Raw genomic sequence first — 57,671 nt, forward strand, 5'->3', positions numbered from 1 at the left:
GACATCGCCGAGGGCGCGGTACTGCTCTCGCTGGTGCCGCTCTGCCTCGCCGCGCTGGACGTCTTCAGCGCGGCGAGGGCGATGACCAGCTAGTTGTCCTGCCTCGGGAGGCCGGGGACGGGGCCGTCCGACCGTGTGGTCGGACGGTCACGCTCGAGCTGGTAGCCTGTACGACGGCCGTTTGCGTACGTGACCGGCGGAGCCAGGTGCTCTGCGGTGCACGCTCAGCGGATCCCCGCCTCCCGAGTAACGGAAGCTCCCCAGCGAATTCGACCTGGGGCACTCGGTGGCCACGAAGACCACGAGGAGTACGCGTGTCGCTCGACGCCGCTACGAAGAAGCAGATCATGACCGAGTTCGGCACCAAGGAGGGTGACACCGGCTCCCCCGAGGTCCAGGTCGCCCTGCTGTCGCGCCGGATCTCGGACCTGACCGAGCACCTCAAGACCCACAAGCACGACCACCACTCCCGCCGGGGCCTGCTGATCCTGGTCGGCCAGCGCCGCCGCCTGCTGCAGTACCTGGCCAAGAAGGACATCCAGCGCTTCCGCGCGCTGGTCGACCGCCTGGGCATCCGCCGCGGCGCGGCCGGTGCCAAGTAAGACTCCGTGAAGGGAGCGGTTCCCACCACCAGGGGGCCGCTCCTTTCGCGTACGCGGGGGGCCTGCTCCCGTGTACCCGCGCAGGACCGGTCCCGCGAGCGACCCGCCCCGTACCGGTCCCGCCGTGAACACCCCGCCCGGGACGACCGGAATGTCATCCTGGCGCGAAGCTCAGTAACCTGGTCGCAACGAGCACAACCGAATCAGGAGGAGCGACCTCCGCCGCCGCCGGTCCTCGGTAGTGGCCCCCGGATCGGCCCGGCCCATGCCGCGTCACCGGGTGCTTCGATCGAAGACCGGCCCGCACCAAGGAGCGCTTCTCCGACACGTCCCCTGCCACCCGGGCACCGGACGAAGACGAGGAGAATTCACTAGTGGAGAACGAGACCCACTACGCCGAGGCCGTTATCGACAACGGCGCCTTCGGCACCCGCACCATCCGCTTCGAGACGGGCCGCCTGGCCCGCCAGGCCGCCGGCTCCGCCGTCGCCTACCTGGACGACGACACGATGGTGCTGTCGGCCACCACGGCCTCCAAGAAGCCCAAGGACCAGCTCGACTTCTTCCCCCTCACGGTGGACGTCGAGGAGCGGATGTACGCGGCCGGCAAGATCCCCGGCTCCTTCTTCCGCCGGGAGGGCCGCCCCTCCGAGGACGCCATCCTCACCTGCCGCCTGATCGACCGCCCGCTGCGCCCGTCCTTCCGCAAGGGCCTGCGCAACGAGATCCAGATCGTCGAGACGATCATGGCGCTCAACCCCGACCACCTCTACGACGTGGTCGCCATCAACGCCGCCTCCTGCTCCACGCAGCTGGCCGGCCTGCCCTTCTCCGGCCCGATCGGCGGTACCCGTGTCGCCCTGATCAAGGGCCAGTGGGTCGCCTTCCCGACCCACACCGAGCTCGAGGACGCCGTCTTCGACATGGTCGTCGCCGGCCGCGTCCTGGACGACGGCGATGTCGCGATCATGATGGTCGAGGCCGAGGCCACCGAGAAGACCATCCAGCTCGTCAAGGACGGCGCCGAGGCCCCCACCGAGGAGGTCGTCGCCGCCGGTCTCGAGGCCGCGAAGCCCTTCATCAAGGTCCTCTGCAAGGCCCAGTCGGACCTCGCCGCCAAGGCCGCCAAGCCGGTCGGCGAGTTCCCGATCTTCCTGGACTACGAGGACGACGTCCTCCAAGCGCTCACCGAGGCCGTCCGCTCCGAGCTGGCCCAGGCCCTCACCATCGCCGGCAAGCAGGAGCGCGAGGCCGAGCTGGACCGCGTCAAGGCGCTGGCCGGCGAGAAGCTGCTGCCGCAGTTCGAGGGGCGCGAGAAGGAGATCTCCGCCGCGTACCGCTCGCTGACCAAGACCCTGGTCCGTGAGCGCGTCATCAAGGACAAGGTCCGCATCGACGGGCGTGGCGTCACGGACATCCGTACGCTCGCCGCCGAGGTCGAGGCCATCCCGCGGGTGCACGGCTCGGCGCTGTTCGAGCGCGGCGAGACCCAGATCCTGGGTGTCACCACCCTCAACATGCTCCGCATGGAGCAGCAGCTGGACACCCTCTCCCCGGTGACCCGCAAGCGCTACATGCACAACTACAACTTCCCGCCGTACTCCACCGGCGAGACCGGCCGCGTCGGCTCCCCCAAGCGCCGCGAGATCGGCCACGGCGCCCTCGCCGAGCGCGCGCTCACGCCGGTGCTGCCGACGCGCGAGGAGTTCCCGTACGCGATCCGCCAGGTCTCCGAGGCGCTGGGCTCCAACGGCTCGACGTCCATGGGCTCCGTCTGCGCCTCCACCATGTCGCTGCTGAACGCCGGTGTGCCGCTCAAGGCCCCCGTCGCCGGTATCGCCATGGGCCTGATCTCGCAGGAGATCGACGGCGAGACCCACTACGTCACCCTCACCGACATCCTCGGTGCGGAGGACGCCTTCGGCGACATGGACTTCAAGGTCGCCGGCACGAAGACCTTCGTCACCGCGCTCCAGCTCGACACCAAGCTCGACGGCATCCCCGCCTCCGTGCTGGCCGCCGCGCTGAAGCAGGCCCGCGACGCGCGCCTGCACATCCTCGACGTGATGAACGAGGCCATCGACGTCCCGGACGAGATGTCCCCCAACGCCCCGCGGATCATCACCGTCAAGATCCCCGTGGACAAGATCGGCGAGGTCATCGGCCCCAAGGGCAAGATGATCAACCAGATCCAGGAGGACACCGGCGCCGACATCACGATCGAGGACGACGGCACGATCTACATCGGTGCCGCCGACGGACCGGCCGCCGAGGCCGCCCGCGCCACGATCAACGGCATCGCCAACCCGACCATGCCGGAGGTCGGCGAGCGCTACCTGGGCACGGTCGTCAAGACGACCACCTTCGGCGCGTTCGTCTCGCTGCTCCCGGGCAAGGACGGACTGCTGCACATCTCGCAGATCCGCAAGCTCGCCGGCGGCAAGCGCGTGGAGAACGTCGAGGACGTCCTCGGCGTCGGCCAGAAGGTCCAGGTCGAGATCGCCGAGATCGACCAGCGCGGCAAGCTCTCCCTCATCCCCGTCGTCGAGGGCGAAGAGGGCGAGGACGGCGTGGACACCAAGAAGGACGACGCTGCCTCGTGACGTGCAGCGCCAAGGCGACGGCCCGCCCCTCCTCGGAGGCGCGGGCCGTCGCCCGTACCCAAACCCTGATCGAGGGCGAGAACGGGAGCCGCGGCTCCGAGGGGGAATCATGAGCAAAGGCGGAGCCCAGCGGAACGGGACGGTCCGCCGTACGACGCTCCCCGGCGGCCTGCGCGTCGTCACCGAGACCGTGCCGTCGGTCCGCTCCGCGACCTTCGGCATCTGGGTCCAGGTGGGCTCGCGCGACGAGACGCCCGCCCTCAACGGCGCCACCCACTACCTGGAACACCTCCTGTTCAAGGGCACGCGCAAGCGCAGCGCCCTCGACATCTCGGCCGCCGTCGACGCGGTCGGCGGCGAGATGAACGCCTTCACGGCGAAGGAGTACACCTGCTACTACGCGCGGGTGCTCGACACCGACCTGCCGCTCGCCATCGACATCGTCTGCGACATGCTCACCGGGTCGCTGATCGAGGCCGCGGACGTCGACGCCGAGCGCGGAGTCATCCTCGAAGAGATCGCCATGACCGAGGACGACCCCGGCGACTGCGTGCACGACCTGTTCGCCGAGACCATGTTCGGCGACAGCCCGCTCGGCCGTCCCGTCCTCGGCACCGTCGACACGATCAACGGCCTGGACCGCGACCGGATCGTCCGCTTCTACAAGAAGCACTACGACCCCACCCACCTGATCGTGGCCGCGGCCGGCAACGTGGACCACGCCAGCGTCGTACGGCAGGTCCGCCGCGCCTTCGAGAAGGCCGGGGCCCTCTCCCGTACGGAGGCCACCCCGCTGCCGCCACGCGCCGGCCGGCGCGCCGTGCGCGCCGCGGGCCGGGTCGGTCTGCTGAACCGCAAGACCGAGCAGGCCCACGTCGTCCTCGGCATGCCGGGCCTCGCCCGTACCGACGAGCGCCGCTGGGCGCTCGGCGTGCTGAACACCGCGCTCGGCGGCGGTATGAGCTCGCGGCTGTTCCAGGAGGTACGGGAGAAGCGCGGCCTCGCCTACAGCGTCTACTCGTACACCTCCGGCTTCGCCGACTGCGGCCTCTTCGGCGTCTACGCGGGCTGTCGGCCCAGCCAGGTCCATGACGTCCTGAAGATCTGCCGCGACGAACTCGACCGCGCCGCGGCCGAGGGGCTCAGCGACGAGGAGATCGGCCGCGCCGTGGGACAGCTCGCCGGCTCCACCGTCCTCGGCCTGGAGGACACCGGTGCGCTGATGAACCGCATCGGCAAGAGTGAGCTGTGCTGGGGCGCCCAGATGTCCGTCGACGAGATGCTGGCGCGGATATCCGCCGTCACCCCCGACGACGTGCGCGCGGTCGCCCGCGATGTCCTGGGGCAGCGTCCCTCGCTGTCGGTCATCGGGCCGCTGAAGGACAAGCAGGCGGCCCGGCTGGACGAGGCGGTCGCCCGCTGACCGGTGCGCGAGCCCGGCCCGCGTGACGACCACCGGCGCCTGGCACCAGCACCCCTACCGATGCCGACCACACCGACGTCCATCACCGACGCTGAAGGAAACAGAGCAATGAGCAAGCTGCGCGTGGCCGTCCTCGGAGCGAGGGGCCGGATCGGCTCCGAGGCCGTACGGGCCGTCGAGGCCGCCGACGACCTGGAGCTGGTCGCCGCCCTCGGCCGGGGCGACAAGCTGGAGACCCTCGTGGAAGCCGGTGCCGAGGTCGTGGTGGAGCTGACCACGCCGGCCTCGGTGATGGGCAATCTGGACTTCTGCGTCCGCCACGGCATCCACGCCGTCGTCGGCACCACCGGCTGGACCGACGAGCGGCTGGCGCAGCTGCACACCTCGCTGGCCGCCTCCCCGCGCACCGGAGTGCTGATCGCGCCCAACTTCTCCATCGGCGCGGTCCTCACCATGAAGTTCTCCGAGGCCGCCGCGCGCTGGTTCGAGTCCGTCGAGGTCATCGAGTTGCACCACCCCGGCAAGGCGGACGCCCCCTCCGGCACCGCCCACCGCACCGCGCAGCTGATCGCCGCCGCCCGGGCGGCGGCCGGCAGCGGACCGCAGCCCGACGCCACGGTCACGGCGCTGGACGGCGCGCGCGGCGCGGACGTCGACGGCGTGCCCGTGCACTCCGTACGCCTCCGCGGCCTCCTCGCCCACCAGGAGGTCATCCTCGGCGCCGAGGGCGAGACCCTCACCATCCGCCACGACTCCCTGCACCACAGCAGCTTCATGCCGGGCATCCTGCTCGGCGTGCGCCGCGTGGTCTCCGCCCCCGGCCTCACCTTCGGCCTGGAACACTTCCTCGACCTGGGCTGAGCGGACCGGACGATGCGCGCGAAGATCACCTACGCTGTCACGGCGGCCGTCCTGGTCGTCTACTTCGTCCTGGTCGGCAGCCGGGGTGTCCTGCTGATCGAACAGGGCACGCTGCTGACCGTCGCCCTCGGCCTGGCCGTGCTGGTCCTGCCGCTCATCGGCATCTGGTTCCTCTGGATGAACACCCGCTTCGTCCAGCGCGCCAACCGGCTCGCGGCGGAACTGGACGCCGAGGGCGGCCTCCCCGAGGACGAACTGGTCCGTACGCCCGGCGGCCGCGTCGACCGGGACTCGGCCGACGCCGTCTTCGCCCGGCGGCGGGCCGAGACGGAGCGTTCGCCCGACGACTGGCGCTGCTGGTTCCGGCTGGCGATCGCGTACCACGACGCCCGGGACACCCCGCGCGCCAGGAAGGCGATGCAGCGGGCCATCGCGCTCCACGACGGTAAACCCGTGACGACGGCCTGAGCGCCGTCCGGCGTGCGTGGAGCCCGTCACGACGGGGCGCCCGCGCGCGGGGAGCGGTCCGGGGGGCAGAGGGGGCCCGGACGCACGAGAGAGGCCCGGCCGTGGTGGCCGGGCCTCTCCCTCTTTGTGCTCTCTTGTGCTCTTTGAGGCGTTACCGTACGGGGCCCGACGAACGAAGTCGGCCGACCGGTCGGCTGTCAGGCGCCGGAGTACTCCTCGTTCCAGACCTCGACGCTGTCCGCCGCCCGCTCGAACGCCCCGGGACGCGACAGGAAGTCCGCGTTGTGGTCGGTGAGCAGCGTCAACGGCTCACCCTGCCGTCGCTCGAGCAGGAGCGCCTGCCCCTGAACGGTGCGCGGCAGCCCGAGCCAGCGCACCGGCTGCTGAACCGTACGGACGGCGGTGACCTGCTCCCACGTGGTTGTCGTGGTACTCAGCAGGGTCACCCGGCGGGCTCCGTGCCGGCTCACCCAGACCCCGGCGCGCAGGATCCGCAGCGCGACCGCGATCACCACCAAGGCGATGCCCAGGCAGACCATGGCCGCCGACAGAGCTCCCGCGAAGGCGATCACCATCGCGGAGAGCAGGATGAACGAGGCGAGCAGCAGAAGCAGCGCGGCCGCCGCGACCCGCCAGGGGCCAGGGCGGTACGGACGCCGCCAGTTGTCGTGATCGTCGAACGGCAACGCGACGTCGTCGGCCGCGTCGAAAGCCCGCTCGGCCGTCAGGAAGGGCAGGGGCACGACTGATCCTCACTCACAAGCACGCTCGATTGCTGTGCCCGGTGAGGCTACCGATCACGCCCCTGCCCCGACCACTCGAGGGGGCCGGACGGGTCAGCGGCCTTGTGACGCCTCGGACTGCTGGGTGTGTTCGGACGGCTGGCTGGTATCCAACGCCGGCAGCCCGAAGAGCAGCGAGCCGACGAACCCGGCGGTGATGACGAGTCCGATGAGTGTGCGGCTGGCCATGTCGGACACGCTCGCGCGCGGCCTCGGAGGGGGAGTGACATTGCTGCGGAAGCGGTCGGCCTCGGCGACGAACGCGAAGGGAACGGCCTCTCGCCGGCGGAACATGGAGGGAACTCCTTGTGATCTCGTGATGGAACGGCGAACTCGTTGTGGAACGCTGCTGACGTGTCAGCTGCTACAGAGTGAGACGTGCAACACCGCGATTAGGTGCCCGCATTCCCGGAATTGGCCGACGAATGCACGCTCCCTGGCCCGGCCCGCCCGGTGCACGGCGGGGCTGCGGCCCGGATGCGGCCCCGCCGCCCCTCCCCCCGAGCGGGATGCCGCCCTGTCGGTGCCGCGCCGTAGAGTGGGCGCCGCCCGAGCGACGCGATGGGAAGGACCCCAGGTGAGCGACACCCCCGAGACCCCGGACGCCCCCGACACCAAACCGAGCTTCCGCGGCGATGTCACCGTCGAGCTGGTGAAGCACGCGGCGGCGGACTCCGACGTCCTGTGGGCGGCACGGGTCTCCACCGCGGGCGAGCAGTCCCTGGAAGAGCTGTCGAAGGACCCCGAGCGGTCGAAGGGCCTGATCAATTTCCTGATGCGGGACCGCCACGGCAGCCCCTTCGAGCATAATTCGATGACCTTCTTCATCAGCGCCCCGATCTTCGTTTTCCGCGAATTCATGCGGCACCGGGTGGGCTGGTCGTACAACGAGGAATCGGGCCGTTACCGCGAGTTGCAGCCCGTCTTCTACGTGCCGGGCCCCGAGCGCAAACTCGTCCAGCGGGGCCGCCCGGGGAAGTACGTGTTCGTCGAGGGGACCTCGGAGCAGCAGGAGCTGGTCGGCCGGACGATGGAGCGCTCCTACCTCCAGGCCTACGAGGCGTACCAGGACATGCTCGCGGCCGGAGTGGCCCGGGAGGTGGCCCGCTCGGTCCTCCCGGTCGGCCTGTTCTCGTCCATGTACGCCACGTGCAACGCGCGCTCGCTGATGCACTTCCTCGGCCTGCGTACCCAGCACGAGCAGGCGAAGGTGGCGTCCTTCCCGCAGCGCGAGATCGAGATGGTGGGGGAGCGGATGGAGGAGCACTGGGCCCGGCTGATGCCGCTCACTCACGCGGCCTTCAACGCCAACGGCCGGATCGCGCCCTGAGACACGGGCGGCGGGGCCGATCGAGCCAGCTGTCCGGATTGCGGCGTTTGGATAAGTTCATCTAGGCTGATCAAACGGACCCGGCACTGCTTGAACCCCCGAGCAGGCAGTGCCGGGCTCCTTCTGTCCCGTGCCCCAAGGGGGCGCCGCGAGCTGAGCAGCGAGTAGCGTGTTACCCATGGCTCCGATCTCCACTCCGCAGACTCCCTTCGGGCGGGTCCTCACCGCCATGGTCACGCCCTTCACGGCGGACGGCGCGCTCGATCTCGACGGCGCGCAGCGGCTCGCTGTCCATCTGGTGGACGCAGGCAACGACGGCCTCGTCCTGAACGGCACCACCGGTGAGTCGCCGACCACCAGCGACGCGGAGAAAGAGCAGCTCGTCCGGGCGGTCCTGGAGGCCGTCGGGGACCGGGCCCACATCGTGACCGGCGTCGGCACGAACGACACGGAGCACAGCGTCGGACTGGCCCGCGCGGCGGAGCGCGCCGGCGCGCACGGCCTCCTCGCCGTGACGCCGTACTACAACAAGCCCCCCCAGGAGGGCCTCTTCCGGCACTTCACCGCGATCGCCGACGCGACCGGCCTCCCGGTGATGCTGTACGACATCCCCGGACGCAGCGGTGTCCCCATCGACACCGAGACCATCGTCCGGCTCGCCCAGCACCCGCGCATTGTCGCCAACAAGGACGCCAAGGGCGACCTCGGCCGCGCCAGCTGGGCCATCGCCCAGTCCGGCCTCGCCTGGTACTCGGGCGACGACATGCTCAACCTCCCGCTGCTCTCGGTGGGCGCGGTCGGCTTCGTGTCCGTCGTCGGCCACGTGGTCACCCCGGAGCTGCGCCAGCTCCTCGACGCGCACCTCACCGGCGACGTCCACAAGGCCACCGAGATCCACCAGAAGCTGCTGCCGGTCTTCACGGGCATGTTCCGCACGCAGGGCGTCATCACGTCCAAGAGCGCGCTCGCGCTCCAGAACCTGCCGGCCGGTCCGCTCCGCCTCCCGCTCGTCGAGCTCACGGAACACGAGACCGCGCAGCTCAGGATCGACCTGGCGGCCGGCGGAGTGCAGCTCTGACCACAGACTTCACAACTGAATATCCGGTAACCGAATACGCCGAAGCAGACAACAGCAAGTGCACGAATGTCATGCGCGCCACGTGCCTCAGCGGTACGTGGCGCGTGTGGTGAGGAGAGTCTTTTGAGTCATCCGCATCCCGAACTCGGTGCCCCGCCGAAGCTCCCCCCGAACGGCCTGCGCGTCACCCCGCTCGGCGGCCTGGGGGAGATCGGCCGCAACATGACGGTCTTCGAGTACGGCGGTCGCCTGCTGATCGTCGACTGCGGTGTCCTCTTCCCGGAGGAGGAGCAGCCCGGCATCGACCTGATCCTCCCGGACTTCACGACCATCCGGGACCGGCTGGACGACGTCGAGGGCATCGTGCTCACGCACGGCCACGAGGACCACATCGGCGGCGTCCCCTTCCTGCTCCGGCTGAAGCCGGACATCCCGCTGATCGGCTCCAAGCTCACCCTCGCGCTGATCGAGGCCAAGCTCCAGGAGCACCGCATCCGCCCCTACACCCTCGAGGTCAACGAGGGCCACCGGGAGCGCATCGGACCGTTCGACTGCGAGTTCGTCGCCGTCAACCACTCCATCCCGGACGCCCTCGCCGTCGCCATCCGGACCCCCGCGGGCATGGCGGTCCACACCGGCGACTTCAAGATGGACCAGCTCCCGCTGGACCGCAGGCTCACCGACCTGCCCACCTTCGCCAAGCTCGGCGAGGAGGGCATCGACCTGCTGCTCTCGGACTCGACCAACGCCGAGGTCCCGGGCTTCGTCCCGCCCGAGCGGGACATCTCGGGCGTCCTGCGCCAGGTCTTCGCGAACGCCCAGAAGCGGATCATCGTGGCCAGCTTCGCCAGCCACGTCCACCGCATCCAGCAGATCCTCGACGCCGCGCACGAGTACGGCCGCCGCGTGGCCTTCGTCGGGCGCTCCATGGTCCGCAACATGGGCATCGCCCGTGACCTCGGCTATCTCCGGGTCCCCGCCGGACTGGTCGTGGACGTCCGGACCCTCGACGACCTTCCGGACCACGAGGTGGTCCTCGTCTGTACAGGGTCCCAGGGCGAACCGATGGCCGCGCTCTCGCGCATGGCCAACCGCGACCACCAGATCAGGATCGTGCAGGGCGACACGGTGATCCTCGCGTCGTCCCTCATCCCGGGCAACGAGAACGCGGTCTACCGCGTGATCAACGGTCTGACGCGATGGGGCGCGAACGTCGTCCACAAGGGCAACGCCAAGGTCCATGTCTCGGGTCACGCCTCGGCCGGCGAGCTGCTGTACTTCTACAACATCTGCAAGCCGAAGAACCTGATGCCGGTGCACGGGGAATGGCGCCACCTGCGCGCCAACGCCGAACTCGGCGCGCTGACCGGGGTGCCCAAGGACCACATCGTCATCGCGGAGGACGGCGTGGTGGTCGACCTGGTCGACGGCAGGGCCAGGATCGTGGGCAAGGTCCAGGCCGGCTACGTCTACGTCGACGGCCTCTCGGTCGGCGACGTCACCGAGACCTCCCTCAAGGACCGCCGGATCCTCGGCGACGAGGGCTTCGTCTCGGTCTTCGTGGTGGTCGACTCCACGACGGGGAAGGTCGTCGGGGGCCCGCACTTCCAGGCCCGTGGCTCCGGCATCGAGGACGCGGCGTTCGCGGCGGTCCTGCCCAGGATCGTGGACGCCATCGCCAAATCGGCCGCGGACGGCGTCGCGGAACCGCACCAGCTCCAGCAGCTCGTGCGCCGCCAGGTGGGCAAGTGGGTCTCGGACACCTACCGCAGGCGTCCCATGATCCTCCCGGTCGTCGTCGAGGTCTGAGGACGACAACTGCCTTACCCGGACGCGCCGCTGACGGCGCGTCCGGGAGCGGTGGGCTTCGATTTGCTTCGAAGCCCACCGCTCCAGTACGTTTACGGCTCCACCTCACGGGGCACGCGAGTCGTCCAGACGGCATACGGACCCCGAGTGAGAGTGGGGGAATCCGACTCGGACAACTCTGATAAAGTCGGAATCAGTCGAAAGGCAAAAGGCCCCTCCGAAGGCCATTGGATATCTGGAAGCGGGAGAAACACCGCCGAAAGAGTCTGATAGAGTCGGAGACACGAAATACCGAAGGGAAGCGCCCGGAGGAAAGCCCGAGAGGGTGAGTACGAAGGAAGCGTCCGTTCCTTGAGAACTCAACAGCGTGCCAAAAGTCAACGCCAGATATGTTGATACCCCGACCTTCCCCCAGCTTTGGGGTTGGGTTGAGGTTCCTTTGAAACACAACACAGCGAGGATGCTGTGGACCGTCCGGTCTTATTCCGGCCGACGGTTCCGCTCTCGTGTGTGTGAACCGGATGACCGGTGAAGCATTCACGGAGAGTTTGATCCTGGCTCAGGACGAACGCTGGCGGCGTGCTTAACACATGCAAGTCGAACGATGAAGCCTTTCGGGGTGGATTAGTGGCGAACGGGTGAGTAACACGTGGGCAATCTGCCCTGCACTCTGGGACAAGCCCTGGAAACGGGGTCTAATACCGGATATCACTTTTCCTCGCATGGGGGAGGGTTGAAAGCTCCGGCGGTGCAGGATGAGCCCGCGGCCTATCAGCTTGTTGGTGGGGTGATGGCCTACCAAGGCGACGACGGGTAGCCGGCCTGAGAGGGCGACCGGCCACACTGGGACTGAGACACGGCCCAGACTCCTACGGGAGGCAGCAGTGGGGAATATTGCACAATGGGCGGAAGCCTGATGCAGCGACGCCGCGTGAGGGATGACGGCCTTCGGGTTGTAAACCTCTTTCAGCAGGGAAGAAGCGTGAGTGACGGTACCTGCAGAAGAAGCGCCGGCTAACTACGTGCCAGCAGCCGCGGTAATACGTAGGGCGCAAGCGTTGTCCGGAATTATTGGGCGTAAAGAGCTCGTAGGCGGCTTGTCGCGTCGGTTGTGAAAGCCCGGGGCTTAACCCCGGGTCTGCAGTCGATACGGGCAGGCTAGAGTTCGGTAGGGGAGATCGGAATTCCTGGTGTAGCGGTGAAATGCGCAGATATCAGGAGGAACACCGGTGGCGAAGGCGGATCTCTGGGCCGATACTGACGCTGAGGAGCGAAAGCGTGGGGAGCGAACAGGATTAGATACCCTGGTAGTCCACGCCGTAAACGTTGGGAACTAGGTGTGGGCGACATTCCACGTCGTCCGTGCCGCAGCTAACGCATTAAGTTCCCCGCCTGGGGAGTACGGCCGCAAGGCTAAAACTCAAAGGAATTGACGGGGGCCCGCACAAGCGGCGGAGCATGTGGCTTAATTCGACGCAACGCGAAGAACCTTACCAAGGCTTGACATACGCCGGAAAACCCTGGAGACAGGGTCCCCCTTGTGGTCGGTGTACAGGTGGTGCATGGCTGTCGTCAGCTCGTGTCGTGAGATGTTGGGTTAAGTCCCGCAACGAGCGCAACCCTTGTCCCGTGTTGCCAGCAGGCCCTTGTGGTGCTGGGGACTCACGGGAGACCGCCGGGGTCAACTCGGAGGAAGGTGGGGACGACGTCAAGTCATCATGCCCCTTATGTCTTGGGCTGCACACGTGCTACAATGGCCGGTACAATGAGCTGCGATGCCGTGAGGTGGAGCGAATCTCAAAAAGCCGGTCTCAGTTCGGATTGGGGTCTGCAACTCGACCCCATGAAGTCGGAGTCGCTAGTAATCGCAGATCAGCATTGCTGCGGTGAATACGTTCCCGGGCCTTGTACACACCGCCCGTCACGTCACGAAAGTCGGTAACACCCGAAGCCGGTGGCCCAACCTCCTTGTGGGGAGGGAGCTGTCGAAGGTGGGACTGGCGATTGGGACGAAGTCGTAACAAGGTAGCCGTACCGGAAGGTGCGGCTGGATCACCTCCTTTCTAAGGAGCATCTCGGTTCCTCTTCGGGGGAATCCAGGGCCACTACGTCGGCGAGTGTTCGACGGTGGTTTGCTCATGGGTGGAACGTTGACTATTCGGCATGGTCGGTTGGGATGTTCACTAGTACTGCTTCGGCGTGGAACGTGGGGATCGTGGCTGGTTGTGTCGGGCGCGCTGTTGGGTGTCTGAGGGTGCGGCCGTTGTGGTTGTCCTTCAGTTTGCCGGTCCCGGTGAAGCATCGCTTGTGGGTGGTGTGTGACGGGTGGCTGGTCGTTGTTTGAGAACTGCACAGTGGACGCGAGCATCTGTGGCCAAGTTTTTAAGGGCGCACGGTGGATGCCTTGGCACCAGGAACCGATGAAGGACGTGGGAGGCCGCGATAGGCCCCGGGGAGCTGTCAACCGAGCTGTGATCCGGGGGTGTCCGAATGGGGAAACCCGGCAGTCGTCATGGGCTGTCACCCGCTGCTGAACTCATAGGCAGTGTGGAGGGAACGAGGGGAAGTGAAACATCTCAGTACCCTCAGGAAGAGAAAACAACCGTGATTCCGGGAGTAGTGGCGAGCGAAACTGGATGAGGCTAAACCGTATACGTGTGAGACCCGGCAGGGGTTGCGTATGTGGGGTTGTGGGAGCGTGCTTGATCGGTCTGCCGGCCGGTCGGTGAGTCAGAAACCGTATGGGTAGGCGAAGGGCATGCGAAAGGCCCGGCGTAGAGGGTAAGACCCCCGTAGCTGAAATCTGTACGGCTTGCTTGTGCGTTTCCCAAGTAGCATAGGGCCCGAGAAATCCTGTGTGAATCTGGCGGGACCACCCGCTAAGCCTAAATATTCCCTGGTGACCGATAGCGGATAGTACCGTGAGGGAATGGTGAAAAGTACCGCGGGAGCGGAGTGAAATAGTACCTGAAACCGTGTGCCTACAAGCCGTGGGAGCGTCGCGCATCGAGCTTGCTTGGTGCGTCGTGACTGCGTGCCTTTTGAAGAATGAGCCTGCGAGTTTGCGGTGTGTTGCGAGGTTAACCCGTGTGGGGGAGCCGTAGCGAAAGCGAGTCCGAATAGGGCGATTTTAGTAGCGCGCTCAAGACCCGAAGCGGAGTGATCTAGCCATGGGCAGGTTGAAGCGGAGGTAAGACTTCGTGGAGGACCGAACCCACCAGGGTTGAAAACCTGGGGGATGACCTGTGGTTAGGGGTGAAAGGCCAATCAAACTCCGTGATAGCTGGTTCTCCCCGAAATGCATTTAGGTGCAGCGTCGTGTGTTTCTTGCCGGAGGTAGAGCACTGGATAGGCGATGGGCCCTACCGGGTTACTGACCTTAGCCAAACTCCGAATGCCGGTAAGTGAGAGCGCGGCAGTGAGACTGTGGGGGATAAGCTCCATGGTCGAGAGGGAAACAGCCCAGAGCATCGACTAAGGCCCCTAAGCGTACGCTAAGTGGGAAAGGATGTGGAGTCGCAGAGACAACCAGGAGGTTGGCTTAGAAGCAGCCATCCTTGAAAGAGTGCGTAATAGCTCACTGGTCAAGTGATTCCGCGCCGACAATGTAGCGGGGCTCAAGCGTACCGCCGAAGTCGTGTCATTGCAGCATGAGGGCTAACGCCTGTTGTGATGGGTAGGGGAGCGTCGTGTGCCGGGTGAAGCCATGCTGGAAGGTAGTGGTGGATGGTTCACGAGTGAGAATGCAGGCATGAGTAGCGATTCACACGTGGGAAACGTGTGCGCCGATTGACTAAGGGTTCCTGGGTCAAGCTGATCTGCCCAGGGTAAGTCGGGACCTAAGGCGAGGCCGACAGGCGTAGTCGATGGATAACCGGTTGATATTCCGGTACCCGCTTTGAAGCGCCCAGTATCGAATCCATTAATGCTAAGGCCGTGAAGCCGCCCTGATCTCTTCGGAGTTGAGGGGAGTGGTGGAGCCGTCGAACCAAGGTGGTAGTAGGTAAGTGATGGGGTGACGCAGGAAGGTAGTCCAGCCCGGGCGGTGGTTGTCCCGGGGTAAGGGTGTAGGACGTTGTGCAGGTAAATCCGTGCAACTTGTGTCTGAGACCTGATGCCGAGCCGATTGTGGTGAAGTGGATGATCCTATGCTGTCGAGAAAAGCCTCTAGCGAGTTTCATGGCGGCCCGTACCCGAAACCGACTCAGGTGGTCTGGTAGAGAATACCGAGGCGTTCGGGTGAACTATGGTTAAGGAACTCGGCAAAATGCCCCCGTAACTTCGGGAGAAGGGGGGCCATTCTGGGTGATCATCTTTACGGTGTGAGCTTGGGGTGGCCGCAGAGACCAGCGAGAAGCGACTGTTTACTAAAAACACAGGTCCGTGCGAAGCCGTAAGGCGATGTATACGGACTGACGCCTGCCCGGTGCTGGAACGTTAAGGGGACCGGTTAGCTGACTTTCGGGTTGGCGAAGCTGAGAACTTAAGCGCCAGTAAACGGCGGTGGTAACTATAACCATCCTAAGGTAGCGAAATTCCTTGTCGGGTAAGTTCCGACCTGCACGAATGGCGTAACGACTTCTCGGCTGTCTCAACCATAGGCCCGGTGAAATTGCAGTACGAGTAAAGATGCTCGTTTCGCGCAGCAGGACGGAAAGACCCCGGGACCTTTACTACAGTTTGATATTGGTGTTCGGTTCGGCTTGTGTAGGATAGGTGGGAGACTGTGAAGCCCGTACGCCAGTATGGGTGGAGTCGTTGTTGAAATACCACTCTGGTCGTGCTGGATGTCTAACCTGGGTCCGTGATCCGGATCAGGGACAGTGTCTGATGGGTAGTTTAACTGGGGCGGTTGCCTCCTAAAGGGTAACGGAGGCGCCCAAAGGTTCCCTCAGCCTGGTTGGTAATCAGGTGTTGAGTGTAAGTGCACAAGGGAGCTTGACTGTGAGACTGACGGGTCGAGCAGGGACGAAAGTCGGGACTAGTGATCCGGCGGTGGCTTGTGGAAGCGCCGTCGCTCAACGGATAAAAGGTACCCCGGGGATAACAGGCTGATCTTCCCCAAGAGTCCATATCGACGGGATGGTTTGGCACCTCGATGTCGGCTCGTCGCATCCTGGGGCTGGAGTCGGTCCCAAGGGTTGGGCTGTTCGCCCATTAAAGCGGTACGCGAGCTGGGTTTAGAACGTCGTGAGACAGTTCGGTCCCTATCCGCTGTGCGCGTAGGAGTCTTGAGAAGGGCTGTCCCTAGTACGAGAGGACCGGGACGGACGAACCTCTGGTGTGCCAGTTGTTCTGCCAAGGGCATGGCTGGTTGGCTACGTTCGGGAGGGATAACCGCTGAAAGCATCTAAGCGGGAAGCCTGCTTCGAGATGAGGACTCCCACCTCCTTGAGGGGGTAAGGCTCCCAGTAGACGACTGGGTTGATAGGCCGGATATGGAAGCCAGGTGACTGGTGGAGTTGACCGGTACTAATAGGCCGAGGGCTTGTCCTCAGTTGCTCGCGTCCACTGTGTTAGTTCTGAAGTAACGAACGGCCGTGTTGTTTTCCGGTGGTTGTTATCTTCATAGTGTTTCGGTGGTTATTGCGTGAGGGAAACGCCCGGTTACATTCCGAACCCGGAAGCTAAGCCTTTCAGCGCCGATGGTACTGCAGGGGGGACCCTGTGGGAGAGTAGGACGCCGCCGAACAATTGTTGTGGGTATGCCCCGTGTTGAAGGAACCAGGTTTCTTCGGTGCGGGGCATACCTGCGTTCATGTGGGGTCGGCCGGATACTCCTGCTGGGCCGGACGGTTCGGATGGTTTCGAGCACCCCCGGTCATCGGGTAGGCTTTATCCCGTTGCTCGCCCCAATAGCTCAGTCGGCAGAGCGTCTCCATGGTAAGGAGAAGGTCTACGGTTCGATTCCGTATTGGGGCTCGGAAGAAAAAGAAGAAGGCTCCCGCCGATCCGGCGGGAGCCTTCTTCTCATGTGCGGCGGCGTGCGTGCGGGGCCTCAGCCGGCGTGGTGCGGCTCCGGGACGCGCATCGCGAGGATGGCCATGTCATCCGAGGCCGGTTCCGCCGCGAAGCGCTCCACGGCGCGCAGGATCCGGGCCGCGACCGCTCCGGCCGTGAGGCCCGTACAGGTCGTCAGAACATCCGTCAGGCCGTCGTCGCCCAGCATGCGCGTGCCCTCGCGGCGTTCCGTGACGCCGTCCGTGACGCAGAGCAGGACGTCGCCCGGGTCCAGGGTGATCGTCTGCTCGTACAGCTCCAGGTCTTCGAGGACGCCCAGCAGCGGCTGGGGTTCGGCGGCCGGCTCCACCGTGCCGTCCTGGCGCAGGCGCAGTGGCAGCGGATGGCCGGCGCACACGACTTTCAGGAGTGCGCCGCCGCCTTCCTGTGGCCACAACTCGCCATAAAGAAGCGTGAGGAAGCGGCTGCGTGCCCCCTCGTCGAGAATCGCGGCGTTGAGGCGTTCGAGGACGGCCGGGCCGCCGAATCCCTCGCGAGCCAGCAGACGCAGCGCGTGCCGGGCCAGGCCGGTGACGGCGGCGGCCTCCGGGCCCGTGCCGCAGACATCGCCGATGGCGAAGCCGTAGGCGCCGTCGCGGATGGGGAAGACGTCGTAGAAGTCGCCGCCGACCTCATTGCCCTCGCCCGCCGCGCGGTAGATGACCTCGACCTCCACGCCCGGTACCTGAGGGAGCCCCGGGGGCAGCAGGTTGCGCTGGAGGGCCTGGCTGATGGCCGTACGCTCCGAGTACAGGCGGGCGTTGTCCAGGGCCAGTGCCGCCCGGCGGGAGAGGTCGTCGGCGAGTTCCAGGATCTCCTGGCGGAAGTGGTCGTCGGACGGCTTGCCGAGCGTCAGCATGCCGATCACGCGGTTGCGGGCCACCAGCGGGAGCACCACGGTCTCGCCGCCGACCGTCGCGGCCGTCGCCAGGGTCGTACCGATCCCGGAGGACACCGGGGTGGAGCTGCCGCCCAGTTCGCGCATGGACGTCCGCAGGGCCGCGCGGTGGGCGGCCTCGGCGGGAGCGGCCCAGACGCGGGCGCCGGGGGTCGGGACCGGGTCCGGTGGGCTGATCTTGGAGAGCAGGGCCTTGAGGCCGTCGATGCGGTCCTCGTCCTCGTGCAGGACGTAGGAGAGGTACGGCTCGGAGGACTGGTCCGCGATCGTGTAGACGGCGCACCAGGTGGCCAGCGTGGGGACCGTCATCTGCGCCATCAGGGCCAGCGTCTGGTCGCGGTCCAGAGTCCCGGCGAGCAGATCGGAGGCTTCGACCAGGAAGGAGAGCGATCCGCGCCGGAGCCGTTCCAGCTCGCCGAGGCGAGCCGACTCGACGGCCAGGGCGATGCGGTCGGCCGCGAACTGGAGGCGCAGCGCTTCCTCGTTCGAGTAGCGGCCCGCTCCTTCGGCGGCGACGCCCAGGGAGCCGGTGAGTCTGCCCTCGACCTTCAGGGGGACGGTCACGACGGAGCGCATGCCCGTGCCGTTCAGCAGCGGCACAGCGCCCGGAACGGCCGTCAGGTCCTCGTGGACCGCGGGCATGCGCGCCGAGCCGTAGCGGCCCGTGCCGGCCTCCACGGGGACCCGGGCGAAGCGCTGGCGGGCGGAGGGCAGGCCGGTGGAGGCCCGTACCTCAAGCTCCGTCTCGTCGTCCGTGGCCAGCAGGAGGAAGGCGGAGTCGCCGTCGAGCATGTCGCGGGCGCGCTCCACGGTGCGCTGGAGGAGGCCGTCGAGGTCGTCGGGGGCGGGGGAGCCGATGAAGACCTCGAAGGGATCGGCCGAACGGTTCTCGGAGCCGCCGTCGGTGGCGGGGGCGCGCAGCGGGGTCTGGATGACGGCGCGTTCGTAGTCGCGCACGAGGAGGCAGACCGTGGAGGGCTCGCCGTGCGTGTCGCGGACCCGTAGGTGGGAGGCGTACACGGGGATGACTCGGCCGTCGGCCGCTCGGATGCCGTAACTGCCCTCCCAGCGGGAGAGCTGGAGGGCTTCGGCGACACCCGTGCCGATGCCGGGGGTGTGCGGCCACGCCGTGATGTCGGTGAGCGGCTTGCCGATGACCTGCTCGTCCGCGTATCCGAAAATGTGCTCGGCGTCCTCGTTCCAGCCGGTGATGGCTCCGGACTGGTCGATCTGTACGACGGCCACCCGGACGCGTTCGTCGGCGACGGGGAGCAGGCCGACGGGCAGGACGGGACCGGCAGATCGTGTGCCGACCGGGCGTTCGGGCAGATCGAGCTGGAACCACACCTTCTTGTGGGTCGGCGTGTACTCGACACCCCAGCGGGACGCGAGGGCCGCGCACAGCAGCAGGCCCCGGCCGTTCTCCCGGTCCGGGCTCGCGAACGAGGCGCCGGCGCCCTGGATGGGAACCTCTCGTTCGGGATAGCGGTCGGCCACTTCGACCCGTACGCCGTCCTCCGTGCGGAGGCAGAGCACATCGGCGGAGGTGCCCGCGTGGATGACGGCATTGGTCACGAGTTCGCTGGTCAGGACGGTGGCGTCGTCCACTACGTCCGAGTAGCCCCAGCCCTGGAGGGTGTCCCGGACGAAGGCGCGGGCAGTCGCGACGGACCGCCCGACGGGGTCGAAGCTGGCAGCCGCCCGCGCGGTGATCACAGAACTCCTCATACGCGTTGTGACGCCCGGCTCCGGCATGATCGGCCCCGCCCCTCCAGGTGCCCGGTGGTAGTACCCTCGCCCGGTCCGCCCCTGCCGGGCGGACCGGGGCGGTTGGACAGCCGGATGCCAGGTTACTTACCTTCGCTGTCCGAGCGGATGCCGGTCACCACTGTTTCCGCCCTCCGGGTGGGGGGACGCTAGATCGTGCGGGGTGATCTTTCGCGGGTTCGCGAACGAACACCCCCGACCGGACCCGAGCGAAGCTGCCGAACTGTTATCGCCCGGTTCGGGCATGGTGAAACACTGGGCAGACATTCGGAGACGACCCGGGCAGTACGTTCAAACCCTGCGGGAGGGACACGGTGGAGTCTGGCACGCCGGCGCGTGGCACGAGCACACGCGCGAAAGGCGGACGGTCCCGGAACAATGGGACGACCGAGGTGGACTCGGCAGAGCTGAACAGACTGCTGTCCGCTCTGGTGGCGATGCGGGACGGCAACTTCCGCAGGCGTCTGACCGTCTCCGGCGATGACGTGATGGCGGAGATCGCCGCGGTCTTCAACGAGGTCGCCGACCGCAACCTGCACCTGACGGGTGAGCTGGCCCGTGTCCGGCGCATGGTCGGACGGGAGGGGAAACTCACCGAGCGGCTGGAGACCGGTGTCTGTGAAGGGTCCTGGTCCGCCGCCATCGACGCGTCGAACGCGCTGGTGGACGATCTGGCACGGCCGGTCTCCGAGGTGGGCCGGGTGCTCTCCGCCGTGGCGGAGGGTGATCTGGAGCAGCGCATGGAGTTGCGTTCGCACGCGGAGGAGGGCGCCGAGCGGCCGCTGCGGGGCGAGTTCCTGAAGGTGGCCCGTACGGTCAACAACCTGGTCGACCAGCTGTCGGCGTTCACCGACGAGGTGACCCGGGTGGCGCTGGAGGTCGGCACCGAGGGCAAGCTGGGCGGCCAGGCCAAGGTGCGCGGGATGTCCGGTTCGTGGAAGGACCTCACGGACTCCGTCAACACGATGGCGTACCGGCTGACCGCGCAGGTGCGGGACATCGCGCTCGTCACGACGGCCGTCGCCAAGGGCGATCTGTCACGGAAGGTCACCGTCCATGTGGCCGGTGAGATGCTCCAGCTGAAGAACACCGTGAACACGATGGTGGACCAGCTCTCGTCGTTCTCCTCCGAGGTGACCCGGGTGGCCCGGGAGGTCGGTACGGAGGGCGAGCTGGGCGGCCAGGCGACCGTGCCGGGCGTGGCCGGTGTGTGGAAGGACCTCACCGATTCGGTGAACACGATGGCGGGCAACCTGACCAGCCAGGTGCGGGGCATCGCCGAGGTCACGACGGCCGTCGCCAATGGAGACCTCTCGCAGAAGGTCACGGTGAGCGCGCGCGGCGAGGTGGCCCAGCTCGCCGAGACGATCAACCAGATGACCGAGACCCTGCGGACGTTCGCGGACGAAGTGACGCGGGTGGCGAGTGAGGTCGGTGCCGAGGGCCGGCTGGGCGGTCAGGCGCAGGTGCCGGGGGCGGCCGGTACGTGGAAGGACCTCACCGATTCCGTCAATACGGCGTTCCGTAATCTCACCGGTCAGGTGAGGGACATCGCGCAGGTGACGACCGCGGTCGCCAACGGTGACCTCTCGCAGCAGGTGACGGTCGATGTCGCGGGCGAGATGCTGGAGCTCAAGAACACCGTCAACACGATGGTGGCTCAACTCCAGTCCTTCGGAGCCGAGGTGACCCGGGTGGCCCGGGAGGTCGGCGTCGAGGGCCGGCTGGGCGGTCAGGCGGAGGTGCCCGGCGCCGCCGGTACGTGGAAGGACCTCACGGACTCCGTCAATACGGCGTTCCGTAATCTCACCGGTCAGGTGAGGGACATCGCGCAGGTGACGACCGCGGTCGCCAACGGCGATCTGACCCAGAAGGTCACGGTCGATGTCGCGGGCGAGATGCTGGAGCTCAAGAACACCGTCAACACCATGGTGGCGCAGCTGTCGTCGTTCGCGGACCAGGTGACGCGGATGGCGCGGGAAGTGGGCACGGAGGGGCGGCTCGGCGGCCAGGCGCGGGTGGACGGCGTCAGCGGTACGTGGAAGGAGCTGACCGACTCCGTCAACTCGATGGCCGGGAACCTGACCTCGCAGGTGCGCCAGATCGCCCAGGTGACCACGGCGGTGGCCCGGGGCGATCTCTCCCAGAAGATCGACGTGGACGCGCGGGGCGAGATCCTGGAGCTGAAGAACACCATCAACACGATGGTCGACCAGCTCTCCGCGTTCGCCGACCAGGTGACCCGGGTGGCCCGCGAGGTGGGTACGGACGGGCGGCTCGGCGGGCAGGCGCAGGTGCCGGGTGTCGCCGGCGTCTGGCGCGATCTGACGGACTCCGTGAACGGCATGGCGTCCAACCTGACCGCGCAGGTCCGCAACATCGCGGGTGTCGCCACGGCGGTGGCGCGCGGCGACCTGTCGCAGAAGATCGACGTGGATGCCCGGGGCGAGATCCTGGAGCTGAAGAACACCCTCAACACGATGGTGGACCAGCTGTCGAACTTCGCCGAGCAGGTGACCCGGGTGGCGCGCGAGGTGGGCACCGAAGGGATCCTCGGCGGCCAGGCAGAGGTCCAGGGCGTGTCCGGCACGTGGAAGGACCTCACCCAGTCCGTCAACTTCATGGCGAACAACCTGACTTCGCAGGTCCGGAACATCGCCGAGGTCACCACGGCGGTCGCCAAGGGCGATCTGTCGAAGAAGATCACGGTCGACGCGCGCGGCGAGATCCTCGATCTGGTCACGACCGTCAACACCATGGTCGACCAGCTGCTGAACTTCGCGGACGAGGTCACCCGGGTCGCCCGTGAGGTGGGTACGGAGGGCATCCTGGGGGGCCAGGCCCGCGTCCGCGGGGTCACCGGCATCTGGAAGGACCTCAGCGACAACGTCAACACCATGGCCAACAACCTGACGAGCCAGGTGCGCAACATCTCCCGGGTCTCGGCGGCGGTCGCCAACGGCGATCTGACCAAGAAGGTGACGGTGGAGGCGCGCGGCGAGGTCGCCGAGCTGGCCGACACCGTCAACACGATGGTGACGACGCTGTCCTCGTTCGCGGACGAGGTCACCCGGGTGGCGCGCGAGGTGGGCACCGAGGGCGAACTGGGCGGGCAGGCCCGGGTGCCGGGCGTCTCGGGCACCTGGAAGGACCTCACCGAGTCCGTGAACTCGATGGCGTCCAACCTGACCGGACAGGTGCGCCAGATCGCGACCGTGACCACCGCCATCGCCAAGGGCGACCTCACCAGGAAGATCGACATCGACGCGCGCGGTGAGATCCAGGAGCTGAAGAACACGATCAACACGATGGTCGACCAGCTCTCCTCCTTCGCCGAGGAGGTGACCCGGGTGGCCCGCGAGGTGGGTACGGACGGCCAACTGGGCGGTCAGGCGCGGGTCCGGGACGTGGACGGCACCTGGCGCGACCTCACCGAGTCGGTGAACGAGATGGCCGGCAACCTGACCCGTCAGGTGCGGGCCATCGCCGCGGTGGCCACCGCGGTGACGCGTGGCGATCTCAACCTCAAGATCGACGTCGACGCGCGCGGTGAGATCCAGGTTCTTCAGGACAACATCAACACGATGATCGCCAATCTCCGGGACACCACCCTCGCCAACGAGGAGCAGGACTGGCTCAAGGGCAACCTGGCCCGTATCTCCGGTCTGATGCAGGGCCGCCGCGACCTCGACGACGTGGCCTCGCTCATCATGAGCGAGCTGACCCCGGTGGTCTCGGCCCAGCACGGCGCGTTCTTCCTCGCGATGCAGACCGGATCGGATCCGCAGGTCGGTACGGACGGCGGCAAGGACGCCTCGTACGAGCTGCGCATGCGGGGCAGTTACGGCTACTCGGCCGGCGCGATGCCGACGTCCTTCCGGCCCGGGGAGACGCTCATCGGCACGGCCGCCGAGGAGAAGCGCACCATCCAGGTGAATGTGCCGCCGGGGTACCTGAAGATCTCGTCCGGTCTCGGGGAGGCAGCACCCGCACATGTGATCGTGCTGCCGGTGCTCTTCGAGGGGAAGGTCCTCGGGGTGATCGAGCTGGCGTCGTTCCAGCCCTTCACCCACATCCAGCGGGACTTCCTCAACCAGATCGCCGAGATGATCGCGACGAGCGTCAACACCATCAGCGTGAACTCCAAGACGGAGGTGCTGCTGAAGCAGTCGCAGGAGCTGACCGAGCAGCTGCGGGAGCGTTCGGCGGAGCTGGAGAACCGGCAGAAGGCCCTCCAGGAGTCCAACGAGGAGCTGGAGGACAAGGCGGAACTGCTCGCGCGCCAGAACCGCGACATCGAGGTGAAGAACACCGAGATCGAAGAGGCCCGGCAGGTGCTGGAGGAGCGGGCCGAGCAGCTCGCGGTCTCGATGCGCTACAAGTCCGAGTTCCTGGCGAACATGTCGCACGAACTGCGGACGCCGCTGAACTCGCTGCTGATCCTGGCCAAGCTGCTGGCGGACAACGCCGAGTCCAACCTCTCCCCGAAGCAGGTGGAGTTCGCCGAGACCATCCACGGCGCGGGCACGGATCTGCTCCAGCTGATCAACGACATCCTCGACCTGTCGAAGGTGGAGGCCGGGAAGATGGACGTCAGTCCGACCCGGATCGCCCTGGTGCAGCTGGTGGACTACGTGGAGGCGACGTTCCGGCCGCTGACGGCGGAGAAGGGGCTCGACTTCTCCGTACGGGTGTCGCCGGAGCTGCCCGCCACGCTGCACACCGACGAGCAGCGGCTGTTGCAGGTGCTGCGCAACCTGTTGTCGAACGCGGTGAAGTTCACCGACAGCGGCGCGGTGGAGCTGGTGATCCGGCCGGCGGGCATGGACGTGCCGGACGCCATCCGGGAGCAGTTGCTGGAGGCCGGTTCGCTGCGGGACCCGGACGGCGAGCTGATCGCCTTCTCGGTCACCGACACCGGGATCGGCATCGCGGCGAGCAAGATGCGGGTCATCTTCGAAGCGTTCAAGCAGGCGGACGGCACGACCAGCCGGAAGTACGGCGGTACGGGGCTCGGGCTGTCCATCAGCAGGGAGATCGCGCGGTTGCTGGGCGGTGAGATCCACGCGGCGAGCGAGCCGGGACGCGGTTCGACGTTCACGCTCTTCCTGCCGTTGCAGCCGAGCGAGCTGCCGCCGCAGGGCTATCCGCAGCTGACGCCGGCCGGTATGCAGCCGCTGGTGCGGGTCACGGACGAGGCCACGAGCGGCGCGGGTACGGCGGAGCTGTCCGCGCCGGGCGCGCAGGGGTCGGCCGAAGCGCCGGTGGCGCCCGCCCTGTTCCGGCGCCGGCGCAGGAGCGCGGGCGCCGGGGAGCGGGAGACCGAGGCGAACGGACAGGGGCAGGGGCAGGGGCAGGGCCCGGCCGCGGCACCGCAGGGCGCGCTGCCGCGCGCGAGCGGTGCACCGGGCGGGGCGGCGCGGCCCTCGGTCCCGGCCTCCGCGGCCGGCCCGGCGGGCGTGCCGGACTCCTGGGCTGAGGGAACGGCCGCCCAGGGGGAGCAGGAAGCGTCGGGGCCCTCACGCACGTTCGTGTTCAACGGCGAAAAAGTGCTGATCGTGGACGACGACATCCGCAATGTGTTCGCGCTCACCAGCGTGCTGGAGCAGCACGGTCTGACGGTGCTGTACGCGGAGAACGGCCGTGAAGGCATCGAAGTCCTGGAGCAACACGACGATGTGACGGTCGTTCTGATGGACATCATGATGCCGGAGATGGACGGTTACGCCACGACGACGGCGATCCGCAGGATGCCGCAGTTCGCCGGTCTGCCCATCGTCGCGCTCACCGCCAAGGCGATGAAGGGCGACCGGGAGAAGGCCATCGAGTCCGGGGCTTCCGACTATGTCACGAAGCCTGTTGATCCCGATCACTTGCTGTCAGTAATGGAGCAGTGGATGCATGGCAAGTGATCGACTGTTGCTCGAATCACCGCGACGTGCCGACTGACTATGGCCAGAGGCGTGTGAGACGGCGAAAATCGGGGAACCTTCCGGTCTCCTGCCACGTTTCCGGTTCGGGGGCAGTGACATCACGGTGACAGGGTGTGGCGACAGGCGGGGTGCGGCTACCATGACCGGCACAAGGACTGACGGCGCAAGGGAGTCGTCCCCCGGGGCGCTGCCCGGCGCATCACCGGGGCACAAGCACGGGGGACACCCCATGCCGGGGCGAGGAGGGCGGGCGGCCATGGTGCAGAAGGCCAAGATCCTCCTGGTCGATGACCGGCCGGAGAATCTGCTGGCGCTGGAGGCGATCCTCTCCGCGCTCGATCAGACGCTGGTGCGGGCATCGTCAGGGGAGGAAGCGCTCAAAGCGCTGCTGACGGACGATTTCGCGGTCATTCTGCTGGATGTCCAGATGCCGGGGATGGACGGTTTCGAGACAGCCGCGCACATCAAGCGGCGCGAGCGGACCAGGGACATCCCGATCATCTTCCTCACCGCCATCAACCACGGTCCGCACCACACCTTCCGGGGGTACGCGGCGGGAGCGGTGGACTACATCTCGAAGCCGTTCGACCCGTGGGTGCTGCGTGCCAAGGTGTCGGTCTTCGTCGACCTCTACATGAAGAACTGCCAGCTGAAGGAGCAGGCCGAGCTGCTCAGACTCCAGCTGGCCGGCGCCGACGAGGCGGGGGCGGACCGGACCAAGGAGCCCGCGGGCCTGCTGGCCGAACTGTCGGCGCGGCTCGCGGCAGTTGAGGAACAGGCCGAAGCGCTGTCCAAACAGTTGGACGACGACTCGGCGGACGCGTCCGCCGTGGCCACCGCCGCACACCTGGAGCGCAAACTCACCGGGCTGCGGCGGGCGCTCGACGCCCTGGAACCGGGCGCGGGCGGCGCCGCGGCCTTCCCCTCGCAGAACTGACGGCGCCGGGGCGGTGTGACGGCGGGCCAGGTGACGACACGGACGGGTGAAGCGGTGGGCACACGTGTCCGCGGCCGTTCACACCGGTAACCTCACCCCCATGGCCTCACGTACGTCCGGCAAGGGTTCCCAGGGCACGGCGGGCACCGCGAAGCCGCGGGCCGGCCGTACGACCGGCGCCGCCAAGGCGGCACCCGCCAAGAAGGCGGCGGCCAAGAAACCCGCGCCCGCGAAGAGGGCCCCGGCGAAAAAGGCACCCGCCAAGAAGGCGGCGCCCAAGCCGGCGCCGAAACCCGCTCCCTCTCCCACGGGAGGCGTGTACCGGCTCGTACGGGCCCTCTGGCTGGGCGTGGCGCACGGCGTGGGCGCGATGCTCCGGGGCATAGGGCGCGGAGCCAAGGGACTCGACCCGGCGCACCGCAAGGACGGCCTGGCGCTCCTGCTGCTCGGCCTCGCCCTCGTCGTCGCGGCCGGCACCTGGTCGAATCTGCGGGGGCCGGTCGGCGACCTGATCGAGATGCTCGTCACCGGCGCCTTCGGCCGGCTCGACCTCCTGGTGCCGATACTGCTGGGGGTCATCGCCGTACGGCTGATCCGGTATCCCGAGAAGCCCGAGGCCAACGGGCGGATCGTGATCGGACTGTCCGCCCTGGTCGTCGGTGTGCTGGGGCTGGTGCACATCGCCTGCGGCGCCCCGGGGCGCGGCGAGAGCGCCGCCGCGATGCGGGACGCGGGCGGGCTCATCGGCTGGGCCGCGTCGAAACCGTTGATCTTCACCATGGGCGACGTACTGGCCGTGCCGCTGCTCCTGCTGCTCACCGTCTTCGGCCTGCTGGTCGTCACCGCCACCCCGGTCAACGCCATCCCGCAGCGGCTCCGGCTGCTCGGCATCAGGCTGGGCGTCGTCCGTCCCCACGAGGACGCCTACGGTGACGACGACGAACGCTACGACGAGCAGTGGCGCGAGGCGCTGCCCGCCGCGAAGCGCCGTGCGTCCGCGCGCCCGGGCGAGCGGCGGGGCGAGAACGGTCCGGACGACGCCGAGGCACAGGCGCTCGCGCGGCGACGCGGGCCGCGCCGGTCCTCCGTACAGCCGTCGGCGGAACGGCCCCTGGACGCCGTCGACGTGGCCGCCGCCGCGGCGGCCGCCCTGGACGGTGCCGTGCTCAACGGGATGCCGCCCTCGCCACTGGTCGCGGACCTGACGCAGCGCGTCTCCGCCGACCGTCGGCGCACGCCCGGGGAGAGCCAGGAGGGGGCCCGGCCGGGAGCCGAGGGGCCCCGGCCGGGCGAGTCGTCCGGTACGGCGGCGGAGGAGCCGTCCCGCGCGGCCTCGGGCGGGCGCTCGGCGGCGGCCGTGCCGTCCGCGCGCGAGGCCGGGAAGCAGTCCGGGGGGCCGGGCGCCGTGGCGGACCTGACCAAGCCGCCGCCGCGCGAGGACAAGCCGCTGCCGCCGCGCGCCGAGCAGCTTCAGCTGCGGGGTGACATCACCTACGCGCTGCCCGCGCTGGACCTGCTGGAGCGGGGCGGCCCCGGCAAGACGCGCAGCGCCGCGAACGACGCCGTCGTCGAGTCGCTCAGCCGGGTCTTCACCGAGTTCAAGGTCGACGCGGCCGTCACCGGCTTCACCCGGGGCCCCACGGTCACCCGGTACGAGGTCGAGCTCGGGCCGGCCGTGAAGGTCGAGCGCATCACCGCGCTCACCAAGAACATCGCCTACGCCGTGGCCAGCCCCGACGTGCGGATCATCTCGCCGATCCCCGGCAAATCCGCCGTCGGCATCGAGATTCCCAACACCGACCGGGAGATGGTGAACCTCGGGGACGTGCTACGGCTCGCCGACGCGGCCGAGGACGACCACCCGATGCTGGTCGCGCTCGGCAAGGACGTCGAGGGCGGCTATGTGATGGCCAACCTCGCGACCATGCCGCACGTGCTGGTCGCGGGGGCGACCGGCTCCGGCAAGTCCTCCTGCATCAACTGCCTGATCACTTCGATCATGGTGCGGGCGACCCCGGAGGACGTGCGGATGGTCCTGGTCGACCCCAAGCGGGTCGAGCTGACCGCGTACGAGGGCATCCCGCATCTGATCACCCCGATCATCACCAACCCCAAGCGGGCCGCCGAGGCGCTGCAGTGGGTCGTACGGGAGATGGACCTGCGCTACGACGACCTCGCCGCGTACGGCTACCGCCACATCGACGACTTCAACAAGGCGGTCCGCGCGGGCAAGGTCACGGCGCCGGAGGGCAGCGAGCGCGAGCTCGCGCCGTACCCGTACCTGCTGGTGATCGTGGACGAGCTGGCCGACCTGATGATGGTCGCGCCGCGTGACGTCGAGGACGCCATCGTCCGGATCACCCAGCTGGCGCGGGCCGCCGGCATCCACCTGGTGCTCGCCACCCAGCGGCCCTCGGTCGACGTCGTCACCGGTCTGATCAAGGCGAACGTTCCCTCGCGGCTGGCCTTCGCGACCTCCTCGCTGGCCGACAGCCGGGTCATCCTGGACCAGCCGGGAGCGGAGAAGCTGATCGGCAAGGGCGACGGGCTGTTCCTGCCGATGGGCGCGAACAAGCCGACGCGGATGCAGGGCGCCTTCGTCACCGAGGAGGAGGTCGCGGCCGTCGTACGGCACTGCAAGGAGCAGATGACGCCCGTCTTCCGCGACGACGTCGTGGTCGGTTCGTCCAAGAAGAAGGAGATCGACGAGGACATCGGGGACGATCTGGATCTGCTCTGCCAGGCCGCGGAGCTCGTGGTCTCCACGCAGTTCGGCTCGACGTCGATGCTCCAGCGCAAGCTGCGCGTCGGCTTCGCCAAGGCCGGCCGGCTGATGGACCTGATGGAGTCGAGGAACATCGTCGGGCCCAGCGAGGGGTCCAAAGCCCGCGACGTACTGGTGAAGGCGGACGAGATCGACGGTGTGCTCGCGACGATCCGCGGGGAGTCCGCGCCGTAGGGGTCGGTCGGTCGTGGGGGTCGGTCGTGGGGCGGCCGGGCGCGGTGGTGATCACCGGGGCGGGCGGACGGGCCTTCGGCCGCACAACAGTTGTGTGACGGACGGGTTTTCCGGGACGGATTCCGGGAATGCGAGAGCAACCGTTTCCCTTGGCCGGGCGTCAAGTTGGGGGGAGGACGAGAAGAACGTCCTCCTCGGCGTCGTCCGCCATTCGGATGGCGTACAAAGTGCGTCCGCCCGGTTGCCCCACCCTTTCGTACCACCCATAGACTGATCCTCCAGCAGGTGGCTACACGCTCGAAAGGCGCCCCCGTGTCCATCGGCAACTCCCCCGAGAGCAGTGCCCCCGACGACGACAACTCTCCCGGCGCGGACAACTCCCCCGCCGAGGACAACTCCCCCGAGGACGACCGGCCTTCGATCGGCCAGGCGCTCCAGGAAGCCCGTATCGCGGCGCGACTGACCGTGGACGAGGTCAGCGCCTCCACACGGGTGCGTGTGCCCATCGTGCAGGCGATCGAGCAGGACGATTTCTCGCGCTGCGGTGGCGATGTGTACGCCCGCGGGCACATCCGCATGCTCGCCGGAAAGGTCGGGCTCGATCCCGACCCGCTCATCGCCCGGTTCGATGCCGAACACGGCGGACGTCCGGCGCCCACACCGGCGGCGCCGCTGTTCGAGGCCGAGCGCATCAGGCCCGAACGCCGCCGGCCCAACTGGACCGCCGCCATGGTCGCGGCGATCGTCGCCGTGATCGGTTTTGTCGGTTTCACCATGTTCAGTGGTGGCGATGGCGATACGAAGACCAAACAGGTCGCGGAAGGTTCCGAACCCGACCAGAACGGTGCCAAGCCCACTCCGACCAAGTCGGGTGGGGCCAAGCCCGCGGAGTCCGAGAGCGCCATCGCGGCCGTGCCGCACGACAAGGTCACCGTCAAGCTGTCCGCCACGGACGGCAAGAGCTGGATCTCGGCCAAGGCCTACGACGGCAAGCTGTTGTACGACGGCATCCTGGACGAGGGCGACTCCAAGACCTTCCAGGACGACAAGCGCATCGATCTCGTCCTCGGCAACGCCGGGGCGATCGAGCTCTTCGTGAACGGCAAGAAGGTCACGGACGAGTTCGAAGCGGGGCAGGTCGAGCGGCTGTCCTACACGCAGGGTGACCCGGAAGCGGGCTGAGCAACCCTGCGCGGCGAGGGCGGGGCCAGGACAAAGTAGTCTTGAGCCCATGCCCGAACGCCGTACCGTCGCCCTTGTCACTCTTGGCTGCGCCCGTAACGAGGTGGACTCGGAGGAGCTCGCAGGCCGCCTGGCGGCGGACGGCTGGGATCTCGTCCAGGACGCCGCCGGAGCGGATGTCGCCGTCGTCAACACCTGCGGATTCGTCGAAGCCGCCAAGAAGGACTCCGTCGACGCCCTGCTGGAGGCCAACGACCTCAAGGAGCACGGCAGAACGCAGGCCGTTGTCGCCGTCGGCTGCATGGCCGAGCGGTACGGCAAGGATCTGGCGGAGGCCCTGCCGGAGGCCGACGGGGTCCTCGGCTTCGACGACTACGCGGATATCTCCGACCGGCTGCGCACGATTCTCAGCGGTGGCGTCCACGCCTCGCACACCCCCCGTGACCGCCGCAAGCTGCTGCCCCTCAGTCCCGTCGAGCGGCAGAACGCCACAGGAGTGGCCCTGCCGGGCCACGGGGACTCCGGCGGGACCGCGGGCGGCACGGTGGCCGGCGGGGCCCCCACGGCCGCCGAGGGGCTCTCCTCGGCCCCCGCGGACCTGCCGGCGGGGCTGGCACCCGCCTCGGGGCCCCGGGCGCCGCTTCGGCGGCGTCTGGACAGCAGCCCCGTCGCCTCCGTGAAGCTCGCCTCCGGCTGCGACCGGCGGTGCTCCTTCTGCGCCATCCCGTCCTTCCGCGGCTCCTTCATCTCCCGCCGTCCCTCCGACGTGCTGGGCGAGACGCGCTGGCTGGCCGAGCAGGGCGTCAAGGAGGTCATGCTCGTCTCCGAGAACAACACCTCCTACGGCAAGGACCTCGGCGACATCCGCCTGCTGGAGACGCTGCTGCCCGAGCTGGCGGCAGTCGACGGGATCGAGCGGGTCCGGGTCAGTTACCTCCAGCCGGCCGAGATGCGGCCCGGGCTGATCGACGTCCTGACCTCGACGCCCAAGGTCGCCCCGTACTTCGATCTGTCCTTCCAGCACTCGGCGCCCGGTGTGCTGCGCGCGATGCGGCGGTTCGGGGACACCGACCGGTTCCTGGAGCTGCTGGAGACGATCCGCGGCAAGGCGCCGCAGGCCGGTGTGCGGTCCAACTTCATCGTCGGATTCCCCGGTGAGTCCGAAGCCGACTTCGCGGAGCTGGAGCGTTTCCTGGGCGGCGCGCGGCTCGACGCCATCGGTGTGTTCGGGTACTCGGACGAGGACGGCACCGAGGCCGCCGGTTACGACGGGAAGCTGGACCGGGACGTCATCTCCGAGCGGCTGGAACACCTGTCGCGGCTGGCCGAGGAGCTGACCGCCCAGCGGGCCGAGGAACGCCTCGGCGAGAGCCTGCGCGTGCTGGTCGAGTCGGTCGGCGGGGCGGACCCGGACAGCGCCGGGGGAGCGGCCTTCGAGGGTGCGGACGAGCCGGCGGCGGTGGGCCGGGCGGCACACCAGGCGCCCGAGACCGACGGCCAGGTGATCCTCACGTCGGGCGAGGGTCTGCGTCCGGGCCGTATGGTCGAGGCGAAGGTGGTCGGCACCGAGGGCGTGGATCTGGTGGCCGATGTCGTAGCCGTGTACGACGACCTGCCGGCGGCCGGTTCGAGGGCCCCGGGCGAGGAGGCGGGCACATGACCGGAATCCCGGCGTCCGCGGCCGGTGGAGCCGGCGCGAAACCGGCCCGTGGCCCCAAGCCGGCCTTGGCGGCCCCGGGGCCTTCGGGGGCCTCACGGGTCAAGGGGACCGGGGACGGCCAGGCGGGCCTGTGGAACATCGCCAACATCCTCACGATGATGCGCCTGGTGCTGGTGCCCGGATTCGTGGCCCTGATGTTGCAGGACGGCGGTTACGACCCGGTCTGGCGCGCCTGGGCCTGGGCCGCGTTCGCCGTCGCCATGATCACGGACGTGTTCGACGGACATCTGGCCCGCAGGTACAACCTGGTCACCGACTTTGGGAAGATCGCCGACCCGATCGCGGACAAGGCGATCATGGGTGCGGCCCTGGTGTGCCTGTCCGCGCTCGGTGATCTGCCGTGGTGGGTGACGGGTGTGATCCTCTTCCGCGAACTCGGCATCACGCTCATGCGCTTCTGGGTGATCAGGCACGGGGTCATCCCGGCCAGCCGGGGCGGCAAGGCGAAGACGCTCGCGCAGGGGACGGCCGTGGGGATGTACGTCCTCGCGCTGACCGGGCCGCTGGCGACGCTGCGGTTCTGGGTGATGGCGGTGGCCGTCGCCCTGACCGTGCTCACGGGCCTCGACTACGTGCGCCAGGCGGTCGTGCTGCGGCGGCGAGGCCTGGCGGCGGAGCGGGCGGCGCGGGAGGGCTGCGTGACGGAGTCGCCCAGGTGAGGAGCGAGGACCGCACCACGGTGAGTGAGGACGCGGCGCGGGTACTGGCCGCCTTGCGGGCGCGCGGTGCGACACTGGCGGTGGCGGAGTCCCTGACCGGTGGCCTGGTGGCCGCGGAGCTGACGGCCGTCCCCGGCGCCTCCCGGGCCTTCCGGGGGTCGGTGACCGCCTACGCGACGGATCTCAAGCGGGAGATCCTGGGGGTCGACGGGGCGCTGCTGGACGAACGCGGGGCGGTGGACGCCGAGGTCGCGCGGCAGATGGCCGCCGGGGTGCGCCGGGCGCTCGGTGCCACGTGGGGAGTGGCGACCACCGGCGTCGCCGGGCCCGAACCGCAGGACGGGCGGCCCGTGGGGACGGTGTACGTGGCCGTCGCGGGACCGGAGGGCAGGGAGAAAGTGAACGCTCTGCGATTGAACGGCGGGCGTACGGACATCCGTAAAGAGAGTGTGCGCAGTGTGCTCGCGCTGCTCCTCGGCGAACTCCCGGGGAACGGGCGGGCACAGGATACGGAAGAGAACGGGGGGACTTGATGTTTGCAGCCCTGAGTGAACACGACATCGCTCCCCGCACGGCCGCGGCGCAAGGCGGTACGGTGGGGCGTGAAGGATGCGGCTACGCGGTCCGAGGAGGGAGCCACCGATGATTCTGCTCCGTCGCCTGCTGGGTGACGTGCTGCGTCGGCAGCGCCAGCGCCAGGGCCGTACTCTGCGCGAAGTCTCCTCGTCCGCCCGAGTCTCGCTCGGCTATCTCTCCGAGGTGGAGCGGGGGCAGAAGGAGGCTTCCTCCGAGCTGCTCTCCGCGATCTGCGACGCGCTTGACGTACGGATGTCCGAGCTCATGCGGGAAGTGAGCGACGAGTTGTCGCTGGCCGAACTGGCGGCGTCGGCGGCGGCCGACGCACCGGTGCCCGCGCCGGTGCGGCCGATGCTCAACTCCGTCTCTGTGACGTCGGTGGCAGGTGTACCGACGGAGCGCGTGACGATCAAGGCGCCCGCGGAGGCGGTGGACGTCGTCGCGGCCTGACAACCGCTGCCGTCCGACGAGCGTGATCGGCACGAATTCTCTGCACAGCGTGTGGCAGTTTGATGGGAGCCCCGGCGGGTACTCGAACCCGACCGGGGCTCTTGTCTTGCGGTGAATGAGAGGTTATGGCGGCTTGTTCTCCTGGATGACCGTTTCATGGCTTTTATGTCATGGTGGAGAGAGCCTGGGAAACAGCAGCAGGAGAGCCGCGTCGCGAACGGAACTGGAGGTTTCGCATGTCTGTCGTGAAGAGTGCTCTGCCGGAGGAAGACCTGAAGATTGTCGGTGAGGCGCTCCAGGGAGCCCTCGTGGACCTGGTTGATCTTTCTCTGGTCGGCAAGCAGGTCCACTGGAACATCATCGGGCCACGCTTCAGGTCCGTGCATCTCCAGCTCGACGATGTCGTGGCGACCGCGCGCAAGCACTCGGACACCGTTGCCGAGCGGGCCGCCGCGATCGGGGTGACACCCGACGGCCGGGCCGCGACGGTGGCGGCGACCAGCGGGATCGATACGGTGCACAACGGCTGGATCAAGGACGCCGACGTCGTAGGGTTCCTGGTGGACGCGCTCAACTCCGTGGTGGAACGGATGCGGGAACGCGTCCGGGCGACGGACGAGCCGGACCCGGTGACCCAGGACATCCTGATCCAGGTGACGGCCGATCTCGAGAAGCACGCCTGGATGTTCCAGGCCGAGAACGTGTAGGGCGAGCCATGTCGGGCCGAGCGGACCGCACCGTGTGACGGGGCGGTCCGCTCCCGCGTCCGTGGTGCACAGGCACATGCGTGGTCCGCCGCTTGGGGTGCGCCTCTTCGCGTACGCGGGCCGTCGGCCGCGGAAAGCTCTCGGGGCCCGGTGTCGGCGGGACCAGGGTGACCGGGTCCCGAGGCGATGTGGAGGCGCGCCGGCGGGCGATCGGCGGCGCGCGCCGGTGACACTGCGCCACGGAGGCATGACGCGCTCTGGATGCGGCGCGGGCGCCGCCGGGGCACACTGCGAGGAAGAGGCATCGCCCGGACAGGGCCTGGCGGACAACCGGTTCCCGGCGCGGAGGACCGGTTCCCCGGCCGGGACCGGGTGGTCGGCCGGCCGGCGGGCGGAGCGGGCGGTCGGCCCGCGGTCCCCGGTGACGTGCGCGTCACCGTATCGGCTTTTCGTATCCCCCTGGCTCCGCGCGCCGGGGCGTGCATCCGATGCGCCCTCGCGCCGGATGATCGTGCAGGTCTAGCGTCGGCCGGAGGAGGCAGCCATGGCAAGGCGATGGACCCTTCTGCCGGCGCTCGCCGTGGGCGGGTTGTGGTGGTGGGCCGTACTGCGGATCGCGCTGGCGCCCGCGCACACCGGCCTGACGGAGGCCGCGGTGGCGGCGGGGGGCTGGGGACTGAGCCTGGTGCCGGTGCATGTCGCGTCCTCGCGGCACCGGCGCCGTTCCGGCGCGATATCCGGGCCGCGAGACGGCGCACGGGGCTGACACTACGTCAACTGGACGGTTCCGGCTGGCATACGGGACACCAGTAGACCGGGCGCTCGTCCTGGTCCGTCTTGCGGATGGGGGCACCACAGCGTGGGCAGGGGTGGCCCGCGCGGCCGTACACGTACAGACGCCGACTGCCGGCAGGGCGGGCACGGTTGGCTTCGAGAAGCTTCTTGGCGGCGGTCACCAGGCGCTCGGGTGCCGGGAGTTCGCCGATGGGAAGCCAGGGGACCGCCCGCACGAGGAAACAGGCCTCGGACCGGAAGATGTTGCCGACGCCGGCGAGGTTGCGCTGATCGAGCAGCGCGTCCCCCACGGGGCGGGCGGGGTCGGCGAGGAGATTGCGCAGCGCGGTGCCCGGGTCCCAGTCGGGGCCGAGGAGATCCGGGCCGAGATGACCGACCACCCGCTCTTCGTCGCCGGTGCGCAGCAGCTCCAGCACGGGCAGACGGTAGCCGACCGCGGTGTGCCGCTCCGTGGCGAGTACCGCGCGGATCTGATGAGCCGGCCCGCCGCGCCAGCGCTCGCCGGGGCCGTACACCTGCCAGGCGCCGTCCATGCGCAGATGCGAGTGGAGCGTGAGGCCGCCCTCGATCCGGGTGAGGAGATGCTTTCCGCGCGGGGTGACGTCGAGGACGGTACGGCCCGTGAGGTCGGCGGTGGCGAACCGGGGCACCCGCAGGTCGAACCGGGTGAGGCGCTGCCCGGCCAGCGCGGTGTGCAGTCGCCGTGCGGTCTGCCAGACGGTGTCTCCTTCGGGCATGACTCCATGATGCGCGACGCGGCCGCTCAGACGCGCAGCCGCAGGCCCCGGGGGGTGGCGTGGAAGCCCGCCGCTTCCAGCACCCGGCCCAGGGGGGACGTGAGCGCCGGTATCCCGTTGGCCCGCTCCACCGTGACCGTGCCCAGCGCGCCCGCGCGAGCCGCCTCGGCCAGCGCCCGGGCGGCGGCCTCCAGCGCCGGGTCCTCCGGATCCGCCGGCCAGGCCAGCAGCGTCTTGCCGCCGCGCTCCATGTAGAGCGTCAGCTCGCCGTCCACCAGGACGACCAGGGAGCCCGCCTTGCGGCCCGGTTTGTGGGTGGCGCCCTCCGGCGGCTCGGGCCAGGGCAGCGCCGCCCCGTAGGCGTTGGCCGGGTCGGCCGCGGCCAGGACCACGGCACGGCCGGCGCAACCGCCCTCGGCGCGGTCGCGGGCGGTCGCCGCCGCGCGCAGCCGGTCCACCGCGCCGTCCATCGCGAACTGGGCCGCGCCCAGACCCTCGACCACATAGCCGCGGCGCGCCTGGCCGCTGTCCTCGAAGGCGGACAGCACCCGGTACATGGCGGAGAAGCCGCCCTCGACGCCCTCGGCCGCGACCGCCCCTCGGGTCACCACGCCGTGCCGGTCCAGGAGCGTCCGGGCCAGGGCGTGCGCGCGATGGGTGGGATCCTGGGCCCGGTCGGGGAGCAGTGACCAGCGGCCGCTGACGGTGGGCGGGCCCGTACGGGAGGCCGGCCGTGCGGCGGCCGTCAGCGTCCCGTACCGGCCACGGGGCACCGGGCGGCGCGCGCGGTGGGCCGTGGACCCCGCGGTCCGCCCCGAGCCGAGCAGGGCGCGCAGCGGGGCGAGTGTGTCGTTGGTGAGCCGGCCCGACCAGGCCAGGTCCCACACGGCGTCGGCGAGTTGGGGATCCGTCACGTCGGGATGGGTGGTGGCGCGGATCTGCTCCGCGATCTGCCGGAAGAACAGGCCGTAGCCCCCCGACAGAGCGGTCATGACCGACTCGTGAAGCGCCGTCAGCTCCAGCGGGTGCGGCGGTGGCAACAACAGCGGTGCGCTGTCCGCGGGATGGAGCGAGACCCAGCCGTCCTTGCCGGGCAGCGCGCCCGCACCGGCCCACAGCACCTCACCGGTCGTGGTCAGCTCGTCCAGGAGCGCCGGCGCGTAGCCCCGCACCCGGGACGGGAGGATCAGCTTCTCCAGGGCGGAGGCCGGCACGGGAGCGCCCTGCAACTGCTCGACGGCGCGCGCGAGTCCGTCGATGCCGCGCAGGCTGTCGCCGCTCAGATGCTGCCACTGCGGGAGGAACGTGGCGAGCGCGGCGGGTGCCACCGGCTCCAGCTCCTGGCGCAGCGCGGCCAGCGAGCGGCGGCGCAGCCTGCGCAGCACCGTGGCGTCGCACCATTCCTGACCGATGCCGGAGGGGTGGAACTCGCCCTGGACGATCCGGGAGGCCGCCGCGAGCCGTTGCAGCGCGCCGTCCGTGACGGCGACCCCGAGACCGAACCGCGCTGCGGCCGTGGCCGAGGTGAACGGGCCGTGCGTACGGGCGAAGCGGGCGAGGAGGTCGCCGAGCGGGTCCTTGACCGGTTCCGTGAACGCCTCGGGCACGCCGACGGGCAGGGCCGTGCCGAGCGCGTCCCGCAGGCGCCCCGCGTCCTCGACGGCCGCCCAGTGGTCGGCCCCGCCGATCCGGACCCTGATCGCGCGGCGGGCCGCGGCCAGCTCCTCCGCCCAGTCGGCCCGCGCTCCCCGCTCGGCCAGTTCCGCGCCGGTGAGCGGCCCGAGGACGCGCAGCAGATCGGCGACGCCTTCCACGTCCTTGACGCGCCGGTCGTCCGTGAGCCACTGGAGCTCCCGCTCCAGATCGGTGAGCACCTCCGGGTCGAGCAGCTCCCGCAGCTCGGCCTGGCCCAGCAGCTCCGCCAGCAGCCGGGAGTCCAGGGACAGGGCCGCGGCCCGCCGCTCGGCCAGGGGCGAGTCGCCCTCGTACAGGAACTGGGCGACATAGCCGAAGAGCAGGGAGCGGGCGAAGGGGGACGGCTCGGTGGTGGTGACCTCGACCAGCCGGACGCGGCGCGCCTCGATGTCCCCCATGAGCTCCGTGAGGCCGGGGACGTCGAAGACGTCCTGGAGGCACTCCCGCACCGCCTCCAGCACGATCGGGAACGATCCGAACTCGCTCGCCACCTGGAGCAGTTGTGCCGCGCGCTGGCGCTGCTGCCACAGCGGTGTGCGCTTGCCGGGACTGCGCCGCGGCAGCAGCAGCGCCCGTGCGGCGCACTCCCGGAACCGTGCGGCGAACAGCGCCGAGGAGCCCACCTGGTCGGTGACGATCCCGCGGACCTCGCCCGCGTCGAAGGCGACGTCCGCGGCTCCCACGGGCGCCTGCTCACTGTCGAAGGCCGTCCCCGCACCGCTGCCCGGCTCGTCGTCGAGCAGGTCCATCCCCAGCAGGTCGGCGTCCGGCAGGCGCAGCACCAGGCCGTCGTCGGCGTGCATGACCTGCGCGTCCAGCCCGTAGCGCTCGGCGAGCCGGGCGCCCAGGGCCAGGGCCCACGGGGCGTGCACCTGTGCCCCGAAGGGGGAGTGGATCACCACCCGCCAGTCGCCCAGCTCGTCGCGGAACCGCTCGACCAGGATGGTCCGGTCGTCGGGGACATGGCCGCAGGCGCGGCGCTGCTCATCCAGGTACGAGAGCACATTGCCGGCGGCCCAGCCGTCCAGCCCGGCGGTCAGCAGCCGCAGCCGGGCGTCCTCCTCGGAGAGGGAACCGATCTCCCGCAGGAACGCGCCCACCGCGCGGCCCAGCTCCAGGGGGCGGCCCAGCTGGTCGCCCTTCCAGAACGGCAGCCGGCCCGGGGCGCCGGGAGCGGGCGTGACCAGGACCCGGTCGCGGGTGATGTCCTCGATGCGCCAGGAGGTCGTGCCGAGGGTGAACACATCCCCCACGCGGGACTCGTAGACCATCTCCTCGTCCAGCTCGCCGACCCGGCCACCGCCCTTCTTCGGGTCGGCGCCGGCGAGGAAGACGCCGAAGAGCCCCCGGTCGGGGATCGTGCCTCCGGAGGTGACGGCGAGGCGCTGCGCGCCCGGGCGGCCCGTGACCGTACCGGTGACGCGGTCCCACACCAGGCGCGGGCGCAGCTCCGCGAAGGCGTCGGAGGGATAACGCCCGGCGAGCATGTCCAGCACGGACATGAACGCCGACTCGGGCAGGGAGGCGAACGGCGCGGCACGGCGGACCAGCGCGAGCAGGTCGTCCACCTGCCGGGTGTCCAGGGCGACCATGGCGACCAGCTGCTGCGCCAGCACGTCCAGCGGATTCGCGGGCACGCGCAGCGACTCGATCGCGCCGTCCCGCATCCGCTCGGTGACGACGGCGGCCTGCACCAGATCACCGCGGTACTTGGGGAAGACGACGCCGGTGGACACCGCGCCCACCTGGTGGCCCGCGCGGCCGACCCGCTGGAGGCCGGAGGCCACCGAGGGCGGCGACTCCACCTGCACGACCAGATCGACCGCGCCCATGTCGATGCCCAGCTCCAGGCTGGAGGTGGCCACGACGGCGGGCAGCCGGCCCGCCTTCAGGTCCTCCTCCACCTGGGCACGCTGCTCCTTGGAGACCGAGCCGTGGTGCGCCCTGGCCAGCACGGCGGGAGCGCCCCTGGCCGCGCCGGACTGGGCCATCAGCTCGGCGGGGGATTGCTCCTCGGGCAGGGGCTCACCCGTGGCGCGTTCATAGGCGATCTCGTTCAGCCGGTTGCACAGGCGCTCGGCCAGCCGACGGGAATTGGCGAAGACGATCGTGGAGCGGTGGGCCTGGACGAGATCGGCGATCCGCTCCTCCACGTGCGGCCAGATCGAGGGCTTGTCCCCGCCGTCCGACTCGGGCGCCGACGCGGGGGAGCCGCCCAGCTCGCCCAGGTCCTCCACCGGGACGACCACGGAGAGGTCGAACTCCTTGCCGGAGGGCGGCTGGACGATCTCGACCCTCCGCCGCGGCGAGAGGTAGCGGGCGACCTCCTCCACCGGCCGTACCGTCGCAGACAGCCCGATCCTGCGCGCGGGCCCCGGCAGCAGGTCGTCCAGCCGCTCCAGGGACAGCGCGAGATGGGCCCCGCGTTTCGTCCCGGCCACGGCGTGCACCTCGTCCAGGATCACCGTCTCCACCCCGGCGAGCGAGTCCCGCGCGGAGGACGTGAGCATCAGGAACAGCGACTCGGGCGTCGTGATCAAGATGTCCGGCGGCCGGCTGGCCATCGACCGGCGCTCGGCGGCCGGGGTGTCGCCCGAGCGGATACCGACCCGGATGTCGGGCTCCGGCAGCCCGCGCCGCACGGACTCCTGCCGGATGCCGGTGAGAGGGCTGCGCAGATTGCGCTCCACGTCGACCGCGAGGGCCTTCAGCGGTGAGACGTACAGCACACGGCAGCGCTTCCTCGCCTCCGGGGGCGGGGGCACCGACGCCAGCCGGTCCAGCGCGGCCAGGAACGCGGCCAGTGTCTTGCCGGAGCCGGTGGGGGCCACGACCAGCACGTCCGAGCCCTCGCCGATCGCGCGCCAGGCACCCTCCTGCGCGGCCGTGGGCGCGGAGAAGGCACCCGTGAACCAGCCGCGGGTGGCGGGGGAGAAGGAGTCGAGCGCGGTTCCTGCCATGCACCCCATCGTGCACCCGCCCACTGACAATCGCCCGGACCCGGGCGCCGGCCGCGGTGGCCGCGGGAGCCGCGATGGTCACAGCGGTCACAGCAGTCATGGCGGGCGGGATACTTGAGGCCATGCGGTTGACGATTTTCTGGGAACGGATGGCGGACCACTTCGGCCCTGCCTACGCCGACTCCTTCGCGCGTGACCATGTGATGTCCGAGCTGGGCGGCCGTACGGTCAACGAGGCGCTCGACGCCGGCTGGGAGGCGAAGGACGTGTGGCGCGCCGTCTGCGCCGCCATGGACGTCCCGGCCGAGAAGCGGTGAGGCGATGACCGGAGCCCCGCGGGCTTGTGTTCGGCTGTCACATCCGTAGGCGACACTTGCTCCGTGGCCGCGACTGACAACCCCGTATCGGACGTACACCCCCCCGTCCCTCCGCCGGACGCGCCGGACGACTCGCCATCGGCGGCGCGGGAAGCGCGCCGGGCCCCGGCCGACGCGCCGCCGCCGTCGGACGCCGGGGGCACCGGGGGCCGAGGCGGGGGCGGGGGCGCCGGTGGCTCCGCCCGCATGCCCCGCTGGCTGCCGCGCGCCATGGTCCTGGCGCTGGTGCTCGTCGCCTGCTTCCAGCTCGGCAGCTGGGCGTTCCACCAGCTCATCGGTCTGTTGATCAATGTGCTCATCGCGTTCTTCCTGGCGCTCGCGGTGGAACCCGCCGTCAGCGCCATGGCGGCGCGCGGTGTCCGGCGCGGACTTGCCACGTTCCTGGTCTTCTTCGGCGTGCTGTGCGCGAGCGTCGGGTTCGTGGTGATGCTCGGCTCGATGCTGGCGACCCAGATCATCGACATGGTCGAGTCCTTCCCGGAGTACCTCGATTCGGTGATCAGCTGGGTGAACACGACGTTCCACACGGAGCTGTCGCGCGTCGAGGTCCAGGACAGCCTGCTCCACTCCGACTGGCTCCAGAGATACGTGCAGAACAGCGCGACCGGGGTCCTCGACATCTCCACCACCGTGCTGGGCATGTTCTTCCGGCTGCTGACGATCTTCCTGTTCTCGTTCTACTTCGCGGCCGACGGGCCCCGGCTGCGGCGCGCGCTGTGCTCCGTGCTGCCGCCCGCCCGCCAGGCCGAAGTGCTTCGCGCCTGGGAGATCGCGGTCGACAAGACCGGCGGCTACATCTACTCGCGCGGCCTGATGGCGCTGATCTCCGGGACGGCGCACTACGTGCTGCTGGAGTTCCTGAACGTCTCGTACGCGCCGGCGCTCGCCGTCTGGGTGGGGCTCGTCTCCCAGTTCGTCCCCACGATCGGCACCTATCTGGCGGGGGCGCTGCCGATGCTGATCGCCTTCACCGAGGACCCGTGGTACGCGCTGTGGGTGCTCTGCTTCGTGGTGATCTACCAGCAGTTCGAGAACTACATGCTCCAGCCCAAGCTCACCGCCAAGAGCGTCGACATCCATCCGGCGGTGGCCTTCGGTTCGGTCATCGCCGGCACCGCCCTGCTGGGCGCGGTCGGCGCGTTGATCGCGATTCCGGCGGTCGCCACGCTCCAGGCGTTCCTCGGTGCGTATGTGAAGCGGTACGACGTGATGGACGACGCGCGGGTACGTGGCGGGGTGCCGCGCACTGGCGGCGGCCGGGTGCTGCGGCAGATGCGGCGCGCGCTGCACGCGGGCAACGGGCCCCGGCGGCGTTGACATGACCGGCTCGTACGAGGGCGACGGTCGGTGCGCAGCGCCTCCGAGGTGCCTCGGCGGAACACGTCAGATGTACGACGGGTGGCTCACCCGGCGCCGGAAGGTGCGCCACAGCCACGCCTGAACAGCGACCAGCAAGGGTGCGGTCACCAGCACCACGGGCACCAGCAGCGCGAGCGTCGCCCCGTCCGCGGCCGACTCGTACAGCGGCAGGCCACGCCCGGCCAGTACGACAACGGCACCCATCAGGACGGAGGTCAGCGCCAGGGACTGCCGGGCACCGGTACGGCCCACCCCACGGCGCGCCCGCTCGAAGGGCGCGCCGGTCAGCCGGAGCGCGGCGAACCCGAGGCCGTGCGCGAGGAAGAGCGTGGTCACGGCGGCCGAGGTGAGCGCGGCGGCCGGGCCCGAGGCGGGTTCGGTCACCGAGCCGTTGAACAGCGCTGTCAGCAGCCATGCCCAGCCCAACGCGACCGTCCAGCTCCCGCATACGACGGCGCCGTCGCACGCCGCGCGCCAGAGCGGTGCGCGGGTACGGGCGCCACGACGTCCGGCACCACCGTCGTCCATCGCCCCGGTGGCCGGGCGGCCGCGCAGCCACAGGCCCATGTCCCGTACGATCCAGCCGACGATCAGGGGGACGACGACCGCGAACTGGCCGCTCAGCAACTCCCCTTCCAGCTCCGGGAAACAGCCGACGAACAGCCCCGCCGCCGCGACCAGCCAGACCTCGTTGCCCAGGAAGAAGGGGGCGAAGGACGTCAGGACGAGCCGGCGCTCGCTCTCGTCGCGGCCGAGGTACGGCAGGAGCATTCCCGTGCCGATGTCCGCGCCGCCGAGGACGAGATATCCGGTGACGAAGAAGCCGAGCAGGGCGATGGCGAGGGTCTCCACGACAACTCCTCAGTAGCGCGGGACGGGCAGGTGGCCGGCCGGATCCGAGCCCGGACCGGGGCCCGGCCCGGGCCCCGGTCCGGGAGGCGCCGCCTCCCCGCGCTCGTCGTGGCCGAGCCCGGACTCCACGGGCCCGAGCCGGGCATGGCGCCAGAGCAGCAGCGCGTTGCCGACGGCCAGCAGGAAGAACAGCGTGGTGAAGGTGATCAGCGAGGCGCGCATGGCGGCGGGGGACAGGTCCGAGACGGCGTCCCGCGTCCTGAGGAACCCGTACACCACCCAGGGCTGCCGCCCGGCCTCCCGGAAGACCCAGCCGCTGGTCATCGCGAGGTATGGCAGCGGCACGGACGCCATCAGCGCCACATGCCAGAGCCGGAATCGGAAGACCGCGGGACGGATGCACGCGAGGACGGTCCCGGCCAGGCAGAGATACATCATCAGCGCGAACACGAGCAGCATCACGAGCGCCCCGCCGCGCGTCCACGCCATCGACGGCACATAGTCGCCAGGACCGAACCGGCTGGTCATTTCCGCCTGTAGCTGCGCGATCTCGTCCGTTTTCTGTTGGAACACGGCCATTTTCATGGGCTGTAGGTCGGTAAGTGATGACAGCTGCATGCCACCGAAGGCGGCGGTCACCATCAGCGCGGGGAGCGAGACGAACACTCCGATCCGCAGGGAGCGCCCGAAGAACTCCGACTCCGGCGTGCGCCGGAAGAGGTGGTACGCGCTGACACCGGCCATGAAGAAACCGGCCGTCAGCAGCGAACCGGCCACGACGTGCCCGAAGGCGAGCAGGGCGCTGGGATTGGTCAGCAGCGCGCCGACATCGTCGAGGACGACCTGGCCTCCGACGGCGCGGTGCCCCACCGGGTGGTTGAGGAAGCCGTTGGAGACGAGGATCCAGTAGGCCGACAGATACGCCGTGAGCGTGACGACCCAGATCAGCGCCAGATGGACGCGTGGCCCGAACCGGTGCCAGCCGAAGATCCACAGTCCCAGGAAGGTGGACTCCACGAAGAACGCGGTGATCGTCTCCACGGCGAGCGTGGCCCCGAGGACATTGCCCGCGTCATGGGTGAGCCCCTTCCAGCTCAGTCCGAACTGGAACTCCATCACGATGCCGGTGACGATTCCGACGGCGTAGTTGATGACGTACAGCTGCCCCCAGAAGCGCACCATCCGTGTGTGCGCGGGCTTTCCACTGATCGTCGCGTACGTCTGGACGCAGGCGACGATCGTCGCCAGCCCCAGCGTCAGCGTGACGAACAGGAAATGACCGCCCGCGGTGAGAGCGAACTGCAGCCGCGCGAGGTCGAGCGTCTCCGCGTCCACGGGACCGCTCGCGGCGGTGAGGAAATCTGCCACACCGACAGCCTGGGCGTCCGGTACGGGGCGCCGCGTCGGCCCTCGGATGACACCCGGCGTACGCCCGGGGTTGCGGTCGCGGGCGTACGCCTACCACGGAAGTCGCGGCCGTGGACGTACGCCTACAACGGAAGTCGCGGCCTTGGGCGCCGGTCGCGATGGTGAGCGGCGGCCTTGGGCGCCGGTCGCGATGGTGAGCAGGGGTGTTGGGGACGGTACTCAGCCCAGCCAGCCCGGGGTGATCATGCCCGATTCGTACGCGAGGATCACCAGTTGCGCCCGGTCCCGGACGTCCAGCTTGGTCATGATCCGGCTGACATGGGTCTTCGCGGTGGCCGGGGAGAGCACCAGCCGCTGCGCGATCTCCTGGTTGGACAGCCCGGCTCCCACCAGGCCCAGCACGTCACGCTCCCGTTCGGTCAGCGCGTTGAGCCGTGGGCCGGGGGCCGGCCGCCTGCCGCGCCTGGCGAACTCGGCGATGAGCCGACGCGTGACCGCCGGGGCGATCAGCGCGTCGCCGCGCGCCACGACCCGTACCGCGTGCAGCAGTTCCATCGGCTCGGTGTCCTTGACCAGGAAGCCGGAGGCGCCGGCGCGCAGCGCCCCGTAGACGTAGTCGTCGATGTCGAAGGTGGTGAGGATGACGACGCGCACTCCGTCCAGGCGGGGATCGCCGAGGATGCGACGGCCGGCCTCCAAGCCGTCGGTGCCGGGCATCCGGATGTCCATCAGGACCACATCGGGCCGCAGCTCACGGGCCAGGGCGACGGCCTGTTCACCGTCGGCCGCCTCGCCCACGACCTCGATGTCGTCCTCGTCGGAGAGGATGGAGCGGAAGCCGGCGCGTACGAGCGTCTGGTCGTCGGCGAGCAGCACACGGATCATGGTGTCCCCCTTTTTTCGTTCTTTTCCGTTGTCAGAAACGGTCCAGGGGCAGCCGGGCGTCGACCCGGAAGCCGTTCCGTGCGTGGCGCGCGGTCAGCTCCCCGCCGAGCGACTGTGCCCGTTCGGCCATGCCTCGTATTCCGCTCCCCGTTCGGCTCCCCGTCGGCCCGGTGCCCGGGCCCTCGCCCTGCCGTCGGCCCTCGTCGCTGGCGCGTCCGTCGTCGTCGATCCGTACCCGTAGGTCGGTGTCGCCGTAGACGACGGTCACCAGCGCGGTACGGGCGCCCGCGTGCCGTGTCACGTTCGTGAGCGACTCCTGCACGATCCGGTACGCGGCGAGGTCGACGGGCGGCGGCAGGGGCCGTCTCGAGCCCTCGGTACGGAGGCGCACCTCAAGGCCCGTGGACCGGGCGCCCTCGATCAGCGCCCCGAGCCGGCCGAGGCCGGGAGCGGGGGCGGTCGGTGCCGCCTCGTCCGCCTGACGCAGCACGCCGAGGGCACCGCGCAGCTCACGCAGGGCCTCCTTGCTGGTCGACTTGACCGTGCGCAGCGCCTCCTCGGCGATGCCGAGGGCGACCGGCGGCTCCGGCCGCTTGCCCAGCCGGTGCAGGGCCGCGCCGCTCTGGACATTGATCAGCGAGATGCTGTGCCCGAGCACGTCGTGCAGGTCGCGGGCGAGGCGCAGCCGCTCCTCGGTGGCGCTCTGCCGCGCCCTGGCCTCCTGTTCGCGCTCGGCGGCCAGGGCCCGCTGTTCGACCTCACGGAGGTAGGCGAGCCGAGTGCGCTGGGCGCGGCCGACGGCGACCAGGCTGACCAGCCAGCCGGCGAGCATGACGAGCGAGGTGTCGTCGATCTGGCGTCGGCCCGACCCCTGACGGAGCTCTCCGAAGCCGACGGCGAGCAGAGTGACGGCGGCCAGGGCGGCCGAGGCCGTGAAGTGGCCCTCGGCTGCCAGCGTGTAGAGCGCGAGCGCGAACGTGAGGATCAGCGGTCCGTCGGACATGCTCAGCGGGTAGTAGAGCCCGCTGGCCAGCAGGGTGATCACGGCCACGGGCAACGGCCGCACCCGCCGGAAGTACAGGGCCCCGCAGCCGACGGCGACCAGGGCCCAGCCGCCCGCCGCGCGGGCCGGTGGCTCATGGACGGAGCGTGCGAGGAGCAGAGTCCAGGCCACGACGAGGGCGGTGACGGCGAGCGTCACGGCGATGTCCGTCCGGCGACCGGCCGGCGGCGTGACGCCCCCGGGGAGGCCGTCACGCCCGGGAAGACCGCCGTGCCCGGCGAGTGGGAGCACCATGCGAGCGAGGATAAGCGCGGCCGGGTGCGAGCGACGGCGGGGAGGCCGACGACGGCGGGCGGCGGGGCCGTCCGCCGGGTGCCGGGACGGCGTGTACGGCGCGGGGGCGATGGGCAGGTTGCTCGCGGAAATGTGGCGGGAGACCGCCTTTGAGGCATGTGTGGTGGAGGCGCAGTGACGGAGCAAGATTTACGGGACAAGGTCGTGCTGGTGACCGGGGCGGGGTCGGGCATCGGTGCCGCGACCGCCGCCCGGTTCGGAGCGGCCGGCGCGACGGTCGTCGTGGCGGACATCGACGAGGAGTCGGCCGCCGGCGTCGCCGGGACGATTCGGGCGGCGGGAGGCACGGCGTGGCACACACGGGTGGACATCTCCGATCCCGAGGCCGTCGACGCGCTCGTCGAGTCGGTCATGGAGCGCTACGGGGCGCTGCACGTCGCCGTCAACAACGCGGGAATCATCAACAGGTTCGCGCCCCTGGCCGAGTTGTCGACGGAGGAGTTCCGCCGTGTCCTGGACGTCAACCTGGTGGGGGTCTTCGCCTGTATGAGGGCCGAGATACGGGCCATGCTCACCTTAGGGGGAGGCGTGATCGTCAACCTCACGTCCACGTCGGGCCTGAAGGGTGCCCCGGCCCTGGCCGCGCACACCGCGACCAAGCACGGCATCATCGGGCTGACCAGGGTCGCGGCCCTGGAGTACGGCGAGGCGGGCATCCGCGTGGTGGCCGTCGCACCGAACGGTGTGGACACCCCGGCTCTACGGTCGGGCCCGGACGGCTGGGAGCAGGCGGTCATCGGCGCCCAGGCCGTGAAGCGACTCGGACGGCCCGAGGAGATAGCCGAGTTGATCCACTTCCTCTCCGGCGACTCCGCAGGGTTCATCACGGGCAGCACGCACGTCATAGACGGTGGCTATCTGGCGTGATGACGCCACGGTACGACGGGCGGTCGTCCCCGTAGTGCTGACCCCTCGTGGCCCGTGGTGGGGCCCAGAAGACGGGCGGCGCCCGGCCCGGTCCTCGCCGCGAGGCGTGCGGGGACCGGGCCGGGATCGTTCCCCGGTTCAGAGCAGGTCGGCGTACTGGCTCCAGCCGCCCGATCCGATCTTCACGCGCTCCTTGAAGGGCGTGGCCGCCTTTCCGGTGCCGGCGTAGAAGTACAGCTCACCCGCGGAATTGGCGGCCAACAGGTCGGCGGTTCCGTCACCGTTGATGTCGCCGGGTGCGGCCAGCTGCGTGTACTGGCCCCAGCCCGCCCCGCCGACCTGTGCCTTCGCGGCGAAGGGGGTGGCCGCCTTGCCGGTGCCCGCGTACAGGAACAGGCCCTCGGAGCTGCGGGCGATCAGGTCGGCGCGGCCGTCGCCGGTGAGGTCGCCGGCGCCCACGAGGGTGTTGAACTGCATCCAGCCGCTGCCCCCGACCGCGACCCGGCCCTTCACCGACAGGCCGTTGCCGTTGCCACCGTAGAAGTAGAGGGTGTCGGAGTTACGGGCCAGCAGGTCGCTCTTGCCGTCGCCGTCGAGGTCGCCGGGGCCCACGACCAGGTTGTACGAGGTCGAACCGCCCGCGAGTTCGGGATCGGCCTCGGCGTAGAGCATGAAGTTGTAGAGGTGACCGTCGTAGGTGTTGTGCCCGAGCAGGTCGGAGTCGCCGTTCGCCCGCAGGGACACGGTGTGGATCAGCCGCACCGCCGACCGGTCCCAGCCGTCGCCGATCAGGTACTTCTCCGAGAGACGGCCTGTGCCGGTGCCCTCGTAGTAGTAGAGGGTCCCGTCAGGGGTGCGGGTGTAGATCCCGTGTTTGCCGAAGAACGGCCGGCTGCCGGCGCCGGCGAACTGGGTGATCCCGTTCCAGTTCGTGCCGACCTCCACCCGGGCGTCGAGCGTGCCGTCGCCGTTGCCCCGGTAGAAGTAGAGGGTGCCGTCGTACGAGCGGGTGACGAGGTCCGCGGTGCCGTTGCCGTCGTAGTCCGTGCCCCCGATCAGCTGGTTGTACTGGAGCCAGCCGGTACCGCCGATCTGGACCCGCTCCTTGAACGGGTACCCCGTGGCGTTGCCGTTGCCCGGGTAGACGTACAGCCCCGTGTCGTTGCGGGCGACGAGGTCGGCGAGGCCGTCGCCGTCGAGGTCGTCCGCCCCGACCAGCTGGTCGAACTGAGCCCAGCCCGCGCCGCCCACCTGGATCCCGGAGCCGAAGTTCTTTCCGGTGCCGGGGAAGAGGAACAGCCCCCGTGAGTCGCGGGCCAGCAGGTCGGGGGCGCCGTCGCCGGTGAGGTCGCCGGGAACGACCAGCTTGTCGTACGTCTGCCAGCCGGTGCTGAGCGTGGTGTATGAGGTCATGCCGCCCGGAACCGTGGCGTCCACGCCACTGTGCAGTCGCAGGGCGCCGGTCGGCGACAGGGTGAGCGCGTCGGCCCTGCCGTCACCGGTGAGGTCGCCGGGCAGCATCAGGTCCTTGACCTCGGAGTCGTCCGGCGAGATCACCTCCGCGCCGTCGCTGCCCCAGTCGGCCCAGACGTCGCCGTAGAGGCCGCGGTACATGAAATCGCCCAGGCCGTCGCCGTCCAGGTCGGCCCGGGCGGCGGCGGTGCCGGCCGCGGCCCGCGGGGCGCGCGCACCGTGGGTGCCCCGGGCGGGGGCGTCCCGTCCCGGGATGTCGAAGACGGGCCGCTCGGGGGCCGGCGGGGCGGTGAGGGCCACGGTGCCGGGCGCCCCGTTGCCGAGCGGGCCACTGCCCGGCCCGTCGACCGCCGAGGCCGTGGTGACCATGAGGGAGCCGCTCACCAGCAGTCCGGCGCAGCCGAGCGCGGCGGAGCGGGCGATCGTGCGGGGCCATCCGACCCCGGGTCTTGTGAGCATGGACATATTGCCTCCAACGGGTGGGGTGCGAGAAATCGGGAACATCGGGGAATCCTGAGCGCGTCCGGAACCGCAAAGGGGTACGTGCGTTCGAGAATCGTCGAGGTGCAGGTAGGTGTATCCGGCCCCGCCTTCTGATGGCAAGTCAGTTATGAAGCTCCGGTGGAGATTCGGCCGGGCGATGTGGCGGGGTGGAACGGGGTGGACGGGGCGGGGTGTGGTGTGCGCCCGTCGGGCGGGTGGGCCGGTCGCTGTTCCGTGCGCTCCGCCCGTGTGGTCCGCTTGACATCAAAATCGAACGTCTATTCTTATGGATGGGTGACCGATGCTCCCGGGTCCGGTCCGCCCGGGCGTCGGCAGGGATTTCGGCGGAGTTGTCCACAGGCGGGAGGACGTCGGGGCGCGTTGTCAGTGGCAGGGGATAGCGTCTTTGACGTGAAGAGAACGACTCAAGCAAATCGGGTGGAACCCATGGCAGGAACCGACCGCGAGAAGGCGCTGGACGCCGCGCTCGCACAGATTGAACGGCAATTCGGCAAGGGCGCGGTGATGCGCCTGGGCGAGCGGCCGAACGAGCCCGTCGAGGTCATCCCCACCGGCTCGACCGCGCTCGACGTCGCCCTCGGCGTCGGTGGCCTGCCGCGTGGCCGCGTGGTGGAGGTGTACGGGCCGGAGTCCTCCGGTAAGACGACCCTGACGCTGCACGCCGTGGCGAACGCGCAGAAGGCCGGCGGTGCCGTGGCCTTCGTGGACGCCGAGCACGCCCTCGACCCCGAGTACGCGAAGAAGCTCGGTGTCGACATCGACAACCTCATCCTCTCCCAGCCGGACAACGGCGAGCAGGCGCTCGAGATCACGGACATGCTGGTCCGCTCGGGCGCGCTCGACCTCATCGTCATCGACTCCGTCGCCGCGCTGGTGCCGCGCGCGGAGATCGAGGGCGAGATGGGCGACTCACATGTCGGTCTCCAGGCGCGGCTGATGAGCCAGGCGCTCCGGAAGATCACCAGCGCGCTCAACCAGTCCAAGACCACCGCGATCTTCATCAACCAGCTCCGCGAGAAGATCGGTGTGATGTTCGGCTCGCCGGAGACCACGACCGGTGGCCGGGCGCTCAAGTTCTACGCGTCGGTCCGGCTCGACATCCGCCGTATCGAGACGCTGAAGGACGGCACGGAAGCGGTCGGTAACCGGACGCGTGTCAAGGTCGTCAAGAACAAGGTTTCGCCCCCGTTCAAGCAGGCCGAGTTCGACATCCTCTACGGCCAGGGCATCAGCCGCGAGGGCGGGTTGATCGACATGGGCGTGGAGCACGGCTTCGTCCGGAAGGCCGGCGCCTGGTACACGTACGAGGGCGACCAGCTCGGCCAGGGCAAGGAGAACGCGCGCAACTTCCTCAAGGACAACCCCGATCTCGCCAACGAGATCGAGAAGAAGATCCTGGAGAAGCTGGGGGTCGGGGTCAGGCCGGACGCCGCCAAGGGCGAGCCCGTCCCGGCCGCGGCCGGGACGCCGCCCGCCGATGATCCGGTGAAGCCCGCCGGCGCCGCCGCCTCCAAGGCCAAGGCGGCCAAGGCGGCCACGGCCAAGAGTTAGTGCGTGCCGTGCCTGACGCGCAGGCGATGGACACGTGGCAGCGGGCGGCGCGAGAGCAGGGTGCGGGTTTCCGGTCGTCGAGGGCCGAGCGGGAACCCGCACCCCAGGACCCGGCGGAGCGGGCGCGGGCGATCTGTCTGCGCCTGCTCACCGGCACTCCCCGCACCCGGCGACAGCTGGCGGACGCGCTGGCCAAGCGGGAGATTCCGGACGAGATCGCGGAGGAGGTGCTCGCCCGCTTCGAGGACGTGGGGCTGATCAATGACGCGGCGTTCGCGGACGCCTGGGTGGAGTCCCGCCACCACGGCCGGGGCCTCGCCCGCCGGGCCCTGGCGCGTGAGCTGCGGACGAAGGGGGTGGACGCGGCCGTGATCGACGAGGCGGTCGGGCAGCTGGACTCCGATCAGGAGGAGGCGACCGCGCGCGAGCTGGTGGCCCGGAAACTCACGTCCACCCGTGGCCTGGACCGGGACAGAAGGCTTCGCCGCCTCGCGGGCATGCTGGCCCGCAAGGGCTACGCGGAGGGCCTGGCGCTGCGAGTGGTCAGACAGGCGCTGGAGGAAGAGGGCGAGGACACCGAGGGTCTGGACGAGGGCTTCGCGTAGGCCCGCCCGGCCCACGGAGACCGGCCGGACGGGCCTGGCCGGAGCCTGGCCGCCCGTCCCCTTGTCCTCCGAGCCCTCACCGGGTGACAGGCAGTCCCTCGGCCTTCCATGCCTGGAAGCCGCCGATGAGGTCGGTCGCCCGGTGCAGGCCCAGGTGGCGCAGAGAGACCGCCGCCAGACTCGACGCGTATCCCTCGTTGCAGATCACCACGATGCGCAGATCGTGGTCCGTGGCCTCGGGGGCACGGTGGCTGCCCTGGGGGTCGAGCCGCCACTCCAGTTCGTTGCGCTCGATCACCAGAGCCCCGGGGATCAGGCCGTCACGGTCGCGCAGCGCCGCGTAGCGGATGTCGACCAGCAGCGCGCCGTCCCGGGCGGCCTCGAACGCCTCGCGCGGGCCGATCCGGTCCAGGTCCGCGCGGACCCGGTCCAGCAGCTCGTCTATCCCCGTCGGCCCCGGACCGGGCCGCTGCGCGCCGGTGCTCATTCCCATTCCTCCGGATGCTCCACCTGCTCCAGCCGGAGCACCGCGCCCGTGCGGCTGTAGCGGCGCATCAGGGGCAGCGGCGGGTAGTAGGCGTGGACCGAGACGGCGTGCCCGTCCTCGGACTCGTTGCGTACCTCGTGCACATGGTGCCTGCCGAACGCGCGGCCCTCGCCCGCGGCCAGCTGCCGCTCGCGGTCGACGCCCTCGGCCAGCTCCAGCGTCTTCCAGCCCTCGGTGGGCAGCCGGGCCGCCAGGGAGTCCTCCTTCAACGTGCCCGAGGCGGTGGCGAACGCGCCGTGCGAGCCGCCGTGGTCGTGCCAGCCGGTGCCCGTACCGGGCGGCCAGCCGATCAGCCATGCCTCACTGCCCCCGGGCCCGTCGAGCCGCAGCCAGGTACGGCCCTCGGGGTCGAGCGGAAGCGACGAGATCAGCTCGGCGTCGGAGGCCACCGAGCGGACGAAACCGAGCAGTTCGGCGGGGCTGGGCCCGGCGCCCGTACTCGGGGGCGAGGACGCGGCCGCTGCCGGGGGAACGGTCTCGGAAGCGGCCGGTGAAACCGGGTCCGAGGCGGCACCGGCACCGGCGGCGGGCAGCGACGTCGTGACGGGAACAGACATGGTGGGAGCCGTCCTGAGGTGATCGCGAGGAAGCGCCGCCGTGGCGGAGCACGGGGAGCGCGGGACATCGAGGCGAATCAGCAGGACGGGCGACACACGCAGCCCGCATAGCGGAGCAGGTCCATATGGACCCTCCGCCACAGGCGCACATCGGTGTCGGTCACGATCCGGAGTACACCACGCACGCCTGCGACGGTCAATTGATGTTCACAGTATGGTCGTCGGACGTCTGTTCGGATGTTTGCGTGCGAGGGCCGCCGCGCACCGCGTCCGCCGCCGCGTACAGCTCCGCCGGGCGCACCCCGGCGAAGGCCGTGACCAGGTGCCCGTCCGGCCGCACCAGCAGCACCGTATGGGCCGACGCGCCCGGATACGCCTCCGTGACCAGCAGCTCCGCCCGCAGGGGCAGCTTCTTCACGGCGGCCGCCAGCCGGGGCATCACCCCCGCCGTCATCCAGTGCCGCCGGTCCCACACGCCGGTGCCGGGCGCGACCAGGACCACCAGCAGCCGGCCCTGTCCGAGCCGTTCCCGCAGGTGACCGGTCGTGCCGTCGGGCGCCGTCAGCCACACGTCCGCGGCCTGCGCGCCCGAGGGCGTGCCCACCGACGTCTGCCCCTCGGCGCGCGGAGGCGCGAGGGGGGAGCGCGGATAGGACGGCGGTGCTCCCAATGCCCCGTGCCCCAGGTGACCGTCGGCGAGCAGCGCGTCCTGGCCGCGCGCGGACCCCGGCATGTACGTGCGCAGCCCGCCACCGCCCCGTACGACCGCCAGCGACTGGTCGGCGGCGCGCAGCCGGGCGGCGACGGCCGTGCGCCGTTCCGCCTGGTAGCTGTCCAGCAGCGTCTCCGACGCCCCGTGATGCCAGTCCTCGGCCAGCTTCCAGGCCAGGTTGCCGACGTCCCGCAGGCCCTCGTCCAGCCCCTGGGTGCCCACCGCGCCCAGCAGGTGCGCGGCGTCCCCCGCGAGGAAGGCCCGTCCCACCCGCCACCGCCTGGCCAGCCGGTGGTGCAGCGTGTAGACGCCCGTGTCCAGCAGGTCGTACGGCGGGGTGTCGCCGCACCAGCCGGCCAGGGTGTCCCGTAACCGCGCCACGAGGGCGTCGGGCGTGACCAGCTCGCCGCGCGCGGGCAGCAGCCAGTCGAGTCGCCAGGCCCCGTGCCGCAGCGGCCGGGCGGAGACCTCGGCGCCCCCGCCACGCCATGGCGGGGACCGGTGCAGCATCGCCTCGCCGGGCCAGGGCAGCTCGGCGCGGAGCGCGGCGACCGCGTGGCGCTCCACGGCCGTACGCCCCGGGAAGCGGATGTCGAGCAGCTTGCGGACCGTGGACCTGGCGCCGTCGCAGCCCACCAGGTGACTGCCGCGCCACCAGGTGGTCTCGGTGCCCTTGGTGTGGACGGTCACCCCGCGCGCGTCCTGCTCCAGCGAGTCGAGCCGGCAGCCGGGGACCATCCGCACCAGATCCTGGCCGGCGATGGCCGCGCGCAGCCCGCGGGCCAGCTCGTGCTGCGGGAGGTGCGTGGGCGAGGAGCGGTCGGCACCGTCCAGCGGGATCTGCCGCATCAGCTGCTTGCGCCGCATCGAACGCCAGCCGGTCCAGCGGGCGCCCTCCTCGCGGAGGGTGGTGCAGCCGAGCGCGGCCACCAGGGCGGCGGTGTCGGGCCGCAGGACGGCCGTGCGCGCCGGGCGCGGCTCCTCGGCCCCCGATCCCTCGTCCAGGATCACGGAGGGGACCTTCTGCGCGGCGAGGGCCAGCGAGAGCGCGAGCCCGACCGGGCCCGCGCCGACAACGATCACCGGGTCCACGGCGCGGCTCCAGCGGCTCCTGTTCCTGCGGCCTCCGCGGTCCGTGCGGTCGAACGGTCGGCGGCGTCGGCCGCCCGGTGTGTGATCACAGAACGTATGCAACCGACTGGGGGTGCTCGCGTCAAGCGAGGCCCCTGCCCACTGGGGGCAGCGGGTCTCACCTGCGCGGGCACCCCCGTCGCACGCGTCCCGGGAACCGCTCGGGTCAGGCCTTTCCGCCCGGGGCGTTGGCCTGTTGTACGTCATCGGCGCTGAGCACCGCGCCCGAGCTCTTCTTGCCCTGCCGCAGCCGCTTCTCCAGCCAGCCGGCGAAGCTGGTGAGCAGGGAGTTCAGCGCGATGAAGATGAGACCGATGACGACGAGTGTCGCGATGGTGTTCGCGCCGTAGTTCGCCGTGATCGGGCGGAGCTGGTAGAGCAGTTCGTTCAGGCCGAGCAGGGCACCGCCGAGCGCGGTGTCCTTCACGATCACCACGAGCTGGCTGACCAGGGCCGGGAGCATCGCCGTGACCGCCTGCGGGACCAGCACGTAGACCATGGTCTGGCCCTTGCGCATGCCGATCGCCTTCGCGGCGTCGGTCTGGCCGCGCGGCAGCGAGAGGATACCGGCCCGTACGATCTCGGCCATCACCGAGGCGTTGTAGAGCACGAGGCCCGTCACCACGGCGTACATCGGGCGAAGGTCCGAGGAGACATTGCTGAACTGCACGTACAGCTGAGCGGCGAAGACCATCATCAGCAGGACCGGGATGGCACGGAAGAACTCCACCACCGCGCCGACCGGGACCCGCACCCAGGCGTGGTCGGAGAGCCGGCCGATGCCCAGCAACGCGCCCAGTGGCAGGGCGATCACGATGGCCAGAGCCGCCGCCTGGAGCGTCACTCCGAGCCCGGGCAGCAGATAGGTGGTCCACACCTCCGCGTCCGTGACGAACGGATTCCACTTGTTGGCCGCCAGCTGGTCCTTGTCGGCCATCACGGACAGGATCCACCAGGCGGCCAGCACGAAGGCGACCACGAAGAGGACCGTGTAGATGATGTTGCGCCGCTTGGCACGGGCACCGGGGGCGTCGTAGAGAACGGACGTGGAACTCATCGCTTCACCGCCACTCGCTTGCTGACCCAGCCGAGGATCAGGCCCATCGGGAGGGTGAGAACGATGAATCCGAAGGCGAACAACGCGAAGACCGCGAAGAGCGCGCTGGTTTCGTTCTCGATCATTTCCTTCATCAGCAGTGACGCCTCGGCGACACCGATCGCCGCCGCCACGGTGGTGTTCTTGGTCAGTGCGATCAGCACGTTGGCGAGCGGCGCGACGACGGCGCGGAACGCCTGGGGCAGCACCACCAGCGTGAGCACCTGGACGAAGCTCAGCCCCAGGGCACGGGCCGCCTCCGCCTGCCCGACGGGCACGGTGTTGATGCCGGAGCGCAGCGCCTCGCAGACGAAGGTGCTGGTGTAGGCGATGAAGCCCAGGACCGCGAGCCGGAAGCCCATGGTCTTGAAGTCCTCGCCGCCGAGGGTGAACTGGAGGGTCTGGCCGAGCCCCACCGAACAGCCGACGATGACCACCGTCAGCGGGGTGTTGCGGACCACGTTGACGTACGCGGTGCCGAAGGTGCGCATCACCGGGACGGGACCGACCCGCATGCCGGCCAGCAGCGTGCCCCATATCAGGGACCCGATCGCTGAGTAGAGGGTGAGCTGCACCGTCACCCAGAAGGCGCCGAGCAGGTCATACCGCCCGGAATCAAGAAAGTCGAACACGATGCCCCGCGCTCTCCCCTGGTTGGCTGGTGGGGACGTGCCGCCGCCGGACGGACCGGCCGCGGCACGTCCCCATGGACTCGACTGCGGTCAGCTGCCTTCGGTGATCTTCGGCGCGGGGTCGTTCTTGTAGTTGGCCGGGCCGAAGTTGGCCTTCACGGCCTTCTCCCAGGAACCGTCCGACTCCATCTTCTCCAGCGCCTTGTTGATCTTGGACTGGAGGTCGGTGTCGCCCTTCTTCAGGCCGATGCCGTAGTTCTCGTCGCTCAGCTTGAGGCCGGTGAGCTTGAACTTGCCCTGGTGCTCCTTCTGCGAGGCGTAGCCGGCGAGGATGGAGTCGTCCGTGGTGATGGCGTCCACGGCCTTGTTCTCCAGACCGGTCAGGCACTCGGAGTAGCCGCCGAACTCCTGGAGGTCGGCCTTCGGGGCGAGCTTCTCCTTGACGTTCTGCGCCGGGGTGGAGCCCGTGACCGAACACAGCTTCTTCGAGTTCAGGTCCTCGGCCTTGGTGATGGAGTTCTCGTCCGCGCGGACCAGCAGGTCCTGGTGGGCGACGAAGTACGGGCCGGCGAAGTCGACCTTCTGCTTGCGCTCGTCGTTGATCGAGTAGCTGGCGACGACGAACTTCACATCACCGTTGGCGATCATGTTCTCGCGCTCGGCGCTGGGCGTCTGCTTCCACTCGATGTCCTTGGCCTCGTAGCCCAGTTCCTTGGCCACGTACGTCGCCACGTCGACGTCGAAGCCCGCGAAGGTGCCGTCCGGCTTCTTCAGCCCGAGGCCCGGCTGGTCGAACTTGATGCCGATGGTGATCTTGCCGTCGTCGTCGCCGCTGCCGCTGCCCCCGCCGCAGGCGGTCGCGGTCAG

At 69.6% G+C, this 57,671-nt stretch carries 40 protein-coding genes, 1 tRNA gene, 3 rRNA genes and 1 pseudogene (2 of these 45 cut by a window edge); 28 read left to right on the plus strand and 17 right to left on the minus strand.

What is annotated here, in order from left to right:
• From eccD to ACU6P3_RS25685, 6 genes and pseudogenes are all read left to right on the plus strand, one after another.
• Positions 1–93, plus strand: the end of a protein-coding gene (gene eccD / locus ACU6P3_RS25660; protein WP_447194289.1) for a type VII secretion integral membrane protein EccD. The gene continues 1,389 nt to the left of window position 1, outside the view; the window shows 93 of its 1,482 coding nt (coding positions 1,390–1,482); the start codon falls outside the window, past its left edge; it ends in the stop codon at positions 91–93.
• A 221-nt stretch (positions 94–314) separates the two neighbouring features.
• On the plus strand, positions 315–602 hold the full coding sequence (gene rpsO / locus ACU6P3_RS25665) for a 30S ribosomal protein S15 (RefSeq protein WP_030753863.1): 288 nt from the start codon (positions 315–317) through the stop codon (positions 600–602).
• A gap of 374 nt (positions 603–976) precedes the next feature.
• Complete coding sequence (locus ACU6P3_RS25670; protein WP_447194290.1) at positions 977–3,205, plus strand: polyribonucleotide nucleotidyltransferase; 2,229 nt, start codon at positions 977–979, stop codon at positions 3,203–3,205.
• Positions 3,202–4,628, plus strand: a pseudogene (locus ACU6P3_RS25675) (M16 family metallopeptidase). The gene ACU6P3_RS25670 and the pseudogene ACU6P3_RS25675 overlap by 4 nt, the downstream one beginning before the upstream one ends.
• A 108-nt stretch (positions 4,629–4,736) precedes the next feature.
• Positions 4,737–5,489, plus strand: coding sequence for a 4-hydroxy-tetrahydrodipicolinate reductase (gene dapB, locus ACU6P3_RS25680; RefSeq protein ID WP_447194291.1), 753 nt, complete (start codon positions 4,737–4,739; stop codon positions 5,487–5,489).
• Between the two features lie 12 nt (positions 5,490–5,501).
• The gene (locus tag ACU6P3_RS25685) at positions 5,502–5,957 is read left to right on the plus strand and encodes a tetratricopeptide repeat protein (protein WP_447194292.1); all 456 of its coding nucleotides are present in this window, start codon (positions 5,502–5,504) and stop codon (positions 5,955–5,957) included.
• A 197-nt stretch (positions 5,958–6,154) separates the two neighbouring features.
• Here the strand turns inward: ACU6P3_RS25685 and ACU6P3_RS25690 are convergent, their stop codons facing one another.
• Complete coding sequence (locus tag ACU6P3_RS25690; RefSeq protein ID WP_447194293.1) at positions 6,155–6,700, minus strand: SCO5741 family PH domain-containing membrane protein; 546 nt, start codon at positions 6,698–6,700, stop codon at positions 6,155–6,157.
• Positions 6,701–6,793: 93 nt separating this feature from the next.
• The gene (locus ACU6P3_RS25695; protein ID WP_447194294.1) at positions 6,794–7,033 is read right to left on the minus strand and encodes a hypothetical protein; all 240 of its coding nucleotides are present in this window, start codon (positions 7,031–7,033) and stop codon (positions 6,794–6,796) included.
• A 283-nt stretch (positions 7,034–7,316) separates the two neighbouring features.
• On the opposite strand from ACU6P3_RS25695, the gene thyX reads away from it, so the two are divergent.
• From thyX to ACU6P3_RS25730, 7 genes are all read left to right on the plus strand, one after another.
• Complete coding sequence (gene thyX / locus ACU6P3_RS25700; RefSeq protein WP_447194295.1) at positions 7,317–8,069, plus strand: FAD-dependent thymidylate synthase; 753 nt, start codon at positions 7,317–7,319, stop codon at positions 8,067–8,069.
• A gap of 178 nt (positions 8,070–8,247) precedes the next feature.
• A complete protein-coding gene (gene dapA / locus ACU6P3_RS25705; protein ID WP_447194296.1) occupies positions 8,248–9,147 on the plus strand; it encodes a 4-hydroxy-tetrahydrodipicolinate synthase in 900 nt (299 codons plus the stop codon).
• 123 nt (positions 9,148–9,270) lie between these two features.
• Positions 9,271–10,956, plus strand: coding sequence for a ribonuclease J (locus tag ACU6P3_RS25710; RefSeq protein WP_447194297.1), 1,686 nt, complete (start codon positions 9,271–9,273; stop codon positions 10,954–10,956).
• A gap of 536 nt (positions 10,957–11,492) precedes the next feature.
• Positions 11,493–13,019 (plus strand): 16S ribosomal RNA (locus tag ACU6P3_RS25715).
• Between the two features lie 309 nt (positions 13,020–13,328).
• Positions 13,329–16,452: ribosomal RNA gene (locus ACU6P3_RS25720) — 23S ribosomal RNA — on the plus strand.
• A 79-nt stretch (positions 16,453–16,531) separates the two neighbouring features.
• Positions 16,532–16,648: ribosomal RNA gene (gene rrf / locus ACU6P3_RS25725) — 5S ribosomal RNA — on the plus strand.
• The 16S, 23S and 5S rRNA genes sit together here with 1 tRNA gene alongside, the layout of an rRNA operon.
• A gap of 157 nt (positions 16,649–16,805) precedes the next feature.
• Positions 16,806–16,878: transfer RNA gene (locus ACU6P3_RS25730), tRNA-Thr, on the plus strand.
• A 76-nt stretch (positions 16,879–16,954) separates the two neighbouring features.
• Here ACU6P3_RS25730 and ACU6P3_RS25735 read toward each other — a convergent pair.
• The gene (locus ACU6P3_RS25735) at positions 16,955–19,609 is read right to left on the minus strand and encodes a SpoIIE family protein phosphatase (RefSeq protein ID WP_447194298.1); all 2,655 of its coding nucleotides are present in this window, start codon (positions 19,607–19,609) and stop codon (positions 16,955–16,957) included.
• Between the two features lie 326 nt (positions 19,610–19,935).
• On the opposite strand from ACU6P3_RS25735, the gene ACU6P3_RS25740 reads away from it, so the two are divergent.
• The 10 genes from ACU6P3_RS25740 (at position 19,936) to ACU6P3_RS25785 (ending at position 35,510) form a co-directional block, all read left to right on the plus strand.
• Complete coding sequence (locus ACU6P3_RS25740) at positions 19,936–25,533, plus strand: HAMP domain-containing protein (RefSeq protein ID WP_447194299.1); 5,598 nt, start codon at positions 19,936–19,938, stop codon at positions 25,531–25,533.
• Between the two features lie 277 nt (positions 25,534–25,810).
• On the plus strand, positions 25,811–26,491 hold the full coding sequence (locus tag ACU6P3_RS25745; RefSeq protein WP_030745505.1) for a response regulator: 681 nt from the start codon (positions 25,811–25,813) through the stop codon (positions 26,489–26,491).
• Positions 26,492–26,591: 100 nt separating this feature from the next.
• A complete protein-coding gene (locus tag ACU6P3_RS25750) occupies positions 26,592–29,450 on the plus strand; it encodes a DNA translocase FtsK (RefSeq protein WP_447194300.1) in 2,859 nt (952 codons plus the stop codon).
• Between the two features lie 312 nt (positions 29,451–29,762).
• Positions 29,763–30,632 carry a helix-turn-helix domain-containing protein gene (locus ACU6P3_RS25755; RefSeq protein WP_447194301.1) on the plus strand — a complete coding sequence of 290 codons (870 nt, stop codon included), beginning with the start codon at positions 29,763–29,765 and terminating at the stop codon, positions 30,630–30,632.
• A 49-nt stretch (positions 30,633–30,681) separates the two neighbouring features.
• Positions 30,682–32,292 carry a 30S ribosomal protein S12 methylthiotransferase RimO gene (gene rimO, locus ACU6P3_RS25760; protein WP_447194302.1) on the plus strand — a complete coding sequence of 537 codons (1,611 nt, stop codon included), beginning with the start codon at positions 30,682–30,684 and terminating at the stop codon, positions 32,290–32,292.
• Positions 32,289–33,011: a CDP-diacylglycerol--glycerol-3-phosphate 3-phosphatidyltransferase gene (gene pgsA, locus ACU6P3_RS25765; RefSeq protein WP_447194303.1), complete on the plus strand. Its 723-nt coding sequence runs from the start codon at positions 32,289–32,291 to the stop codon at positions 33,009–33,011. Before rimO ends, pgsA begins: the two co-directional genes overlap by 4 nt.
• A complete protein-coding gene (locus ACU6P3_RS25770) occupies positions 33,008–33,544 on the plus strand; it encodes a CinA family protein (RefSeq protein WP_447194304.1) in 537 nt (178 codons plus the stop codon). The genes pgsA and ACU6P3_RS25770 overlap by 4 nt, the downstream gene beginning before the upstream one ends.
• 109 nt (positions 33,545–33,653) lie before the next feature.
• On the plus strand, positions 33,654–34,037 hold the full coding sequence (locus ACU6P3_RS25775; RefSeq protein WP_030745489.1) for a helix-turn-helix domain-containing protein: 384 nt from the start codon (positions 33,654–33,656) through the stop codon (positions 34,035–34,037).
• A gap of 236 nt (positions 34,038–34,273) precedes the next feature.
• Positions 34,274–34,744 (plus strand): Dps family protein, encoded by a 471-nt coding sequence (locus ACU6P3_RS25780; RefSeq protein WP_447194305.1) that lies wholly within the window; start codon positions 34,274–34,276, stop codon positions 34,742–34,744.
• A 544-nt stretch (positions 34,745–35,288) separates the two neighbouring features.
• Positions 35,289–35,510: a hypothetical protein gene (locus tag ACU6P3_RS25785; RefSeq protein WP_030745484.1), complete on the plus strand. Its 222-nt coding sequence runs from the start codon at positions 35,289–35,291 to the stop codon at positions 35,508–35,510.
• 7 nt (positions 35,511–35,517) lie between these two features.
• On the opposite strand, the gene ACU6P3_RS25790 is transcribed toward ACU6P3_RS25785, so the two are convergent.
• Positions 35,518–36,276: an Fpg/Nei family DNA glycosylase gene (locus tag ACU6P3_RS25790; RefSeq protein WP_447194306.1), complete on the minus strand. Its 759-nt coding sequence runs from the start codon at positions 36,274–36,276 to the stop codon at positions 35,518–35,520.
• A gap of 26 nt (positions 36,277–36,302) precedes the next feature.
• Positions 36,303–40,931 carry an ATP-dependent helicase gene (locus tag ACU6P3_RS25795; protein ID WP_447194307.1) on the minus strand — a complete coding sequence of 1,543 codons (4,629 nt, stop codon included), beginning with the start codon at positions 40,929–40,931 and terminating at the stop codon, positions 36,303–36,305.
• A gap of 122 nt (positions 40,932–41,053) precedes the next feature.
• Between ACU6P3_RS25795 and ACU6P3_RS25800 the strand changes: the two genes are divergently transcribed.
• Both ACU6P3_RS25800 and ACU6P3_RS25805 read left to right on the plus strand, forming a co-directional pair.
• Positions 41,054–41,248, plus strand: coding sequence for a DUF3046 domain-containing protein (locus ACU6P3_RS25800; RefSeq protein ID WP_030745476.1), 195 nt, complete (start codon positions 41,054–41,056; stop codon positions 41,246–41,248).
• Between the two features lie 246 nt (positions 41,249–41,494).
• Positions 41,495–42,625 carry an AI-2E family transporter gene (locus ACU6P3_RS25805; RefSeq protein ID WP_447194308.1) on the plus strand — a complete coding sequence of 377 codons (1,131 nt, stop codon included), beginning with the start codon at positions 41,495–41,497 and terminating at the stop codon, positions 42,623–42,625.
• A 66-nt stretch (positions 42,626–42,691) separates the two neighbouring features.
• Here ACU6P3_RS25805 and ACU6P3_RS25810 read toward each other — a convergent pair whose 3' ends face one another.
• From ACU6P3_RS25810 to ACU6P3_RS25825, 4 genes are all read right to left on the minus strand, one after another.
• On the minus strand, positions 42,692–43,519 hold the full coding sequence (locus ACU6P3_RS25810) for a cytochrome d ubiquinol oxidase subunit II (RefSeq protein WP_447194309.1): 828 nt from the start codon (positions 43,517–43,519) through the stop codon (positions 42,692–42,694).
• Positions 43,520–43,528: 9 nt separating this feature from the next.
• Positions 43,529–44,887, minus strand: coding sequence for a cytochrome ubiquinol oxidase subunit I (locus ACU6P3_RS25815; RefSeq protein WP_447194310.1), 1,359 nt, complete (start codon positions 44,885–44,887; stop codon positions 43,529–43,531).
• A 219-nt stretch (positions 44,888–45,106) separates the two neighbouring features.
• Entirely contained in the window at positions 45,107–45,772 is a 666-nt protein-coding gene (locus ACU6P3_RS25820) for a response regulator (RefSeq protein ID WP_447194311.1), read from the minus strand.
• A gap of 31 nt (positions 45,773–45,803) precedes the next feature.
• The gene (locus tag ACU6P3_RS25825; protein ID WP_447194312.1) at positions 45,804–47,069 is read right to left on the minus strand and encodes a sensor histidine kinase; all 1,266 of its coding nucleotides are present in this window, start codon (positions 47,067–47,069) and stop codon (positions 45,804–45,806) included.
• Positions 47,070–47,243: 174 nt separating this feature from the next.
• Here ACU6P3_RS25825 and ACU6P3_RS25830 point away from each other — a divergent pair, with 174 nt between their 5' ends.
• On the plus strand, positions 47,244–47,996 hold the full coding sequence (locus tag ACU6P3_RS25830) for an SDR family NAD(P)-dependent oxidoreductase (protein WP_447194313.1): 753 nt from the start codon (positions 47,244–47,246) through the stop codon (positions 47,994–47,996).
• Between the two features lie 138 nt (positions 47,997–48,134).
• On the opposite strand, the gene ACU6P3_RS25835 is transcribed toward ACU6P3_RS25830, so the two are convergent.
• Positions 48,135–49,928 (minus strand): FG-GAP repeat domain-containing protein, encoded by a 1,794-nt coding sequence (locus ACU6P3_RS25835; protein ID WP_447194314.1) that lies wholly within the window; start codon positions 49,926–49,928, stop codon positions 48,135–48,137.
• Positions 49,929–50,399: 471 nt separating this feature from the next.
• Here ACU6P3_RS25835 and recA point away from each other — a divergent pair, with 471 nt between their 5' ends.
• Both recA and recX read left to right on the plus strand, forming a co-directional pair.
• Positions 50,400–51,524: a recombinase RecA gene (gene recA, locus ACU6P3_RS25840; RefSeq protein WP_447194315.1), complete on the plus strand. Its 1,125-nt coding sequence runs from the start codon at positions 50,400–50,402 to the stop codon at positions 51,522–51,524.
• 8 nt (positions 51,525–51,532) lie between these two features.
• On the plus strand, positions 51,533–52,129 hold the full coding sequence (recX, locus tag ACU6P3_RS25845) for a recombination regulator RecX (RefSeq protein WP_447194316.1): 597 nt from the start codon (positions 51,533–51,535) through the stop codon (positions 52,127–52,129).
• Between the two features lie 76 nt (positions 52,130–52,205).
• Here the strand turns inward: recX and ACU6P3_RS25850 are convergent, their stop codons facing one another.
• From ACU6P3_RS25850 to ACU6P3_RS25880, 7 genes are all read right to left on the minus strand, one after another.
• Entirely contained in the window at positions 52,206–52,616 is a 411-nt protein-coding gene (locus tag ACU6P3_RS25850) for a rhodanese-like domain-containing protein (RefSeq protein WP_447194317.1), read from the minus strand.
• Entirely contained in the window at positions 52,613–53,233 is a 621-nt protein-coding gene (locus ACU6P3_RS25855; RefSeq protein WP_447194318.1) for a cupin domain-containing protein, read from the minus strand. Before ACU6P3_RS25855 ends, ACU6P3_RS25850 begins: the two co-directional genes overlap by 4 nt.
• 77 nt (positions 53,234–53,310) lie before the next feature.
• Positions 53,311–53,418: a putative leader peptide gene (locus tag ACU6P3_RS25860; protein ID WP_425573939.1), complete on the minus strand. Its 108-nt coding sequence runs from the start codon at positions 53,416–53,418 to the stop codon at positions 53,311–53,313.
• An 11-nt stretch (positions 53,419–53,429) separates the two neighbouring features.
• On the minus strand, positions 53,430–55,037 hold the full coding sequence (locus ACU6P3_RS25865; protein WP_447194319.1) for an FAD-dependent monooxygenase: 1,608 nt from the start codon (positions 55,035–55,037) through the stop codon (positions 53,430–53,432).
• A gap of 205 nt (positions 55,038–55,242) precedes the next feature.
• The gene (locus ACU6P3_RS25870) at positions 55,243–56,133 is read right to left on the minus strand and encodes an amino acid ABC transporter permease (protein WP_447194320.1); all 891 of its coding nucleotides are present in this window, start codon (positions 56,131–56,133) and stop codon (positions 55,243–55,245) included.
• A complete protein-coding gene (locus ACU6P3_RS25875; RefSeq protein ID WP_447194321.1) occupies positions 56,130–56,804 on the minus strand; it encodes an amino acid ABC transporter permease in 675 nt (224 codons plus the stop codon). The genes ACU6P3_RS25870 and ACU6P3_RS25875 overlap by 4 nt, the downstream gene beginning before the upstream one ends.
• A gap of 90 nt (positions 56,805–56,894) precedes the next feature.
• Positions 56,895–57,671 carry the 3' portion of a glutamate ABC transporter substrate-binding protein gene (locus ACU6P3_RS25880; protein WP_447194322.1) on the minus strand. It continues 51 nt past the right edge of the window, so the window shows 777 of its 828 coding nt (coding positions 52–828); its start codon lies beyond the right edge, outside the window; the stop codon is at positions 56,895–56,897.

The sequence above is a fragment of the Streptomyces hebeiensis genome (genome assembly GCF_052983195.1).

Coding starts and splice junctions, on each gene's coding strand:
- dapB (WP_447194291.1), top strand. CDS start 4,737: ATGAGCAAGCTGCGCGTGGCCGTCCTCGGAGCGAGGGGCCGGATCGGC.
- ACU6P3_RS25685 (WP_447194292.1), top strand. CDS start 5,502: ATGCGCGCGAAGATCACCTACGCTGTCACGGCGGCCGTCCTGGTCGTC.
- ACU6P3_RS25695 (WP_447194294.1), bottom strand. CDS start 7,033: ATGTTCCGCCGGCGAGAGGCCGTTCCCTTCGCGTTCGTCGCCGAGGCC.
- dapA (WP_447194296.1), top strand. CDS start 8,248: ATGGCTCCGATCTCCACTCCGCAGACTCCCTTCGGGCGGGTCCTCACC.
- ACU6P3_RS25735 (WP_447194298.1), bottom strand. CDS start 19,609: ATGCCGGAGCCGGGCGTCACAACGCGTATGAGGAGTTCTGTGATCACC.
- ACU6P3_RS25745 (WP_030745505.1), top strand. CDS start 25,811: ATGGTGCAGAAGGCCAAGATCCTCCTGGTCGATGACCGGCCGGAGAAT.
- ACU6P3_RS25750 (WP_447194300.1), top strand. CDS start 26,592: ATGGCCTCACGTACGTCCGGCAAGGGTTCCCAGGGCACGGCGGGCACC.
- rimO (WP_447194302.1), top strand. CDS start 30,682: ATGCCCGAACGCCGTACCGTCGCCCTTGTCACTCTTGGCTGCGCCCGT.
- pgsA (WP_447194303.1), top strand. CDS start 32,289: ATGACCGGAATCCCGGCGTCCGCGGCCGGTGGAGCCGGCGCGAAACCG.
- ACU6P3_RS25775 (WP_030745489.1), top strand. CDS start 33,654: ATGATTCTGCTCCGTCGCCTGCTGGGTGACGTGCTGCGTCGGCAGCGC.
- ACU6P3_RS25780 (WP_447194305.1), top strand. CDS start 34,274: ATGTCTGTCGTGAAGAGTGCTCTGCCGGAGGAAGACCTGAAGATTGTC.
- ACU6P3_RS25785 (WP_030745484.1), top strand. CDS start 35,289: ATGGCAAGGCGATGGACCCTTCTGCCGGCGCTCGCCGTGGGCGGGTTG.
- ACU6P3_RS25790 (WP_447194306.1), bottom strand. CDS start 36,276: ATGCCCGAAGGAGACACCGTCTGGCAGACCGCACGGCGACTGCACACC.
- ACU6P3_RS25795 (WP_447194307.1), bottom strand. CDS start 40,931: ATGGCAGGAACCGCGCTCGACTCCTTCTCCCCCGCCACCCGCGGCTGG.
- ACU6P3_RS25800 (WP_030745476.1), top strand. CDS start 41,054: ATGCGGTTGACGATTTTCTGGGAACGGATGGCGGACCACTTCGGCCCT.
- ACU6P3_RS25805 (WP_447194308.1), top strand. CDS start 41,495: ATGCCCCGCTGGCTGCCGCGCGCCATGGTCCTGGCGCTGGTGCTCGTC.
- ACU6P3_RS25820 (WP_447194311.1), bottom strand. CDS start 45,772: ATGATCCGTGTGCTGCTCGCCGACGACCAGACGCTCGTACGCGCCGGC.
- ACU6P3_RS25825 (WP_447194312.1), bottom strand. CDS start 47,069: ATGGTGCTCCCACTCGCCGGGCACGGCGGTCTTCCCGGGCGTGACGGC.
- ACU6P3_RS25835 (WP_447194314.1), bottom strand. CDS start 49,928: ATGCTCACAAGACCCGGGGTCGGATGGCCCCGCACGATCGCCCGCTCC.
- recA (WP_447194315.1), top strand. CDS start 50,400: ATGGCAGGAACCGACCGCGAGAAGGCGCTGGACGCCGCGCTCGCACAG.
- ACU6P3_RS25850 (WP_447194317.1), bottom strand. CDS start 52,616: ATGAGCACCGGCGCGCAGCGGCCCGGTCCGGGGCCGACGGGGATAGAC.
- ACU6P3_RS25855 (WP_447194318.1), bottom strand. CDS start 53,233: ATGTCTGTTCCCGTCACGACGTCGCTGCCCGCCGCCGGTGCCGGTGCC.
- ACU6P3_RS25870 (WP_447194320.1), bottom strand. CDS start 56,133: ATGAGTTCCACGTCCGTTCTCTACGACGCCCCCGGTGCCCGTGCCAAG.